The organism is Secundilactobacillus mixtipabuli (assembly GCF_002217925.1).
Taxonomy (GTDB): Bacteria; Bacillota; Bacilli; order Lactobacillales; family Lactobacillaceae; genus Secundilactobacillus; species Secundilactobacillus mixtipabuli.
Genome location: NZ_BCMF01000003.1, coordinates 230,687 through 277,335 on the forward strand (window position 1 = coordinate 230,687; position 46,649 = coordinate 277,335).

The following is a 46,649-nucleotide window of genomic DNA, read 5'->3' on the forward strand; positions in this document are numbered from 1 at the left end:
AAACAGGCTGCAGAATTGCCGGTGAGAACGTCTTGATACATATCATTTGATTCATCAAAGGTGACAATCTTAAAGCCGTATTTCTTGTGGATACTTTGCGCGTATTGAGCACCAGATGTTCCCGTTTTAACCGCTACACGTTTGCCGCGTAACTGACTAAGCTTGGTAATCTTGCCGTTTGGTTTGGCTGCCATTACCACGCCTGACATGAAGTACGCCTTTGAAAAATCGAAAGTGGCTTCACGTTCTTTAGTGATCGACATCCCAGCGATGACACCATCCATTTGGCCGGATTGAACACCTTGCGTAGCAGCGTTGAAACTAGTTGGTTTAATGTTTACTTTAAATCCTTGATCCTTAGCAATAGCGTGTAGCAGATCAATATCAATACCCACATATTTGTTTTGGCTGTTGGCAAATTCAAATGGTGGAAAGGTGGAATCTGTCGCAATCTGGTAAGTGGTGGTGGCTTTTGCGGGAGCAGCCGTTAATTGTAAAGCCGTAAATAGTGCTAGTAAAGCAATCAAACTACTTAAAATCTTTATCCAGGGTCGTCTCATACTAGTCCTCCTATTGTTATGTAATAAAATCTAACATATGATTATGAGAACAGCATAACAGTAAAATAATAAAATGTTAAGGTGTTTTTGAAAAATAAATCAATTTATTCCGGAAAATAATTCATTATTTAAGTTAGGCATCAACTTATTTTTAAACAATTAAGCACTATTACAATAGTGCTTGTTGATTAATCAACATCAGTATTAATATGCCTAATTTCTATTAATATGCATTAATAGATGCTCATTCAAATTGAATGCTAGGATGTAAATGGAAACGTTTTCTAATTTTTTCTCAAATTATCCTTATTTATTTTTAATATTGTCTTGATTCATTCGTAATCTATGTAATAAGAAATAACATTTGAATGGTGTGATTACAAAATGTGCGTGTCAAAGAGAGCTCGATAAGACCTGTTTGCAACCATATCTTAATTGTGCTTTAATTGAATTTTAATAGGACTTTTACGGCCCAAAAATAAACGATACATATTGTTTGACGAGGAGGAAATCGGTTTGAAGTTTGAAGAATCAAAAGTATTGCAACATTTACCTAAACAGTTTTTTGCCAATTTAGTTGCGAAGGTCAACGCAAAAGCGGCGTCCGGTGCTGACGTGATCAATCTGGGGCAAGGTAACCCAGATCAGCCGACACCCGAATTTATTGTGAAGGCCATGCAGGAAGCAACCGCTAATCCAGCTGATCATAAGTATTCGCTGTTTCGCGGGATGCCACGGTTAAAGCAAGCTGCCGCTGATTTCTACAAACGTGAATACGGTGTCGATCTTGATCCTGAGAAAGAAGTTGCCATTCTCGGGGGCTCTAAAATCGGTTTGGTTGAATTGCCATTTGCGTTATTAAACCCTGGCGACACGATGTTGCTGCCTGACCCAGGTTATCCGGACTACCTTTCAGGTGTTGCTTTGGCCCAGGTGAAGCTTGAACTGATGTCATTATCCGCAGATAAGCAGTATTTACCTGATTATCAGCAGCTGGACCCTAAGGTTGTAGAACAGGCCAAACTCATGTACCTTAACTATCCCAATAACCCAACTGGTGCTGTTGCAACACCAGAATTCTATGAAAAAACAGTTCAGTTTGCTAAAGAACATCATATCGGTGTGGTTCAAGACTTTGCGTATGGTGCGATTGGTTTTGACGGTAAACGGCCTGTCAGCTTCCTGCAGACGCCGGGAGCAAAAGAGGTGGGGATCGAAACTTATACCCTCTCTAAGTCGTATAACATGGCTGGCTGGCGGGTTGGCTTTGCCGTTGGTAACGAAGATATGATTGAAGCTATTAATCTGATTCAAGACCATCTGTTTGTCTCGCTATTTCCAGCTATTCAGGATGCGGCAGTCGCTGCGCTGGACAGTGACCAGTCTTCCGTTAAATCGTTAGTGGCACTGTACCAAAAGCGGCGTGATGATTTTTACGCTGCTGCTCGTAAAATTGGCTGGGAACCTTATCCATCAGGCGGTGCTTTTTATGCGTGGATGCCAGTTCCAAAGGGTTACACCAGTGAAGAATTTGCTGACTTACTCTTGGACAAGGCGGCTGTAGCGGTAGCACCCGGTACTGGTTTTGGTAAGAGCGGTGAAGGCTACGTTCGTGTTGGCCTACTGATCGATGAACCTAAGTTCACTGAAGCGTGTGAGCGGATCGGTAAGTTGGGCTTGTTTTAAAGAGAGTGTAAGATAAAGAAATGGTGTCCCAGATGGTTTTCCTGGGGCACCGTTTCTTTATCTTATAGGGCAGGGGCGTGCCGAGTAGCACACGTTTAATCTAGATAGGATGAACGAGCTAGTCTGTTGCTGAGTATGCTATTCAACGCAGAATGGCACAAAAAAAGACGGTGCCCTCAGCCATCACCGTGACTAGTAGGGACACCGTACTTTTTGCAACAAACTAATTGTTCTCAATAACACTATAGTATAGTAGCTTTTTTGGATTTTTTACCGATCAACGTGTAGTAGAACGGCGCCCATTCCCTTGTCAAACGTCGCTTTCCAGTCACCCTTAGTCAGTGATTCTGGGAGTAGGAACGTACCGCTTGAAACCCGTTGGCCAGCTCTTAGTGGCATGCCTTGTTCGTCAAGCTTCTTAACTAGCCACTGCAATGAGTTGAGTGGGTTGCCAAGAACTTCTGAAGCTTGGCCGTCTTTGAGCTTCTTGCCATCATGGAATAATTCACACGTCACGTTAGCGAGATCTTCTGGTTTATCGAATAGTTTGTCGGCATCGTTTTCTTCACCGAAGACAACGTAACCGCCAACAGCGGCGTCCGCCATTACCATGTACTTGGATAGACTTGGGAACCAGTCACTGAACCGTGAATCGGGAACTTCAACGGCAGGGGCAACGGTTGTTTTATGGAAAAGGTCTTCAAGTGAATCATTAGCTGACAAATCCTCTTTGGCCGTAAACATCATTTCAACTTCGGCCAATGGATCCATCACGTCGTTTGCATTGACCGTATGAGGTGATTTAACAAAGTGACTCTTAACTTGAGCGCCATATAGTGGGCTGTCTGAGTCGAACATGTCTTGGGTCTGCTTGCTGGTTAGCGAAACTTTGTAGCCGCCAACAGCTTCCTTTTTGTCTTCAGTTAACTGACGCTGAACACGGTAGGCTGCGTCTTCGCTTTCAGCGTAACCTGCGTAATCAGCTTCTTTCAGTGGCTGACGAGTTGTGTAGGCGTGGTATAGATCCTGTGCTAACTTAGCTTCTTTTTCTGATAAAGTTTGTTTGCTTAATAATTGTTCACTCATGGGCGAGACCTCCAAAATTATGTTTGATATGTGATATAAGTTAAAACTATGTGCTGATACAATATGTGATGATGCTATATGCTGACACGATATGTTGTGGAACTATGTGAACTTCATTTGGTACGATATGTGTTGAGAAATCTATTAATACTTATGTGTGACCCGCCCTAAATTGGTGGGTTCAATGAGAAATTGCACTTCATTCGCGCTTAAAAAAGAAATTATGTGTTGAATCTGAATGTCGCTATCATCTGAGCTCTTAATGCCAACTTCCAATTGTCCTCACCACCTTAAATGTCTGTTTTTTAAATTCAGGAAACGAAAAAGCGTCCTTGATCGCAATCTGGTTGCGATTAAGGACGCTTTCACGTGGTACCACCTTAGTTTATAATCTCATTACTGAAATTACCTCTCACGTACGGCATTGCTGCGATACGTTTGGCACGATAATGGGTGCACCCATTGTGTTCTACTACGGCCTAGCCGATTCGGCACACAGCTCGGAGATGATCATCGCGTCCATTCGTCATTGCCTTTCACCGACCGGCAACTCTCTATATCCGACATGGAGTAAATGTTTCTCGTCAACGCCTTTCATCTGAATTTAATGATTGCCATTAATCTACACCCAGATTTTGAGGTTGTCAACACAAAAATGTGAAAAAGATTAAAGGAATTCTCTGAAAGCCACTTGACTCTCATGATTAAGCCAAGTTAAATTTGACACAACAATCTTGATATCCGATTAATCACCACCTATTGGTCAATATGGTATACTTTGTACACATTCAGAAATCAAGCAAATAAACTAAATAATCAATGAAGCGGGGATAAAACTGTGAAACTATCAAAATTTCTTTTTGGAACAACGATTGGGTTAGCTGCAGGTTTACTAACCCTTTACTATAAACAAGATCAAACTGTTCACGCACCAGCCAAAAAAGCCAACACTAAGATTTTTGACGATTTTTCTGCCGTGGATCTCGGTGAATTTACGGATCATTTAACGCTGGCTGCTGCTGATCCAGCGGCGTTAGTCCTTGAACAAAATGAAGATGAATATGTGAGTGAGGGGAGTCTGACAACGCCCGCCTTTGAGCTACCGCAATTTAAACAGCTGGTGGCGTCATGGAACGCATTGACGCCCGATGGCACAGCTGTTCAAGTCGAAGCACGGATAAATCAGGCTGGCCGATGGTCTGCTTGGCACAGTTGGGGCAAATGGTCGACGAAGGCCTTAAGCGGCAGTGTCAAACATGATCGGCAGGATTCGCTGGCTGGAATTGATACGGATACCTTAACGGTTAAAGCCGGCGTGGGTGACAAAGCGCAATTGCGCGTTCACTTGTATACGGATAACCCGCAGCAGACACCGGTTTTAAAATTAGTGGCTGCCAGTGTTAAACCACTCCATCAAGACTTAATGGTGGATTCACACGAAGTAACGGTTGATAAGGTCGTTGCCACGCCCGCTTATTCACAGGAGATTCGTGATCCTAAACTGGCACCTGGTATCTGCAGTCCAACAACGGTTTCGATGGCTATTAACCGGCAAAATGCGGATATTTTGCCTGAAGAATTAGCACTGCACAACTTGGATACGACCTATAACGGTTTTGGCAACTGGTCATTCAGTACCGCTGCTGCCGGGAGTATGGGTTACCGGTCTTACACGGCTTATACCAATATTGACGGCTTGCGTCGGCAAATTGCGGCCGGTTATCCCGTTGGCGTTAGCGTTCAGTATACGAATAATCCTGATAATGGTGAATTACCTTACGTTGAAAATGCGACTGGTGACACGACTGGCCACTTACTGCTGGTGACGGGATTTACAAAGTTAAACGGGATTGATTACGTTGCTGTTAATGATTCATATGCAGACAGTGATGCTGATGCAAAGCGACTATACCGATTAGACCAGTTTAGTGAGGCCTGGCATTCTCGCATTGCTTATATCATCGGTGCTAATTACCGCGGTTATGAACGGTTGATGCAGCCTAACCGGGAATCAGCTGAGTTGACGGCCAGTGACGAACAGACAGCCTTCACGTTAAGAGTCGCTGGTGAAACGATTTCGCTGACACCGCAAATGATCCACCAGACAGATCCAGTGGATTCAAAAGCAACTACCATTGCCTACACCTTGGATGATGGTGGTCAGTTTGAAACGACGGCGCAACAGCATTTTGACTATGCAGATGTTGATGATGAAGGCCGAATTAAACTGAATTTGGCTGAAATCAAACAAGCCCATCCAAATGCAAATACACTGACCATCTACGTTGTCAGAATGGTGGCACCAACCTTAGTGGCAACCATTCTGTTGACCGATCAAGATGCCTGACTTTAAACCAGCTTTACCACAGAATTATACGCTTGCCAACCGTCCACGTGATGTTAGGCTACGTTACATCGTGATTCATGCTACGGAGTTAAATTACACAGAGACGATTACCCGCTTTCAAAGTCCTCATCAGGTCAGCGCCCACGTGGTGATTCGGCAACAAGATGGTCACCGAGTCACAATGGTTGAGCCACAAAACGTGGCTTGGCATGCCGGTAATTGGGATATTAATTGCCGGTCGTTAGGCATTGAACAGGAAGCTTACGTGGCTGAGGCGACAAGCTTTTCTGATCCCATGATGGCTACGCTTGCTGATCAGATTTTGGAGTGGTCAGATTGCTTCCAGATTCCGCTAGACCGAGCGCATATCCTCGGCCATGATAATGTGGTCGCACCAACGCCAGAAGCTGAAGGCCGGATGCACCAGGATCCGGGCTGGTATTTTGACTGGGCAGCCTTATTTGCAAAATTAGGGGTAACGCCAGAATTGGCTTTGCCGATTGTGGTTGGCCAGGGGCTTCGAGTAACAGCCCGATACGTTAATTTATACCAAGAGCCAACTGCTAACAGCGCGGTTATTGGTCATCAGGATAAGCCATTCACCTATCGTGCCAGTTATGGTCAGACCTTTGTGTGTGTTGCCAAAGTAAGCAACTGGGTAGCCATTAATTTTAGTGGCCACCGTGCTTGGCTGAATCAACAAGACGCTGCTGGCGTACAGCGGCCAATCTACACGGTTGGTACGGAACCGGTGCCGCTGTATGGAATGACTCAGCCGGCTGCCCGGCCAATCGGCGAACTGAAACCGGGTGAGCAATACGTCATTTCTGACGAGCTGGCAGGCCTGCAGAGTACTGAAGCAGCGGGTCAGTTACGTGCCCGTCAGACGGATGATCGGTTTTACCAAATCTGGTACGGCCACAGGATGGGGTACGTGAAGCGAAATTAAAAAATTTTGCTGTTGGTTTGTTGCTGATGTGACAAGGGATTTCATCATTCCAGATTAAGATAAAATTAAAAAAAGATTTGACATTTATGGCAAAGAACCCTAAATTGGAAATCGTTGAAAGCAATTAACGCAAATTAAATCATAAACGCGATGACAAGAATTATCGTAACCGTGATCAAACAGAGAGCCTCCGGTGGGTGGAATGGAGACGTGAGTGTGGCTATGACTATCATCTTCGAGCGGCCGGGGCCAAGTTAAAACTGAGTCTAGGCTGGGGAGACGCCCATTAAAGCGCCAGTCTATCGCTATTGTTAGCCGTAGACTTGAGGTTCAGCGTGTGAACGTTGAACGATAATAGGTGGTACAGCGGAAACGCCCTATAGAGACTTGTTCTCTGTAGGGCGTTTTTATTGTTTTTAACTAATCCATATTTTTGAGGTGAGTGAGATGCATCAAGGGAGTCGAATCGTAACGTTGGATAATGGCTTCCACTTGTTTACCCGCACGGTTGGCCAGGGGGATGTCAACTTGCTGTGCGTGCATGGCGGGCCAGGTGGGACACACGAGGAGTTTGAGAATTTTGCGGAACACTTAAAGGATCATCACGTCCGGGTGTCAATGTATGATCAGCTGGGATCGTTTTATTCGGATCAGCCGGATTATACCTTGCCTGAGAATCGTAAATACCTGACGATTGATTATTATTTGTCGGAATTAGAGGAGGTCAGAAAAAAGCTTGGCTTAGATCACTTTTACTTATTGGGCCATTCATGGGGCGGCTTGTTAGCACAGGAATACGCCCTGCATTATCCGGAACATCTTCAGGGATTGGTCATTATGAGTATGATCGATAATCTTGATGAATACATAGACAACGTCAATCGCGAGCGGGAAGAAACCTTATCGAAGCGAGATGTACGCTACATGAAGGAGGTTGAAGCGGAACAACGCTTTGACGATCCAAAATACCGTGAACTGGTGGACGTGCTAAACCGTCACTTTGCCATGAGACACCCTGAAAACGGGTTCCAACATAACGTATCAACCATGGCAACACCGGTTTACAACTATTTCCAAGGTGACAATGAGTTCGTGATGGTGGGTAAGTTGACCGAATGGGATCGCCGGGCAGACACACATAAGATTAAAACACCGACGCTACTTACCTTTGGCGACCACGACACGATGCCGCTGGACGCAGCTGAACGGATGCACCGCGAAATGCCTAATTCGCGGTTAGTCTACACGCCAGATGGCGGTCATTGTCACAGCACCGATAATCCCAAGGCCTTTTTCCACACACTAGGCGAATTTTTAGATGATGTGTCATCACATAGATTTAAATTAAAACAAGCAGTAGGGGGACATACATATGAAGAAAAATAAGGTTTTACTAGGCGGTTTAGCGTTATCGTTATCAGTGGTTTTAGCAGCCTGTGCGAGTGCCAATGGTAAATCTGGCGAGAGTGGTTCAACTAACAGCACCGATAAAATTTCACTCATGCAAACAACCGATTTAGTGTCATTGGATAATTCAAACTTTGCGGATTTACCCATGTGGAATGTGCTGGAAAACAGTTTTGAGGGATTGTATCGGCAGGACAGCAATAATCAAGTTGCCCCAGGAATCGCGGAGTCGGTCGTTAAGCCAACTAACGGCGGTAAGACGTACACCTTCCATCTACGGCCAAACGCTAAGTGGAGCAATGGTGATGACGTGACTGCCCAGGACTTTGTTAAGTCTTGGCAAAGGTCAGTTTCTGATAAGTCGAAGTCTGGCTACAACTACATTTTCTCAGGAATCCAAAATGCAGATCAAATCAGTAATGGCAAATTATCACCCACTCAGTTGGGTGCAAAAGCGGTAAATGCCCATACATTGCAGGTTAACTTGGAACATCCAATGCCTTACTTCAGTAAGATGATGATTTTGCCGGCCTTCTTCCCACAAGATACTAAAGTGGTACAGAAATATGGCAGCAAGTATGGGACCAATTCTGATCGCGTCGTTTCCGATGGGCCATTCAAGGTCAGCGGCTGGACCGGGACGAACGATAACTGGAAACTGCTACGCAATCCGCACTACTACGATCAAAAGGCGGTTCATCTAAAGGAAATCGATATGCAAGTTGTGAAGGATGCCAATACGGCGCACAACTTATTTGCTAAAGGACAGCTTGACGATGCCACGATTACTGGCGTGACAGCTCAAGGTATGCAAAAAGATAAAGATTTGCGGCACGTTGAAAAAGCCGGTACTTACTACCTGCGGTTAAATAACAAGAACGGTAAAGCGCTCAATAATCAAAAGCTGCGTCAGGCAGTCTCGTTAGCAGTTGATCGGAACCACTTAACAAAGGATGTTTTGGCGGATGGCTCAAAACCGGCTTACACCTACGTTGCACGAGGATTGGCAACTGATCCAACTACTGGTAAAGATTTCGCAACTGAGATGACGCCAAAGGAAACCTATAACGTTGCTAAGGCTAAGTCACTTTGGCAACAAGGTTTGAAGGAAGCTCATTTAAAGGGGACCGTTAATTTAACGCTTGTTAGTCTTGATGATACTTCTGATAAAAATGTCGCTGAATTTGTTCAGGGAACTTTGAAACAGAACTTGGGCAACGTTAAGATCAGCACGGAAAACTTGCCGTCTAAATCACGTAACGACAAGGAAGCCAATGGCGCCTTTGATTTTGATGAAACTTTGTGGCTGGCAGACTTCGGGGATCCTGAAAACTTCTTCTCAATCCTGACTAAGAATAACCCGCAAAACTACGGTCACTATGAAGATGCCCAGTTTAACGCGGCGATGAAGGATGCAACAACGGCTAACGCTGCTAACGAATCGGCATACTGGAAAGATATGAGAACAGCTCAAAGTCGATTAAATGAGAACATGCCAGTTGTTCCGCTCTATTCGATGGTTGAAAGTCATTTGGTTAACCCTAAACTTAAGGGAGTTGAGTACCATCCCGTTGGTGAAAATGATTATACCCGGGCTTACTTAGAAAAATAAGTCTTGATTGAAAAGCGCTGAAAACAGCTAGAAATGGCTATTTTCAGCGCTTTTTTGCGTCGTGATTAGTGCATAATATGCAAAGGAACAATTTTTTAAAATAATTTTGTAAGGGATTACATCTGTATATTTTGAAATAAAATTCAAAATATATACAAAGCCAGCAGTGAAAGTGACTGTTTTAAACGGATTTTGTTAATATTCATAAATATAAACTGGATAATTTTTAAAAAATTTCACATTTTCCCCATGGATTATTAACTTAACTAGGGTAAACTGAATAATATAAAAAGGCGCGGCTGTATATCATATGCAAAAAAGCCGCCTCAAGAAATGAGGGAAATCCTATGACATCACAAGCTCACAAAATCAACGGTGTTTCACTTACTGCCATGGTTGTGACGACAGCAATTGGCTCCGGAATTTTTGCGTTGAGCAGTGATCTGGCTGTTGCAGCGTCCCCAGGGGCAGCTATTATATCTTGGACGATTGTTGGGTTCGGTATTTTGATGTTAGCTGCTTGTTTGAATAACTTATTGAATAAGCGTTCTGACTTAGAAGGTATTTTTTCGTATGGTAAAGCAGGGTTTGGTTCTTTCGTTGGTTTCATCAGCGGTTGGGGCTACTGGATGTCAGCTTGGTTAGGCAACGTGGCGTTTGCGACCGTTTTTATGAGTACTTTAGGGTACTTCTTCCCCTTCTTCCAGCATGGCAATAGTCCACAATCGATCTTTGTCGCCAGTATTCTTGCGTGGGCACTGACATTTCTGGTTAATCACGGGATCGAAAGTGCGGCGTTAATGAATACGGTGATCACAGTCTGCAAGTTAATTCCAATTTTTACCTTCATCATTGTGGCTGCTATTTTGTTTAACGGTCATATCTTTACGGCACAATTTTGGGGTAACTTGAGAGGTTCCGTGACTTTTGGCGCAATTGCACCGCAGATCCGCAGTAGTTTAATGATTATGATGTGGGTCTTCGTTGGTATTGAAGGCGCCACAGTGTTGGCGTCACGCGCTAAGAGCCGTAAGATAGCCGGTCGTTCCACCTTAATTGGTGTGAGTTGTTTACTATTAATATACGTACTGGCCTCCATCTTGCCATATGGCTATCTACCACGAGCTGAGTTAGTTCAAATGAAACAGCCTGCCATGGTGTATATTTTTGAAGAAATGGTGGGTCAATGGGGTGGTAGCTTTATCAGTATTGGCCTCCTTATTTCAATTTTGGGGGCATGGCTTTCGTGGACGATGCTGCCGGCTGAAACGTTGGGAATGATGGCTGAACAAGGGCTGTTACCTAAGCGGTTTGCTAAAAAGAACAAACATGGTGTGCCAACACTGGCACTGATGACGACGGCATGCATGGTCCAGGGCTTCATGATTGTCCTGGTTTTTGCTGAAAAAGCGTATGAATTTGCGTATAGTCTTTGTACAGCATCTATTGTGGTGTGTTACATCATTGTGGCGGCGTACCAAATCAAATATTCCTGGCAGAACCGGAGCACTAAGGGTAATCTGCTGCAGATGTGGATTGGCATAGCGGCGCTGACCTTCCAGTTTGTGGGGATTACGTTAGCCGGTCTTCAGTATCTGTTCATCTGTCTGGTCGTCTACGTACCGGGAATTATTCTGTACGCCCTCACGTTAAAGACGAATACGGGTCGGTACCTGAACCGGCTGGAGTGGTCAGCTTCGATATTGATTGTTAGCGGTGCCGTAATTACGGTTGCTATGATGCTAATGGGTAGGCTCTCGCTGTAATCTGAATTGAAGTCATCCTAGTTAAATCTAATAGTTATTAAATCAATTAATCGGAAACAAAATGTTTGGCTTACCTAAAAAGAGCTTGTGTTCCACTCTATGAATGTTATAGTTATTCTAGGGAAACCGAATTAATGGTTAATTAGATTAGGAGGATTTTGATGCTTACAGAAGACGATTTTGATGCAGAAGAAATGAGTTACAACCGGTTACTGTTAGCCGTGGATGATGACGATGATGAATCATCACGTAAGGCGTTCAACTATGCCTGCACGTTAGCACGGACATTTGATTTACCACTCGGTATCGTGTCAGTCATGGAAACTGGTGATATGAATATTTTCCAATCACTGTCTCCAGATGTGATCAAGGCGCGCAGAGATGATATCTATCATGATCTAAACACTTATGTCAGCAAGGCCAAAGCCTTTGGCGTAAAAGAAGTGAAACCGATGGTGGGTGAAGGTAAGCCAGAACGGGTAATTTTGGAAGAAATCATCCCAGATTTTAAGCCGGATCTTGTTTTGTTGGGTTCGCATAAGCACCGTGGTAATTTAAGAATTGGCCACGTTGCGGGTGAGATTATGAGAGAAGCTAAGGTGTCGGTGATTATTGTTAAGTAGAGTGTGAAACGAGGCGTTTAGAGACCGGAGTGTAAGGCGTCCCCACCATAAATCCTGGGTTTGGATTTGTGGTGGGGACGCCTTACATGCAGGTCTTTGCCTCGTTGAACACGTTTATACAATATGGAACTAAAGCACCATAAATCCCGGGTTTGGATTTGTGGCAGGGTGCCTTTACATGCAGGTCTCTGCGTTGTTGAACACGTTTATACAATATGGAACTAAAGCACCATAAATCCCGGGTTTGGATTTGTGGTGGGGCGTCTTTACATGCAGGTCTCTGCGTTGTGGAGCACGTTTATGCAATGTAGAAGTAAATATGAATACAAAAGAACCGCAATCCCACTATCATGGGGTTGCGGTTCTTTACATTTAAACCACTAGTTAAAAACGGTCTTTTCAATGCGTTCCAAAAGTTTCAGGTTATTATTCATCCGCGCAAAGGCTTTTGCGTCGTTGATCATCTGAGTGATGGCGTTGCTATCCCGACCTTCTGCAATCGCGTTTTGTGCGCGACGGAAGCAAATCCGGGCAGCGTAATACGTCACGTGATTATTAGCACAGATCTCGTAACCATATTCCAAGAGTGAATCACTGGTTTTGTAATCTTCAACGTGCGCGAAATACTCGGCGGTGTAGAAGACCATGTTCAGTGCACGCCAGATGGCCTTGTTATCCGTTAATGGCAGGGTGTGCAGGCCATCGAAGACCTTTTGGAAGAAAAATTCACTTTTCTGGTTTTCGTGGTTATGACCATAGGCAATCCCACTACCGGTATAGGCGAGCTGGGTATAGATGGTGCTGTGAGTATCGTCCAAATCGTTCAGGATTAAATTAAAGTAATACAAAGTATCAGCAATCGGCTTTTCCAACAAGGCGGATAAATAGCCCTTTACAAAGTAATACTGCATTTGTCCGTGAACGGAAAGGTTATCGAAATTGACCTGATTCAAGTCGTCGTTGGCACTGTCGTATTCACTTGTAATCAATTTATATTCAGCACGATCCAAGAGCTGGTTAGCCTCTGACTGAGCCGGTGGGTTAACCGGAAAGACATCATCTAGGGTCAAGTTTAGACGGGCACAAAGCTGCGTCAGGATTCGAATCGCAGGTGCCTTGCCAGAATTTTCAAATTTACTTAGCGTCGCTTGCGTACAGATACCGTCACAAAGCTCAGCTTGTGATAGCCCCATCGCTTTACGGGCTTTGATAAAGCGTTCAATATTCATGATCGATCATCCCGTATTTAGTATTTGCACTCATTATACCAGATATTTTATTTTCCGCTAATGTAAGTCTAATACATAATCTAATTAACTGATTGCATCAAACCACGGTACTTTTGTAGCCAATTATTAAATCAAAATGAGAAGGCTCTTTTGGAATTAGCAAAATTTATTCAAAAATAAATGCATACATGGCTTATTTTTGTAGATAATATACATAAATAAGCTTATTTTTGATAAATTCAGTAAAAAATATTGCATTTTTTGAATGATGAGCTTATAGTAAGACGCATACGAAAAAGCAACTAATAACTTATGTGAGGTGAAACCTATGGACGTTGCGATAGTAGGCGTTACCGGCTACAGTGGCACAGTGCTATACACGCTGCTTGCTAAGCACCCGGCAATCGACCACATTAATTTATATGGACATCAAGATGAAGGGAAAGATGGTGAGGTCCGCTATCTCGATAAATTGGTTCCAGGTTTCTACGGCCAGCACATCAAGATTCAACGGTTCGATCCACAACAGATTATGGCAGCTAACGAGGCTGTCTTCTTCGCTACTTCCTCAGGGGTTTCCAGTCAGCTGGCAGGTGATTTTATCGATGCTGATTTTCCAGTGATCGACTTATCCGGCGACTACCGTTTGCCGGATCCAGCGGAATACGAGAAGTGGTATCACAAGCCGGCGGCATCTGCAGCGCATTTGCAAAAAGCCACCTATAGTTTGGCAGATTTTTACGAGCCAGGAACCAACTACATTGCTAATCCAGGCTGTTATGCCACGGCAACACTGCTGGGACTCGCACCAATGGTTCAAAGTGATTTAATTGATCCCGATACGATCGTGGTTGATGCCAAATCAGGGACTTCGGGTGCTGGGAAAAAGTTGACTGGTATTACTCACTTCACGGAAGCCAGTGATAATCTACAACTTTATGGGTTGAATACCCACAAACATATCCCAGAAATCGTTGCGCAACTTAAAAAATGGAATGATTCTGTGAACGCGATTCAATTCAGTACCACTTTATTACCACTGACGACTGGATTAATGGCCAGCATTTACGCCAAAGTTAAACCTGGCGTCACTCAGGAAAAACTGATGGCCGCGTTTAATGAAGACTATGGTGATTCGAATTTTGTTCACGTCTTGAATGGCACAACACCGGATTTAAAAGAAGTCGTGGGCACGAATAATTGCGATATCGGGGTTGTGTACAATCCCGTTACTCAGACGGTGATGGTCATCAGTGTCATTGATAATTTGATCAAAGGGGCTGCTGGACAAGCCGTTCAGAACTTCAACCACTTGTTTGACTTTGCTGAAACGACTGCTTTACCAGCCTTACCAGCTTTTGTTTAAGCTGAAATTGAGAATGAGAAAGAAGAACGCGTATGATAAAAACCGATGATGTGACACTCACAAATTTTCAATGGCCAACGGGTTACTACAATGATGGCATCGAAGTGGGTCTTGGCCAAAGTGATAAATTAGATTTTGGTTACCTGGTTTCTGAAGTCCCAGCCAGTGCGGCAGGGACCTACACCACCAATAAATTTCAAGCAGCACCAACTAAACTCACTAAGAACACCATTAATCAGGCTCATCAACTCCAAGCCGTTGTGATGAACAGTGCTTGTGCAAATTCATGTACGGGTCAGCAGGGTGAACAAAACGCTCTGACTGAACAGCAGCTGATGGCGCAAAAACTAGGCATCGACGCCAACTTGGTTGGGGTTGCTTCAACCGGATTGATTGGCGCGCAACTTCCGATGGCTAAAATTACCGCGGGAATTAAACAGCTTAGCCCGCACCATGATGACAACGTGACTAAAGCCGTTCTAACAACGGATAAAAAGCCGAAGCATGCCTGTGTGCAACTCCAAATGGGCGGCAAAACGGTGACCATTACTGGTTTCGCTAAGGGCTCCGGCATGATTCACCCCAAGATGGCCACTATGCTGGGGTTTGTGACTACGGATGCCGCTATCGACGGCAACCTGTTGCAGCAAACGTTGAGTCAAACGGTAGATACCACGTTTAACCAAATCACCGTTGATGGAGATACGTCCACTAATGACATGCTCGTGGTCATGGCAAACGGCATGGCTGGTGCGCCCAAACTGACGAGTACTGATGACGCAGATTTTTCGACCTTCGAACAGGGCTTGCACTTGGTACTTCAAGAATTAGCAAAGCAGATTGCTGCCGATGGCGAAGGGGCAACTAAGTTAGTGGAATGTAACGTTAAAGGCGCCTTTAACGAACTGGAAGGCCAAGAAGTTGCTAAGGCCATTGTTGGTTCAAACTTAGTTAAGGCGGCCATTTTTGGTCAAGATCCTAACTGGGGCCGAATTATTTCGACGATTGGGATGACCAATGCACACGTTGATATTAATCACGTTGATATCGAAGTGAACGGTATCAAAATGGTCAAAGACAGCTTAGGGTTACCGTTTGATGAACAGGCTGCACACGATAGTATGGGTGCCAGCAAAGTCGTCATCGATGTTGACCTGCACGTGGGCGATGCAACAGGCCAAGCTTGGGGCTGTGATTTAACTTATAATTACGTCAAAATTAACGCCAGTTATCATACTTAAAAGGGAGCGACAGTCGTGAATCTGATCATTGTTAAAATCGGTGGCAACGCCATCTCAAAACTGAATAGTGAGTTCTTCGAACAGCTACGTCAATGGCGTCAGGCCGGTAAAAAAGTTTTACTGATTCACGGCGGCGGTCCGCAGATCTCAAAACTGTCAGCTAAACTGAACATTCCTACGATTAAGAAGGATGGGATCCGGTTGACGGATGAACCAACTTTGAATTTAACCAAGATGGTGTTACTGGGCAATACCCAGCCAGCGCTATTAATGCGGTTAGCTCACGAAGGCTTGGCGGCCATCGGACTCAATGCATCCGATCAGCAGTTATTAACGGGCCAATATATTGACCAAGCAGCATACGGTGCTGTTGGTAATATTACGGGTGTGAATGAGCTGGCGCTTTCTAAGATTCTTAAGGGGCAAATAGGTGTTTTAGCACCATTAGCACTGACGCCGGATGGTGAGTGGCTAAACGTTAACGCGGATACTGCCGCAGCGGATGTTGCGCGGGTCCTGAAAGCCAGTCAACTTTACTTACTAACTGACGTTCCTGGCGTCCTCAAAAACGGCAAAGTGATCTCTGCTATGATTCCGCAGGATCTACCACACTTAATAGAAGAAAAAGTCATCACTGACGGGATGCAGCCGAAACTTTCAGCAGCGGTAAAAGCTGTTCATGCTGGGGTTCAGGCGGTTCGCATTACCGATCAATTAACACATCCAGGAACAACATTAAAAATGGGGGCAAACGATTGAAATGAGTATGACGCACGTATTTCCAACTTATGATCGGTTTGATTTCGAACCGATTTCTGGTAACGGAGTCGTTGTGACCGACGACCAAGGCCAGGATTATTTAGATTTCACTTCAGGTATCGGGGTTTGCAACTTCGGTTATGAAAACACTAAGATTCAAAACGCGGTCAGTGTGCAGCTGACCAAAATGTGGCATATTTCTAACCTTTATCAAAATCATTTACAGGAGGCTGTTGCTGAACTCTTAGTTGGTGATGAGGATAAGTTAGTGTTCTTCGCTAATTCTGGGACAGAAGCGAACGAAGCTGCCTTAAAGTTAGCTCGTAAAGCCACTGGTAAATCAAAGGTCTTGTCATTCAACCATTCATTTCACGGCCGGACTTACGGCTCAATGTCCATGACTGGCAATGATCACATTAAGGAAGGATTCGCGCCGTTAGTCCCAGACATTAGTTTCGTGGATTATAACGACGAAGCGTCCTTAGATGCGATTACGGATGATCTGGCTGCGGTGATCCTTGAAGTGATCCAGGGTGAAGGCGGTGTAATCGTAGGTGATCAGGATTGGCTCCATGCGGTTCAAGCAAAATGTAAAGCCACCAACACACTGTTCATCATTGATGAAGTTCAGACCGGGATTGGCCGAACTGGCTATAAGTTCGCCTATCAGGGGGTCGGTCTGGATCCTGATATTGTGACGTCAGCTAAGGCGCTGGCTAACGGTTTGCCAGTTGGCGCCATGATTGGGAAAGCCAATCTTGGTCCTGCGTTTGGTCCAGGTACTCACGGCTCCACCTTTGCCGGCAACCCGTTGACAATGTCTGCCGCGCAGGCTGTTTTGACACAGTTAACACCGGCGTTTCTGGAAGAAGTTCGTGATAAAGCGGCCTCCGTTTGGGACGAACTGGATCGTTTTGATGACCTAAAGATTGTTAAATCAGTTAGTGGCCGTGGCCTGATGATTGGAATTCATTTGACGGCTGACGTGGCGGTTAATGATGTGATTAAAGCACTGCACCAAAAGGGGTTACTAACCCTTTCCGCTGTTGGTAATACGTTGCGTCTGCTACCACCACTAGTAATGAGTAAGAGTGATCTGTTAAGCGGTTTGCATACGATTTATCAGACCCTTGAGGAACAAGATAAATAGAACATAATAAAATAAACCTACTTTTTCGACCGATTTGACGGTGAAAAAGTAGGCTTATTTGTGTTCTCAATGATTAATCAAAAGAAATCTTGTCAGTTCCGTGACCAAAGACTTCTGCTTCTTTAAAAGCGACAGCATAAACATTCATGTTATCACGAGCTGCTTGGTCGAACATCGAAAAACTAGGGTATTTTTGATCCATCGTTTTAAAAAGATCGTCGCGGCGTTCGTTGACCATCTTGGTATCCGCACCAGTGACGCGAACGGTCCGGGCGTCTTCGGCAGAAAGGGGAGTGGTTGTAAATGAGACGTGCGCGTTTGCTTCAAGTTCCTTTACCTTATCAGTGTTCTTAGATGTGGCAAAGTAAACTGTATTTTCTGATTCTTCTGGGAAGTACAAGAAATTAACGGTGCGCACGCTAGGGATATGGCCGGCTAGCGTCTCAGTTGCTAAAGCCAGGTTAGTGGCGTGGGTAAGAACGTCTGTGTAAGTGTCTTTAGTAGTCATGGATGGTTCCTCCTAAATGATTGATAAGTCTATTATACTGCTTTCAATTGTGATATTGTTTTCAATTGACAAAATGATTGTCCTCGAGTACACTATGTTTGGAATCATACTATATGACATATAATATCATAGGAGGTGGACGTTGTGGCCATTCAAGTCAGTTCAGAACTATTAGATGGCAGCGTGCTGGCAATTTTAGCCCAGCAAGATTACTACGGCTATGCATTGACACAGCGGGTCCAGCAAGCCATCAAGGTATCGGAGTCGACGATGTATCCTGTCTTGCGGCGCCTGAAAAAGAACGGTTGGTTAACGACTTATGATGAGCCTTATCAAGGCCGCAATCGCCGCTATTATCAAATTACTACGGATGGGAAAGCTCGGCTGGAGACGATTCAAAAGGAGTGGCAAAACTTTAAGTTGGGTATCGATTCAATGTTAGGAGATGAAATCAATCATGGATAAATATATCGAAGAATTTAAAAGTTATCTCAACCAGCTGAGTGATGATGAATTGGACGAAGTCGTGAGCTTTTATTCAGAATATTTAGCGGACGGCGAGATTGACAGTTATGAAGCGAGTGTTGAAGCGTTAGGTTCACCACGCCAGCTGGCACGTAAAGTTTTAGCCGATTATTCGATTCGCTTGCTGGATGCGCCGGAAAAAGAGGGAAAAACGATGCGCAGCCGGGCAGCGCAATCCAAGACCCAAGTTCGGACAATTTGGCTGATCGTTCTCGCCATTTTATCCACGCCGCTGACCATTCCGTTAGCAATCGGTGTTCTGGCAACCTTATTTGGCTTATTGGTCGGTGCGGCAGCCATTATTTTTGGACTCGTGGTCACCATCATCTCCTTGGCATTTGCTGGCCTTTTCGTTTTCGGGGTTGGTATTGGTATTTTCGCGCAGTCAATGTCCACTGGCTTGGTTTATATCGGTAGCGGCTTATGCATGATTGGCCTTTTCATTGCGCTTATTCCAGCGTTTAAGTGGCTGATTAGCGGTGCTATTCACGTCACGTTATCTATCAGCCGCTGGTTATACGGTAAGCTGAAGTCTAAGGATCAGGCGGAAAAGGAGCGTGACCACAAATGAAAAAGACGTTTATAACGGGCCTTATTATCTTGGTCATCGGCGGTATCATGCTGGCCATTGGGGTCGGTCAAGGCGGTCTCAAATCCATTTACTGGCATGATGGTTTAAAAATCGATCAGCACACGACAAGTATGCGGGAAATCAAGAACGTGGATACCATCAAAATTGACGGCTCTAACTATGGTCCGATTGCTATTCATCGTGGTCATGTTGCTAAAGTGACGGTGCATGCGCAAAAGAGTAACCAAATCAAAACCAGTGTCACTGGTCATGAACTGACCATTTCCGGGCATTCTAGAACCCACTTCATGTTCGGCGATTTTAATGACGATAATGAGTCGCCAATGATTGAGGTGACGGTGCCTAAACAAACGCAAATTAAAACGGTTGATAACAGTGGTGATGCGAGTTTGCACGTCAGTGATTTAACGTTGGCAAGCTTGAGCAGCACCGGTTACGGTGACTTGAATCTTGAAAGCACGACGGTTACTAACGAGATGAACATGCCGCATCAGAATTATGGCGATATTACAATGAACGGCGTCACTTTCAATCACGGATTAAACATTGATTCTTCGGGTGATATCACGATTCGTAACAGTCATTTCATGAAGGCTGATAGCCGCGTTCATTCAGCCGATGGCGATGTGTCACTCGTCAATAACCGCTGGCAGAATCTCAGCGTCTCAAGCGCTAGTGGTGATTTGAACTTGGAGGACCAGTCGATAAAAGGCAGGTTAACTGCAAATACCGACGATGGCGATATCACTGCCCACATTATTCCTCGAGCTGGCGTTGCCATTCACGCCAATAGTTCAACTGGTGATACCAGTCTTTATGGCAAGAATCGTCACGATTACGGTAAAGTTAAACCAAACGGACAAGCCTTTGAACTTAGTTCTTCAAATGGAGATGTCACGGTCGCCTACTAAACAATTAAAAAAAGAATTTTCCAGTCATAACATGCTGGAAAATCCGTTTTTTAAGTAGAAATATTAAGCCTGTTTGACGATCTTAACATCGGTTCGGTCTTCTTTAACGACGAGATAGAGAACCTCGGTCTGCTGGCCGTCTACGAAGCCTAAGTTGATGGCTGGGTAACCGTCAATCTCGTCGATGCCTTGAAACCGGTCAACCATTGATCGCTTCAGAAGTTCCATGGTTTCTCGGTGAGCAGCAGCTTTTTTCACCGCAGCGGTTAGCGTAAATCCTTGCTTAATATAGTTATTGATTATAAAGACCCGGATTAAGGTTTCATACGAATACTTGCGATTTTGACCCTTTTCTTTTTCACTAGTAATGTAGCCTTTTTGTTCCCAGTACCTGAGTTGGCTCTGTGATACGCCAGTTGCGGCTGAGACATCGCCAATGCCAAGGTGCCAGTTAACTTTCTTGGAGAAAGTTGCAAACGCGTTATGTTCCTCAGTGTTCAAATTAATTCCTCTTCTCATTAAATACTTATTGTAACGGTTTTCTTTCCTATCAGAATAGGATTCAAGTTGTTATATTTACTAACGTACTTACCCGATTTCATAATGACTAGTATATATTATCAAATAAGTTTGTCAAGATAGTTGACAAATACCTTTCAAGTTATTATAGTAGTGAACAGTCGTTTAAAAGTAAACTTAAAGAAAAGAAGGTTTTAATTAGTGGGTAACGCAGTAGACACAAAGGGGAAATCCTACAATAGAGGGTTACTGATCATTATTTTACTGGTCGGTACTTTCTGTACAGTCCTCAATCAAACTATTTTATCAACAGCATTTCCAACCTTAATGAACGCGTTCAACGTGTCAACGTCAACCGTTCAATGGTTAACAACTGGATTTATGCTGGTTAACGGGATTATGATCCCAATCAGTGCTTGGTTAAGTACACGTTTCAATACCAAGTGGCTCTACATTGTCGCGATGACGATTTTCTTCGCTGGCACTTTTGTGGCTTATACTGCACCAACTTCCAACTTCGGTATTCTGTTAGCAGGTCGTTTGCTTCAAGGTATTGGTGTTGGTGTTACCATGCCATTACTGCAAACCATCATGTTATCAGTCTTCCCGCCAGAACGGCGTGGGACTGCCATGGGGCTTGCCGGTATCGTTATCGGTGTGGCACCCGCCATTGGCCCGACACTTTCAGGATGGGTGATTGATAACTTCTCATGGCGTGATTTATTCGGTATGACGTTACCAATCCTTGCCCTCGTGATCATTGCTAGTTTCTTCTGGATGCACCCAGTGCTGGAGACTAAGAAGGAAGGCATCGATGTCCTTTCAGTTATCCTGTCAACAGTTGGTTTCGGTAGTCTCCTCTACGGCTTCTCAACAGTTGGTGACGACGGTTGGGGCAGCACCAAGGTAATCAGCTTCTTGATTGTTGGTGTGATCGTTGTTGCTTTGTTCATCTGGCGTCAACTAAAGATGGACGATCCTTTCTTGGAAATGCGGGTTTACCGTTCAATACCGTTTACCATCTCAGCTATCTTGAGTTCAATCTCGATGATGGCCATGGTGGGTGTTGAAATGGTTATTCCATTGTACCTGCAAATTGTTAAGGGTATGTCAGCATTCCATTCAGGATTAACCCTGTTATTTGGTGCCGTGATGATGGCCATCATGAGTCCAATTACTGGACGTGCGGTGGACCGTTACGGTGCTAAGCGCTTATCTATCATGGGTATGGTGCTGTTAACGTTAGGTTCAATTCCGTTTATCTTCATTACTAAAGACACGCCAACTGCCTACATCGTTATCCTTTATGCCGTTCGGATGTTCGGTATTTCAATGGCTATGATGCCTGCTACTACTGTTGGTATGAACGCTTTACCAGTTAACTTGATTGGCCATGGGACTGCCGTGAACAACACGCAGCGTCAAATTGCCAGTTCAGTGGGTACTGCCGTTCTGATCAGTATTTTGAGTAACGTGACTAAGGATGATATGCCAGGTAAGCATCTATTGAAGACTGACCCATTGGCATACAAGGATCACGCCATCAACGCTACGTTGAGTGGTTATCATGCTGCCTTCATCGTTGCTGCCATTTTCTGTCTGTTGGCTGTTATCACCGCGCTCTTTATGAAGAACCGTGGAGAAGCTAGTGATTACACTGCAAAAAATGGGGGTGAAAGCAAATGATCTTATTCTTACTCGGCCTATTCGCCGTATTAGCGTTTGTTTTCTTCATCTATATCGAGAACAATGCTGTCAGTATCACGTTAACTCTTCTGTCCTTACTGGGATTAGTCGTCTCTAGTGTCTATGCCGTTAAAAACTGGCAAGATCACTATGGTCTGGAACAATACACCACGACCACGACAAAGAATATCTATTCCGTAAGTCCCAACAAACAAATGTCGATGATTCTTTACCAGCCAATTGGCTCAAAGAATAATCATCAAGTTTACATTTACAAAAATAGTGAAAATGCTAAGAAGCCGGTTCATACACAGGCTAATAGCGACACGAAGAACAAGTTAGTTAGAATCAGTGGCACCACTCAGATGACAACGACGGTTACCCGTTGGCGTTACAAGAACAATGCTGCCAAATTCTGGTTTGGCTTCACCGGTGAAAATCACAAGTTCGTTAAGCGGACCAACAAGATCGAAGTCAACAAGAACTGGCTGGTTCTTTCAGTTGCGCAGTCCAAAGCACTTCAAAAACAGATGAAGAACAAGACGTATCAAGCACAATTGAAGCAGCAGGGTAAGGCCTTCGTGATGAAGGGGATGCAAGCTGCAATGATGAAGGACCCAACCATGTCAAAAGCAGATCAGGCAAAACTGCAGAAGCAATTGACGGCTGAGTTCCAAGCTCAAACAATCAAGAAATTAATTGCCCAAGTTCAAAAATAATCATGTAAACTGTTTAAACGCTAATTAAAATTTCAGCGGTCATTCTTCCAGTGAGGAGAATGACCGCTTTTTTTATGTATACCTATTTATAGTAAGTAACCATAACTTTCTGCAACGACGGTGTTTATGGAACATACTTAATAACGACCTTTTGGGACACCCAAAATTCTTCATGATCACTGCTAAATAAGGTTTTCTTATGACATATTTTGAGATGGTATAAGACTGTAAAAGATAACTATTGTTTTTGCTTCTTTTTTTATATTTTAGAAATCGAGGGGATCTATTATGGGAAAAAGCTCAAAAAATTTATCTAAGAGAAATCGTAAATTGGCGTTAGAAAACCAATCGACGTAATTACATTAGCGGATGTATAAGGCAGGAAGAATGTGGCTTTTTGCGGGAATCGCGACATTTTCATTGGGGGCTGCATTAATCAGTGTGCCATCACAAGCATCAGCTGTGACGGAGACAGTAGCAACGGCTCAACCGTCGCAACCTGCTGCGGGTTGTCAGAATATTGAAAACGCACCAACAAAGGGTACTGATCCGGCGCAGTCTAACGGGGATACCTACATCATTAACCCTGACGGCACGCTGCAGATTATTAATCCAAATGGTGATAATTCAACGATTACGCCGGGTGATGGCAGCAGTTCAACTGGCAATGTTTACATTACGAATAACAACTATGGCACTGATGACGGCAGTAAGAATACGGTTGTGGTTATTCCGGGTAAAGATGGCACGACCACTACTGTGACGATGACTAAGAATTCGGACGGTTCGATCACCTTAAACACGCCAGGTGGTGATTTAACGACGAAGCCTGGTGATTCCGGCGCATTACCAGATGGAACAAAGTACACGGTTAATGATGACGGTACGGTTACCTTTACCACAACTGGTGGCGATACATTCGTGACGAACCCTGCAAATGGCTCAGGTAATCCAACAGCAGTGACAGTGAACGTTAATATTAATATTAATGGTGATAAAGGCTCAGCTTCAACAACTGTGCCAACCCAGCTAGGTAATTACACGATCAATCAAAATGACAATGGCACTTACAACATCAATTTCCCAGGCGGTTCAACTATTTCTAACGCTCAACCTGGTCAAACGGGTAACATTCCAGATGTTGGTGGTTTTGTTGTGAATGACCACAACGTTGTACTAACTATTCCGGGTGGCGGCAGCGTCACGGTTAATTTCGCAAACAGTGGTGATACCAACCCAGGTGGTGGCACGAAGCCTAAGGGTGATACCAATCCGGGAGGCGGCACCAATCCTAATCCAGGTGTGACGGAAACCATCCCTGATAATGGCACTGCTGTTCCAAGCACGAATACTGATGACAATGATAATGGCGGCAGTGAAACCCCAACGGTAAATGGTGACAGTACAGGTACGGGTAGCACCAACGTTGGTACTGATCAGGGCAGTGTTGTGACGAATGGCAATGATGGATCGACTAATACTACTGAAGGTGGCGTGGCTACTCAGACCTCACCTGTAGTCACTTCGAATGTTGTTAATGGTAAGGCTGATAGTCAAGAGAATCATTCAGTAAACGGTACAAGTGAACTCCCTCAAACTAGTGAACAACCGGTTGAAGGGGCTGTCGTTCTTGGCTTATTGGGAACATTGGTATCGCTGATTGGCTTAGTTGAAGAAAAGAAGCGTCACACCGATTTGCTGAATTAAATGAGCCATTTATAATTCTTTGGTATATATGCAAAAATCCCGCATACGCTGATAACGTATGTGGGATTTTTTACTTAAAAAATGATTTACATCTGTAACCATAACTTTCAGTAAAAAAGGGATTTTATCGAAAATATTCCCCAATTTTTAAATTCAAATTTAAAAACCAAGTAATAATTCTTTTTTAAGCGAGCCTTTTTTTCTTTAGTTTTGCTAATGTAAGGGTGTGCAAAGCACAACGTTGTACTTGCTTAATTTCTTTAAAGTTTTTGGAATTTATGGAGGAGGAATTATTATGGGAAGAGGTTCAAAGAATCTATCTAAGGGGAACCGTAAGTTAGCCCTCATGCATGAGTCGGAGCGGTTACACTATCGGATGTATAAAGCAGGTCGAACCTGGCTTTTTGCAGGAATCGCGACCTTTTCATTAGGTGCTGTATTACTTGGCACACCAACACAAGCATCTGCTGCAACGCAAGCTGATCCAACGACTGAACAGTCAGCGGCCACAACTGCTAATGATCAGGCTGCTTCAGATACGACAGCAGATCAAGAGGCAGCAACCGCAACTAAAGTCGTCCAGCCGTCAGATTATAAGCCAGCTACTTCAACAACGCCAGCTACTGGAGATATCGATAATCCAGCAAACTACAATGATGATAAAGGCGCTGTTCAAGCTGGTAAAGCTGGCGATGTTTTAACGTCTGGCCCAACAAAACTTGATACTTCGCAAACAGAAGGTAAAGTTGATGTACCAGAAGGCGCAACCACTGAGCCAGACACTTCAGGTGCTTTAATCAAAGGAAGCATGTTTGGTGATGGCTTAAAAACATCGGCAGAAAATAGTGCAACGGCTGGTTTAGGCGGAGACACGCAGAGTGCCGATTCTGGTACAATTGCCGGAGATGCTATTCAAGGTGCTAATGCTGCAACTAACCGGACTAAAGGGGAATATGGTGATCCATATTATACCGGAGTCGCTCAAGTTCCTGATGGTAGTTTTGGCGATGGCTCAATCAGTGCACCAGGCGATCATACAGCTTCGTTAAATGATAATTTGGACATGAAGATTAGTTCTGGCGATCTATCAAGTGATAAAGACAAGACTGATCAAGCAAAAACAATTGATATTATGAACGACCAAGGAGCTGTTTCTTCAGACAGTGATAATCTTCAGCAACGCGCAACAACAATATATGTTGATGGCGTAACTAAGGATTGGGTTAACGTATCGGCACTTGGAAGTGGTCAACAGGGTGCAACGATTGGTGTTCCAGATGCCATTAAGAGTAGTTTATTAGTTGGAACACTTCAAGTTGTTCAGCAAAATGCTGTTGGTATCGTTTTGAAAAATAAAGATACGGGTGAATATTTCCAGATTGTTAACTCTGATTATGGTAATTCAGACGCAAACGGCGGAAATAATCATCCGGAATATGCTGTAGGAACTGATATCGATGGTAAAGCCATTTATACAGCAGTCATGAACGGCCAAATCGTTGAAGATGTTGTTGGGGCAGTTACTAATGGTATCTCCGGTATTAGTGGTATTGGTGGTGACATTGGTAAGTTCTTGATTGGCGATATTCAAAGAAATGACGATGGAACGCCAAAGTTAGACGAGTTTGGACACATTCAAGGTAAATCTTTAATTCCTGAAGAAATTACCGATACTGTCTCATCGATTGTTGCGGATCCAACTAATCTTGGCAATCTTGCGAAAATTCCAGGAGCAGCAACTTCAATCGGGAAACTACTGACAGATGGTACTTTAAGCCTTGATAACATAAAGACGTTTGGGGTCAGTGGTATTGTTGCAACCTTAGTTGATCTTCTTAAGATGGTGGGCGTTGATACAACTGATTTTCAACAGGCATATGGCATCCAGATCGGTCAGATTAATGATCAAATTGACGATTTAAACAAATTTGGCGATCAATTAATGGCGGATGGTGTTAAGGTTACCGCACTAGAAGACGCCAATATTTCTACCCAAGATGGTAAGACTGTTATTTCGGTAAACTCAGACGGTCAAGTCGAAACAGCCAGTGCAATCTTGAATATGGTTAAATCTTATATCACCGGCTGGGTAACCCAGATTAGTAAGTCATTGGACGCAGTTTTTGCAGGTGATCAACCAGTCATAGCGCCAGATGCAAACGATCCTATGCATGCGTTTGATACGAAGAAGCCAATTGATGTTCTGATAAACGATATCAATCATTCATCTATTGGCAGCGGCCTAATTGGTTCAGCGATAACTGGAATTGTTAAAAGTTTGTTCGGGCTAGGTCATGATTTAAATACGAAAGTTATCACCCCTGGAATTAATGGCATTACTGACTGGGTATCAAATGGCTTAGGTGATGCAATTAGCCCATTTATCAGTGGCTCCTTAGGTGGAATTCGTCAAACTGTTGCTGTTCCAGTTAAGTTTACCGATCCTAAACTGGTTGATATGACGACTGGCCAAAGTGCCGTCCCAGGCCAATTTGTAGGTCTTACATTTAACACGGCATCCAAAGTATTCAACGACACTGAAACTGGGGCAACTACAATTGCCTATCAGAACGTTGATAAGACACAATTAAAACAATTATTAGCTGCTGGCACTCCAGCGGGGTCAACAATCCCACAGAGTGCAACGGACTATGCGCACCAAGTTGATAACGCCGTTAATGCGTCACAATATGATGTCGATAAAGCGGTTATTGGTCTTGGTGGTCACATTCTTGATCAACGTTTGGCAGGAAACTTAACCTTAAGTCAAAATGTAACCGGAACCACTGCAGCTAAATCAGTTACTGATGCTGCAGTTGCCACCGATGCTGCTAAAGCACTTAATGATGCATTGAAAGCTGGAACGGCTGCAAGTTCAGTTACTGTCGCACCTGGTACGGGCGTTATTGCTAACGGCCTCGACAGCACAGGACAGTCCAAGGGATTGGATCTGAGTGGTTTAACGGCTGATGACTTCAATATTGATACTGGCAAAGCAACGTTAGAGGATGGTGTCATTACAGTACCATTTACCTACAACTCTACATCTGGTACTGAAGGTGTTGCCGCGGCCTTGGATAAATTATCGACTGACCAGAACAATAAATTTGTTGGTCCTCAGTATCTTCTCGTTGATCCTAGCGTCGATGGAACTCAAGTAGTTGGGAAAATTTTGCTGACTGCTACTGATGCCACTCCAAATACTGACGAAACTATCAGTTACAAAGTTCAGGCAGCTGATGATTCTGGGAAAGCTTTCAAGGACCTAACGACTAATCCAACAACGCCATCAGTTTCTACGCCAAAAGTAACAGTGACAATTAAGGATGGTACCCTTGATGCTGTTGATGCTGGAGAAGTAACTAAGGATCAAGACGGACAGACGGTTGACTTATCTCTTAAAGGATTGCCTCAAACGGTTACTGTGGCAATTGATAATGGTACTACAACTACCACGACAGTTTACACAGTGCCAACTAAGGATTCTGAAACTCTCAAGGATGGGACCACTTACCTTGTTAAATACACTAAAGGGACGTCAACAGATTCTACCGATACGCCAACTGACAACCAGGGTGAAGTTAAATACACCATCGTAGCCGTTGGTGAAAATCCTAACAGTGATGGCACGCCAGGCGCAATTATCCCACTGACTGATTTCAATGCGGATCAAAATACTGATTTATCAGGTGTACCTGGATCGGTCATTACTGGAAACCTTAAAGACAGTTACAAAGATGCTGATGGGAATACTTGGTACAAACCAGCTAACCTATCAAGTTATGTTGTACCTAAGGCTGGCGGAACAATTCAAGTATTGTATACCGATAAAGATACAACTGGTGATGTAGGACAAACGGGTGAACCTTCATGGAAGATCGTTGACGGCAAGTTAGTTGTCGACGATGGTAATGGGCACACATTAACCATTGATCCAAATAAAGTAGGCTCAAATGGCAGTGGTCAACCTATCATTATTATTGATAGCGGTAACACTAACTACTACCCTAACGGTGGTAATGGTGGCGCTGATTCAAACGGTTCTGAAACGCCAGGAAATAATGGGGCAAATGGCCCAATTACAGTCGTATTACCAGGTCAAGATGGTAACAATGCCGGCACTAAGGTGACTAAGAATTCTGATGGCTCATTAACCTTCACCTTCCCAGATGGCACCACCGACACTGTCCAACCGGGTGACGCAACTGACCACACTGATCCTAATGGTGGTTCATTCAAGGTTAACCCAGATGGTACAATCACCTTCACTGATGGGGCCGGTAATAGTTACACCATCGATCCAAACAATAAGACGAATGGCACCACTCAACCAGGCAGCAAGATTACTAACGTTGTGTTACCTGGTAAAGATGGCACCGATGGTAAAAACGGTACTGATCAGACCATGATGATTGAGAAGACACCTAATGGTGATATTGTGCTCCACTTACCAGATGGTTCTACTCAAACGATCACGTCAGACAAACCGGGTACTTTGCCAGATGGTTCAAGTGTTGTTATTAACCCAGATGGGACAATTACAATCACTGATCCTAGCGGCAAGACACAAACCATTGATCCTGATAAAGGAAATACGTTACCTACTGGCAACAATGGCAGCGGTCAAACCACAGTAACGCCAGTGGATACTGATGGTGACGGTGTTGCAGATGGCTTCGAAATTACAGTGGGTACTAACCCGTCAGCTGTAGATACTGATGGCGATGGCGACACTGATCTTCAAGAAATTCTGAACGGCACTAACCCTAAGGATCCTAGTTCAAACGTTAAGACGCTTGGTAACGGTAATAATGGTAGTGCCTCCGGTCCAATTAACATTTACATTAATGGTGGTTCTGTAAGTACTGGTGGCTCAAACGGTACGGATGGGACGAACGGTTCTACTGCAGTGCAGCCAATCATCGTTACGATTCCAGGTGAAAAGGGCGCGGATGGCAAAGATGCTGGCACAATTGTTACTAAGAACAGTGATGGTTCATTAACCTTCACGTTCCCAGATGGTACAACGCAAACTGTTCAACCAACTGATCAGACTGACCACACAACTCCTAATGGAACGAACTTTAAGGTCAACCCAGATGGCACGATTACCTTCACTGATGGTACAGGCAACAGCTTCACGATTGATCCAAACAAGGAGAAGGGTGCCACTGTTGAACCTGGTAGCAAGACCACTGTTCTGGTCATTCCAGGTCAAAACGATTCAAATGGTGAAAATACTCCTGATCAAATTGTGACCGTTGAAAAAGGTAAAGATGGTACGCTTACGTTGCACTTCCCAGATGGCACAACTAAGACGGTTCAACCAGGTGATACCGGAGAATTACCAGATGGTACGAAGTGGGTTGTTACGCCAGAAGGCTTAATTACCTTCACAACTCCTGATGGCAAGACTTACACAGCTGATCCTGATAAAGGAACGACCAACAATGTCACGATTAACAATGTTGGCGGCGGTACAACTGGCAACAGCGCTGATGTTGATGGCGACGGTATCCCAGACAACCTCGAAAACATCTTGGGAACCAACCCATCAAACAAGGATACTGATGGTGACGGCGATTCTGATTTGCAAGAAATGATGAATAACACCAATCCTAAAGATCCTAACTCAAATCTTAAGACTATTGGGAATGACAATAAGGGCACGGACGGAACTGACGGCACCAACGGCACTGATGGTCAGAACACGGTTACACCAATCGTTGTTTCTATCCCAGGTAAGGATGGCAAAGATGCCGGTGCTACGGTTACGAAGAACCCAGATGGCTCTGTAACCTTTACGTTCCCAGATGGTTCAACACAAACTGTCCAGCCAGGTGACAACAAAGAAAAGACCAACCCAGCAGGTGGTAGCTTCGTTGTTAACCCAGATGGAACCATTACCTTTACGGATCCGAGTGGCAAGACTTACACGATTGATCCGAATACCGACAAAGGTGCAGGCACAACTACTGCTCAACCAGGCAGCAAGACAACGGTTGTGGTCATTCCTGGTCAAAATGGAACTGATGGCACTAACACGCCAGACCAAGTTGTGACCGTTGAAAAGGGAACTGATGGCACACTCACACTTCACTTCCCAGATGGGACGACTAAAGTTGTTCACATTAACGATACGGATACCTTACCAGGTGGCGGTAGCTACGTTGTTAATCCAGATGGAACCATTACCTTTACTAACCCAGATGGTTCAACAAGCACGATTGACCCAAGTAAGGGCACTACTCACAACGTAACCATTAATACTGGTACTGGCAATGTAGGTAATGCTGTGGACACCGATGGCGATGGTATTCCAGATAGCTTTGAAACCAAGATTGGTACCAATACTGCCAAGACTGATTCTGACGGTGATGGTGATACTGATTTCCAAGAAGTTCTAAACCACACGAATCCGTTAGATCCAGCTTCTAACTTGAAGAGCCTTGAAAACGGCGGTAAGGATGGCTCAACAAGTACAACAACCACTACGACTACTACGACGATTAACAACGTTCCAGGTCAAGACAGTGGTGTCAAAGCAACTAAGAATCCTGATGGTTCAATTACCTTCACATTCCCAGATGGCTCAACTCAAACCGTTCAACCAGGAGATTCAACTCAACCTGATGCAAATGGCGGTTTCTTCAAGGTAAACCAAGATGGCACAATCACCTTCACTGATGGTAATGGTAACAGTTACACGATTGACCCTAACAAAGGGACAACCACTAACCCAATTATTGTGACTATTCCAGGTCAAGATGGTGGTGTCAAAGCTACTAAGAACCCAGATGGCTCAATTACCTTTACGTTCCCAGATGGGACAACCCAAACGGTTCAACCTGGTGACGCAACGAAGCCTGATGGCAATGGTGGTTCATTCAAGGTCAACTCCGATGGCACTATTACCATTACGAATCCAGATGGTAGCAACTACACCTTTGATCCGAATAACGGACAAGACACACCAACACAACCAGGTAGCAAGTCGACAGTTATCGTTTTGCCAGGTAAAGATGGCGCAACTAGTGTTGTGACTGCTGAAAAGACACCAAACGGTGATATTATTCTCCACTTGCCGGACGGTTCTACCCAGACAGTTGAACCAGGTAAGGGCGGCACTTTACCAGATGGGACTACGTACACCTACAATCCAGATGGTACCTTCACCTTTACGACACCAGATGGTAAGACGGTTACGATTAATCCTGATAACGGCACAAGTGGGTTAACGACCTCTACAAGCACTACCACTAATACAACCAACAATGGTGGTACGACTAACAACACGACCAATAACTACTACGGTACAAATGGTCCTGCAACTACGACTATCACATTGCCGGCTGGCAAGGACGGTGTTTCGCACACAATCACTTACACTAAGAACCCTGATGGGACGGCAACTATCACCACTCCTGATGGCAAGACAAAGACTGTTCAACCAGGTGACACTGGTACTTTACCAAACGGTGGAACTTACACAGTGCTTCCTGATGGGTCGTTAAGCATTTCAAACCCAGAGGGCACTACGACAATTATCAATCCAGGTAATGGTACAAATGGGTCAACTACCACCAACGGTAATGACGTTGATACAGATGGTGACGGCATTCCAGATAGCTTTGAAACTAAGGTGGGTACTGACATTAACAATATTGATACTGACGGTGATGGCGATACCGATCTGAAAGAAGTTTTGAACGGAACTAATCCATTAGATCCAAACTCAAACTTCGAGAACCCTGGCAACGGTGGTTCAGATACTAATAACGGTGGCAGCACGGGTCAACCAATCACGATCAACATTCCAGGTCAAACTGGCGCGCCAACGGTTACCAAGAACAGTGACGGTTCATTAACCTTCACGTTCCCAGATGGCTCAACCCAAACCGTTCAGCCAGGTGACGGAAAAGATCATGACAACCCAGCCGGCGGAACCTTCAAGGTCAACCCAGACGGGACGATCACTTTTACTGATGGTGACGGTAACAGCTACACGGTCGATCCAAATAACAAGACCAATGGCACGACCCAACCAGGCAGCAAGATCACTAACATTGTTCTGCCAGGCAAGGACGGTACCGATGGTAAGGATGGTGCTGACCAAACTGTCATGATTGAGAAGCTCCCTAATGGCGATGTTATTCTCCACTTCCCAGATGGGACGACTCAAACCGTTCAACCAGGTAGCGAAGGTAAATTGCCAAACGGTACGACCTGGATCGTCAATCCAAATGGGACGATTACCTTCACGACACCTGATGGTAACCAGTCAACCTTTGATCCTAACAAGGGTGAGACGACGCCAACCAACACCAATAATGGTGGCGGATCAACGACCAATACGATTGATACTGATGGTGATGGCATTCCGGATAACTTTGAAGTCACAGTTGGCACAAATCCGAAGAATGGTGACACGGATGGCGATGGCGACACTGATCTTCAAGAAATTCTGAACGGCACGGACCCAATGAATCCAAACTCGAACTTCAAGAATCCTGGTAACGGTGGGTCATCCTCAACCAACACTGTTCAACCAATTGTGATTACTCTGCCAGGTCAAAATGGTGGCATCAACGTAACGAAGAACTCTGATGGCTCATTGACCTTCACCTTCCCAGATGGCAGCAAGGAAACGGTCCAGCCTGGTGACAACTCAAGCAAGACCAACCCAGCCGGTGGCAGCTTCGTTGTTAACCCAGATGGAACAATTACTTTCACTGGTGAAGATGGTTCAACTTACACCATTGATCCAAGTAAGATTGGCGGTCAACCAACTGCTGGTGACAGCAAGACCACAGTTATCGTCATTCCAGGTCAACCTGGTAAGGACGGTCAGCCGGGTGCTAACACTATCGTAACGGTTGAGAAGACGACTGATGGCAGTACCATTATCCACATGCCAGGTGGCACGACTAAGGAAGTGAAACCTGGCGATACTGGAGAATTACCAAATGGTACCCAGTATATTGTCAATGAAGATGGCTCAATTACCTTTACCAATCCAGATGGCTCCACTACAACGGTTGATCCTAAGGATGGTAATCAAGGCAACATCTTTATCAACCCTAACGGTGGCGATAACCAAGGAACAGCTAAGACGACCGTAGTCTTTGTGCCAGGTAAGGATGGTAACGGCGGCATCATTATTAACGTAACGAAGCAGCCTAACGGTGACATTATTATCACTAACCCTGATGGCAGTCATCAGACTGTTCAACCAGGTGATACTGGTGAATTACCAAACGGTGCAACCTTTAAAGTTAACGAAGATGGCACGATTACCATTACTAACCCAGATGGCTCACACTTCACCATCGATCCTAACAAGGGAGCCTCATCAACTGTTAATAACAATGGCGGTGACATTTACTACATCACTAACAATTACGGTTCGGATGGCTCAAAGGGCACGACTATTACGTTGCCAGGTGGCGATGATGGTAAGGGTACAACAATCACTTATACTAAGAACCCTGATGGCACGTATACTTTGACCACGCCAAATGGTTCAAACACGCTTCAACCTGGTGATAAAGGAACTTTGCCAAATGGTAATACGTATGTTGTGACGCCAGATGGTTCGTTGAATATCACTGACAAGGATGGTAAGACAATTGTTGTGACTCCTGGTAATGGTGGTTCGATTGACGGAAAAGATCACGATGTCATCGTTAACATTACGGTTAACGGCGGTGATACGACCTCAACAGCTATCAACACACCAGCCGGTAACTACACTGTTGGTAAGAATAGCAATGGCACATATGTCATTACTGGACCAGATGGAAAGCCTGTCGACAACATCAAACCAGGCACTGGTGGGACCTTACCAAAGGGTGGCAGTTACACCACAACGGATACTCAAGTTGTTATTACCCAGCCAGATGGCCACACACTGACAATCAACTTCCCTAAAGGTGGGAGCACTACTCCTGATGATAATAATACCGGCAATGGTGGTCCAGCAACCTCAATACCAGATAATGGTGGTCCAGCAACTACAACACCAGATACTGGAAATGGTACGCCAACCACGGGCACTGGTACCCCAACGACCAATGCTACTCCTGAAGGGGGTACCGCAACGACAACCACTAACAACAATGGCGGTGGCGAGACTAATATCTCAACTGGCGAAGGAACTGTTGTTCAAGGCGACGCTACTGGCACTGATCAGGGTGGAGTCGACGGTACCACTGAAGCAACTGCAGGCGGCTCAGTCGTTCAAGGAACTTCAAATGGTTCAAATGGTGAAGCAACTGTTGCTGAAGGTGCAAACGTAAATGGTGCTAATGAGACCAGCCAGGCAGCTGATAAGAGTGCCTTACCGCAAACGGATGAAAAACCAGTTGAAGGTATTGCTGCTCTTGGATTGTTAGGCGGACTCGTTTCACTGTTAGGTTTAGCCGGAGCAAAGAAACGTCGTAAGGAACTTTAGAACTAGATTAGTTATCCCCGTTTAAATTTCTCCCTCATTATTTAAACGACGAAGGCTCGTATACGTGATTACGTATGCGAGCCTTTTAGTTTGCCGGAAACGTTATTGAAAAAAGAGGAGGTATCGTGCATTCACGCACGATACCTCCTCTTGTGCTAACTATATTAGTCAGCCGAAAATTTAAGCGAAACAGCAACTTTTTTCATTGCTTCAATACTCTTACTGATAACGGTGATGAGATCATCTATTGGAGAGGCTGCTTGAGTAGTTAGCCAATCGATAATTGTACCGATTAATCCACAAGAAGCGAATCCAACTGCGGCCCGATATTTCACATTAGACGTGTCAACGTGTTCTGCGTCTAAGACTGAATAGACGATTAGTGTATTCATCCGTTTAAGCGACTCAAGATTATCACCATGACTAGTTAAAGCCTCGAACAGTTGCTGATTATCAACGACGAATATGACGATTTGCGCTGCTAGTGGCGCAAAATTGCTGTCCCCATCACGCGGATAGTACCGTTTAAAAATCCCCGTGAGCTGATTAACGACATCAGCCACGACTGAATCATATAGATCGTAGACATCCTTATAGTGAATGTAAAAAGTACCTCGACCAATGTCACTAGCTCTAGCAAGCTCAGCAACAGTAATCTTATCAATTGGTTTATCTTGCAATAATTTAACAAGCATCTTTTTCAATTGACGCTGGGTCTTTTTTGTTCGACGATCTGGTTGATCACTCTGCTTAGAAACCATTCTGCGGCCTCCTCTAAGTCGAGCTATCACCCGATTACCCCCTCTATAATTACTGGACAATATAAGTTGATTTGTCTATTAATAGACTCACCGAAAACTTCTGCGTATTGTACAGAAACTATACCTCTATTATATTAGAGATAATAATAAATACAACACATTTACCAGATTATTGTAAGCGTTTTCTGACTGTTTGACATTTTGTATTTAAGAGTTAGGTATCAAAGCGTGGATAACTGCGGGGGTTATCAAGCTTTTGGGGGGAATAGGTTTATGGATTATTTAGCTTTTTTGGAGAAGGATGAACAGACCAAACTGTCTATTTTAGCCATGTTGGCAGAGAATGACACACACGTTATTCAATCAAAACAGGTACTAGACCAATTATCACTGACACGCTACAAATTTAATCAATTAGTCGAAACACTGATCAAAGAACTGAAGCAAATTAAAAGCTGTTATTTCCAGTTAACGATTAAAGATGGTCAGCTGGTGTCAGAGCATATCGATTATTCAATTTATCAACAGATGCGGTTACTGTACTTAAAGCAATCACCACGGTTCCAGGTCTTTGAGTATGAGTATATTAACTCGTATCAAGAATCACGACAGAAATTTTTAGCCGATCATTATTTAAGCCAGTCAAAGTATTATTCATTGCGGGGGCAAGTTGAAAATCTCCTTGATAACCAAGATTTGATGCAAGCCAGACAACAAGGGGGCGGCCTGCATCCCGAATTAGTTGAGCGGGCAAGAATAACCAGCGTTTACTACCACTATTTTAACGGTATTGAAGATCCATTTCCTGAACTCAAGAAAGAAACATCCCAATTTTGCAATTTCTTATGTATGACTTTTGGTCTGTCCTTGACGCCAAGTGAACGGCTGAAGTTACGGATGTTCTTCCAGGTTCAAGTTAAGCGGATGGCCGGACGTCACTTTCTGAATCTTCATGACTTAGCAACGTGGCAACACGACGCCCGGTTACCGTTTTTGAAAAATTATTACTTAAAAAACGTTAAGAATAGCGACGAAGCGGACGTTGATTCGGAAATGTGTTACCTGTTTCTATTTTTAAAGAGTCAGCGAATCGTGAAGTCGGTGCCGGTTAAGTTAAGCGCCCAGATTCAGCAGCAGTATAGTCGAATTAACCAGAAATTCAAATCTGCTTTAAGCAAAACACCGGTCTTAAATCAGCAGCTTTTTTCAGAAGTTCAGCAAGAACAAGTTTCCCAACATTTAGCTAGCTTAACGATTTGGCTGATGATTTTTGACTACTTCGAATTAACTGAAATTAGCCCTTCTGAAAAGCCTGACATTCAGCAGAGTTTTCCAGCGTTAGCAGTGTTGGGCAAACAGCTAGTTAAAATTGCTACAGAGACGTTTAACCTACACCTTGAGCCTGAAGTACAAGCTAGATTGCTCAAATGTTATATTAAGAGCCTGATCGACGGTATTCCAAGTGACGTCATCCAAGATAACGTCACCATTTGTGTGGATTTTGTTAATAGCATCGTGCCGATGGATTATTTTGCCAAATTGCTGACGGTTAATCTCGGCAATGGCATCTCGTTAACCAACCAATTAAGCAGTGATGTGGATATCTTTCTTTCCGATATTTTTGTTTCGAGTATTAAAGATATTCCTCAGGTCACTTGGCTAAATCCATTAAATTCTTCAAACTGGAAATTGCTGCAGAAAACTATAGCGGAAGTTAAACAAACGAAGCTGCAACAATTCCTAGAAGCAAGCTAGATGAGTAACTGATACTTAAGCGTCCCCATTGATTTTAGTGCAGGACATTTGGGGCTATCCGTAGTAAATGGCTGTAAACACTTGACTTATTTCAGTAAACTCGTTTTAATGGGAATGAGTAACATCGAATTTAATAAACATTGTGGTCTGGGGTGCTAGTGATAGCTGAGAGATACCCAAATAACCTGATGCAGTTCGTACTGCCGTAGGGAGCGCCATGTTAGTCGAACAGACTACCAGTCCATTTGAGAATCATTCAAGTGGACTTTTTTATTTGCTGAGCGACCAGTCACAGTGTTGGCTTGGAGGAACGAAACATGCAAGTAGCAACGGTTATCAAGAACGGTTTGATCGTCACGCCAACGGGTGTGGTGAACGGTGATTTAGCGATTAAAGATGGCAAAATTGTGGCCATTGGTGAAGGCTCATTATCAGCCAAAGAAGTCATTGATGCACAGGGACAGTTGGTTTTACCGGGAATGGTGGATGCACATGTCCACATCAACGAACCGGGGAGAAGTAACTGGGAAGATTACCATACTGGCAGTCAGGCGCTGGCGGCTGGTGGGACGACTAGTATGGTCGTCATGCCGTTAAATGCCTTACCTGCTCGTACGACTGCGGCTGAATTTAACCGTCACCGTTTGATTGCTGAGGGACAGTCCTACATTGATTTTGCGTTGTATGGTGGCCTGGTTCCGGGTAATCAAGCTGATATTGGTCCAATGGCAGAGGCGGGTGCAGCCGGGTTTAAAGCCTTTATGGCGACTACCGGCAGTGATGAACCAGGTGATTTTCATAACGTTGATGATTATGATTTGTACCGGGGCATGCAGGCCATTGCCAAAACTGGTTTACGGCTGTCACTTCATGCCGAAAATGCCGTGCTGACTGATCGACTGGCAGCGGATGAGATTGCCCACCACCACACGGATATTCAGGCTTATATTGATTCAAGGCCGCCAATGGTGGAAGTGGAAGCTGTTCGGCGGGCACTGTATTTAGCAAAACAAACGGGCTGTAAACTGCATTTTGTTCACCTTTCAACCGGCGAGGCTGTGCGTGAAGTTCAACGTGCACAAGCGGCGGGGCAGGATGTGACCTGTGAAACCTGCGTTCACTATTTGGCATTGAATACGGACGATTTTAAGCAAATTGGCCCACTAGCCAAATGTTCACCCGTGTTGCGGACACCTGAAATTCAGGATGATCTATGGCGGGAAGTTCAAGCTGGTCACGTCAATGCGGTCACTTCTGACCATTCACCAGCTCCCGCTGAAATGAAAGCCAATCCCAATGACAATATCTTTGAAGTTTGGGGCGGTATTAGCGGTGCTCAAAATAATTTAGACCTCTTCTATGACGTCGCGGTTAAATCTGGCCGGTTAAGTATTCAGCAATTTGTACAGCTAACCGCCGCGGGTCCGGCTAAGCTGTTTGGTCTAAAAAGCAAGGGTGAACTTAGAGTTGGCGCGGATGCTGACGTTGCCTTCTTGAATCCTAATCAAAGTTATACGCTTCGTGCAGAGGACTTGTATTACAAAGATAAACTTTCGGCTTACGTGGGCCGACATATTAATTGCCGGGTGACAAGGACGTTGCTACGAGGAAAGACGATTTTTGAACTTGGACAGGGGTTTGATGATCAGCCTAACGGTAAGTTTCTGACGAATGAGCATGTGGCGGAGGGCGTAAGATGACACCGCAAACGATCGCACAGCAGGCAAATCAGACAGTCGCAGATGACTTGAAGCCGATCGCTGATAACGACCGCCGGGTAGGCGTGCTGGCTTACATGGCGATGTGGCTTGGCGATGGTTTTAATATTGGTAACATTACGCTGGGGTCATCGATTGTCGTCGCTGGTGTCGCAACGATGAATCTGCTCCAAACAATGGTGGCATCAGGTATTGCCATCATCATCATTTCCTTGATTTTTACCCTCAATGACCGCTTTGGTTACCGAACTGGTGCACCGTATGTGATTCAGCTTCGACTATCATTTGGTGTAAAGGGGGCCAAACTAGCCAGTTTATTTCGTGGAATCCCCGCCATTGTGTGGTTTGGTTTTCAATCCTGGACTGGCGCACTGGCACTAAATCAAATTGGGCTGACGCTATTTCACTTAACTCGTAACCATACGTTTGAGTGTTTCTTAATCCTGCAAATCGTCCAGGTCGTCATGGCACTGTGGGGCTTTCGGTCGATCAAACTGGTCACGGGCTTTATCGCGGCAGTTGTGATGGTTGCTATGTTAGGCGTATTTGTCATCTTGGTGACGCAGCATCAAACTGTCATTCAGCAGCGATTGATGGCTCCTGCAGGCTCGTGGGGATTACCCTTCTTCGGTTTCATTGTCGCCTTTTTAGGGAACTACACCGCTATCTTTGAATCCGCCGCGGACTATTCCCGTGAGCTGAAGCCCAATTTGAGTGACCAAAAACGAGGGTTGCTGTACCTCGTCCCGATTGGACTGGCATATGGCATGACCATTTTAACGGGCGCCATGTTAGCCGTCGTGACTGGAATCGCAAGTCCCGTGACGGCCATGGCCCATTTATTGAATAGCAGCTGGATGACGGTGATGGTGTCATTTTTCATCGTTTTAGGCACCGTGACCACCAATACGGTTGCCAATATCATGCCGCCAACTTATATGCTGACTTCGTTACTGAAAATGCCGCAGCAGTTAGCCACGACAATTGTCGGTCTTTTAGCGGTGGCTACTTGTCCGTGGTTATTAGTGCAGGATAGTTCAGCGCAGGGGTTAGCCGTCTTTATCCACCTGTATTCGATTTTCTTAGGGCCAATGACCGCGATTATCCTCATCGAGTATTACTGGCACCGGCATCAACACATTGATCTGACGGCATTGTATGACGATCGTCAGCAGCCGAAGTTTACTTGGCGAGCACCGCTAGCACTGGTAGTGGGGGCGGTTTCAGCAGCCTTTCTCGTTAATTTATCGTGGTTTGTGGGATTCTTTGTTGGCGGGCTGATTTATTGGCAGCTTGGTATCAGCAAAACAGTTCAGAGGGATGTTAAATTTTAACCATCAAAAAACCGATTTCCTAGATGATTAGGAAATCGGTTTTTTTTGTGAGGCAACGTTATTCTGCTTTGTGGATTTTACCCGTGTATTGGTCGACATCGATTCGGATGACGCCCACATAAGCCAAATCTTGATCAGTGATTTCACCCGGCATCTCGTGGCCAATCACATGTTTTAGCAGTAGTCGCAAGGCATGTTCTTTTTCTTTAGGATCTGAAATTAAGGTTGCCTTACCAGTCCCTAAAACGCTTCTGTAAAAGTAGCCAAATTCACGCAGGGGTAAGTTCCCTTTAGGCGCATCCAGACTGGAATCCGCAATGATGCTAAAGGAAACTTCAGGGTTAGCCGCAATTAAAGCACGCTTTTTACCCGTTGAGGCACCGTGGATGTAAAGGACCAGGTGATGATCTTTAACTTCGTAAGTAAAATTGGTTGGGACAACGTAGGGTGCCGGAAAATCGATAATTCCTAGGTTAACAATTTTTGCCTTATCAATAATCTCTAGTTTGGTAGCTTCATCAGTAATTTCACGATCAGAACGTCTCATCATTCAGCCTTCATTCATTATTATTTAATTTCAGTATAGAATAACTCATACCGTTAGTATAGCGTGAATGGACTAAATTCATTCGATATGATAAATATAAGATGAGCGGGTTGACATTTTTATCTAATGAGTTTACCATTTAACCCATAATATGAAAAACAGATTAGAAGATGAGTAACGTTCTCAACTTTAATGAGAGAGCTGCGGTTGGTGAAAAGCAGTAAAGGGCGAGCGTGAAGATGGTCTTCTACGAAATAGGGTACTCGAACAATCGCAAGAGTATCATGGGTGTGCCCATTACAGCACGCGGGTATCAAAGGTACCCAGTGAGGAAACCGGTGTGAGCTGGTTTCAAATTAAGGTGGTAACACGAGAAATCGTCCTTATCTTCGCGTAAATGCGGGGGTGGGGGCGTTTTTTTGTAAGGTGCGGAGCCTGGCAAGGTGCGGAACCTGGCGTTAAGAGACTGGAGCCTAAGGGGCTGGCAACAAAAACCCCGAACTTGGGTTTTAGTTGTTAGCCCCTTAGGTGCAAGTCTTTGCCAGGAGTAGCCCAATTAGTCTACATAACAGCAATGCACAATCACCGTAAAAACCATCCAAGAAAGGAGAGACCCACAGTGACTAAAATCTACTACCTACATTGTCATAAGATTTCAACTGCCAGTTTCTTACTTGGTGACGGCATTGATGGGCAGGTCATGTGCCTACTGGTCAATGATTAACCTATTCGCAATTAAATCATGAATAAAGATAAGGGAGACTTGATATATGACAACAACTATTATTGGCTATCCACGAATTGGTAGCCACCGAGAATTGAAATTTGCCGTTCAAAAGTACTTTAAAAAAGAAATCACGGCCAGAGAATTGGCGCAAACCGCTGCAGAGTTACGTCAACAGAACTGGCAGACAATCAGTGATGCCGGTATCGACCAATTAGTTTCAAATGATTTCTCATACTACGACACAACTTTGGATACTGCTAATTTACTGAACATTATCCCAAAGCGGTACAAGGAATTGAATTTATCACCATTGGATGAATACTTCGCCCAAGCGCGTGGCTATCAAGGTGATAAGGGTGATGTGACCGCGTTAAGTATGAAAAAGTGGTTCAATACGAACTATCATTATTTAGTACCGGAATTTGAAGATGACACCGAAGTGAAACTAGTGGGCACCAAGATTTTTGACGAATATCAGGAAGCTAAAGATCAAGGCTACCAAACCCGGCCAGTTATTCTTGGCCCTTATACATTACTACAGTTAGGTGCTTTTGAAGGCCAAAAGAAAGCCACTGATTTTACTAAAGCTATTGTCAGTGCTTACGAAGCCATTTTTGAAAAATTAGCTAGCCTAGGTGCTGAATGGATTCAGTTAGACGAGCCTCAACTGGTTAAGGATCAATCAGAAGCTGATTTGGAACTCTTTACTGACCTCTACAAACCACTATTGAGTAACAAGCATGGCTTGAAAGTGCTAGCACAGACTTACTTTGGTGATGTTCGCGACAGTTATGACTTGTTGACCTCGTTAGATTTTGATGGTCTTGGGTTAGACTTCCATGAAGGTGACGAAAGCCTGAAGTTAGTTCAGTCAAAAGGGTTCCCTGAAGACAAGGCCCTATATGCGGGCGTCATCAATGGTAAGAATATCTGGAAGGCCAACTACGATCAAAAACTCGATTTAATCCATAAGTTACCTAAGACCAACATTGTGCTTAACACGTCATGTTCATTGCTCCACGTCCCATATACTTTGGAAAATGAACCGCAATTAGATGAGAAATACAAGAAGTACCTTTCATTTGCCAAAGAAAAACTTACTGAACTGGTCGATCTTGACCATATTCTTGGCGGTTCAGGCGACGATGCGCTGAAGACCAACGAAGCGCTGTTTGCTAAGCCTCGTTATGAAGAAAATCAAGCGATTATTGATAAAGTTGCTTCATTAAAAGAGAGTGACTTCAAGCGTGAACCTTCATTTGCTGAACGGGCAGCCATTCAAAAGAAAGAATTTGATTTGCCGGAATTACCGACGACCACGATTGGTTCCTTCCCACAGACTCGCGAAGTTCGGCGCAACCGTGCGAAGTACAAGCGTGGGGAAATTACCAAGGAACAGTATGATCAATTTAACCGCGACAAAATCAAAGAGTGTGTTGAGTTCCAAGAAAAAATTGGGCTGGATGTCTTGGTACACGGTGAATACGAACGCAACGACATGGTTGAATACTTCGGTGAAAAACTGGACGGCTTCCTGTTTACCAGTAACGCTTGGGTTCAATCATATGGGACCCGCTGTGTGAAGCCACCAATCATCTGGGGTGATGTTAGCCGCAACGCGCCAATCACTGTTGCTGAATCAGTTTACGCGCAAAGTCTGACTGACAAGCCGGTGAAGGGGATGCTGACTGGTCCAGTAACGATCTTGAACTGGTCGTTCCCTCGTGAAGACATCTCCAAGAAAGAAAGTACCCTGCAGATTGCCTTAGCGATTCAAGAAGAAGCCCTGGATTTGGAAAAGAACGGCATTAAGATTATCCAAATTGATGAAGCTGCTTTGCGTGAAAAATTACCACTGCGGAAATCAGATTGGTACAGCCGTTACCTTGATTGGGCTATTCCAGCATTCCGCCTAGTTGGCAGCAAAGTGCAGCCAACGACCCAGATTCATACGCACATGTGCTACAGTGAATTTGGCGATATTATTGACGCTATCGATGCCATGGATGCCGATGTCATTTCATTTGAAGCCTCCCGTGCGGACTTAACGTTATTGGATACGCTCCAAAAGTCTCATTTTAAGACCCACGTTGGTCCTGGTGTTTACGATATTCACTCACCACGGATTCCATCTGAAAATGAAGTTGCTGGTACGATTCATAAGATTTTGAAGAAGGTACCGTTACAAAACGTCTGGATCAACCCAGATTGTGGACTGAAGACACGGGGAACAACAGAAACCACAGCTAGTCTGGAAAACGTCGTTGCAGCAACGAAGGAAGTTCGCAAGGAACTCGCACATGAAGGTCGTTGATTGTTTCAAAGAACGACCCGTGATCTCGTTCGAAATATTTCCGCCACGGCCAAACGCCAGTGAAAAGGCCATCGAGCGGTTCTATGACAACCTTGATGTGTTAGCCAGTTTAAAGCCAGCCTACATCAGTGTGACGTATGGTGCGGGTGGTAGCGACAACAAGTCTGGGACGTTGGCTTTATGCTGTTACATTAAGCAGCATTATGGTATCGAAGTTGTCCCGCATATTCCCGGTATCAACTTCACGAAATCGGCCGTTAAAGCCTATTTGGCAGATCTGAAAGCAGCCGACATTGAAAATATTTTAGCGCTGCGAGGGGACTTACCAGCGGATGGTAAGTCTCAGGGTGATTTTCAATACGCGAGCGATTTAGTCAGTGAAATTAAACGTGATGGTGATTTCAATATTCTGGGGGCCTGTTATCCAGACGTACACCCAGAAGCTAAAGATAGCGTAGAAGATATTAAAAATTTGAAGTGCAAAATCCACGCAGGTGTGTCGCAGTTGATCACCCAGCTATTCTTTGAAAATGAACACTATTATCAATTCTTAGAACGTTGTGAATTGGCGGGTATTGACGTTCCGGTGCAAGCCGGAATCATGTCAGTGGTCAATGAACGCCAAATCAGGCGGATGGCAACTATGAACGGTGTCGGCTTACCGCCAAAGTTCTTAAGAATGATGAATCATTACCAGGATAATCCAATTGCAATGAGGGATGCAGGCACGGCCTACGCCATAGATCAAATCGTGGATCTATTGTCAGAGGGTGTGGATGGCATCCATCTCTATACGATGGATAATCCCGTCGTTACCCAGAGAATTTGTGGCGCGATTGAAACGCTGATTTAGAACAAGGTGTGAAGCGAGGCGGTTAAAGAGCGGAGTGTAAGGGGCTAACATCGAAATCCCCGAACTTGGGATTTGGTTGTTAGCCCCTTACATGCAGCTCTTTGCCGAGCGGAACCCAATTAGAACAAGGTGCGAAGCCAGACGGTTAGAGACTGGAGCCTAAGGGACTTGCAACGTAAACCCTGGGTTTGGGCTTATGTGGTAAGTCCCTTAGGTGCAAGTCTCTGTCTGGAGTAGCCTGATTAGGAAAGGTGCAGCTCTCTGCCGAGCGGAACCCAATTCAGCAAAATAAACTCAGCACGCAAAAGGCATCGCTATCCAGAGAGGTAGCGGTGCCTTTTTAGTGGTGAACTTGTCAGCGTCAATTGATTCGCACTAATTTTGTTGTATAATATTGGTACGTATAAATTAAGTGAGGAGTTCACTGATGACTAAGAATATTGAATTAGAACATATGCTGAATGGTGAATTGTACCACCAAACACCTGAATTACTGGAAATTCGGATGAAGACACGAGACTTATTGTTTGAGTATAACCACTTAAACTACCGTGATCTACCAAGCCGCAAACGGATTTTAAAAGAGATGTTTGGCAAAGTAGGTCAAGAGTATTTCATTGAATTACCTTTCCATACTGATTATGGCTTTAACGTTAAAATTGGCGAGAATTTTTTTGCTAATAATAATTTGACGTTACTTGATCCGGCAACTATTGAAATCGGCGACAACGTTTTGATTGCGCCTAATGTCGGTATCTATACTGCTGGTCATGCGTTAGACCCAGCATTGCGGGTTCAGGCGCACGCTGAATATGCGATTCCAGTCAAGATTGGTAATAACGTTTGGATCGGTGCCGGTGTAACGGTCTGCCCAGGCGTGACGATTGGTGATAACAGCGTGATTGGTGCGGGTGCGGTTGTGACCAAGTCGATTCCTAGCAACTCACTGGCGTATGGTAATCCGGCACACGTAGTACGGCAGCTTGATGAGCGCGATAAGCAATACTACTTTAAGCAGCGGGAAGTCACACGGGAGTACCTGGATATGCTTAAAAAAGATGAGGCAGTTCATAAATAGTTAAAATGGATTTGTTTGCATCGTCATTTCAAGGATGACGATGTTTTTTTCTACCATAAGTCAAGTATGAAGCGACTTACGAGATGAATTTATTTTGATAATGTATCGAAAATAGCGCACACTAAATAAGCCTTAAGCTTGTCTGATTTTTTGGATAATGG

Annotated in this window: 30 protein-coding genes, 1 pseudogene, 1 riboswitch and 1 other annotated feature (1 of these 33 cut by a window edge); of the genes and pseudogenes, 24 read left to right on the plus strand and 7 right to left on the minus strand. The window is 44.4% G+C overall.

The annotated features are described in order from the left end of the window. A protein-coding gene (locus tag IWT5_RS03750; protein WP_089108604.1) for an amino acid ABC transporter substrate-binding protein/permease crosses the window boundary here: on the minus strand, positions 1-560 show its beginning. It extends 880 nt beyond the left edge of the window; only the first 560 of its 1,440 coding nucleotides appear in the window; the start codon lies at positions 558-560; its stop codon lies off the left edge, out of view. 516 nt (positions 561-1,076) lie between these two features. Between IWT5_RS03750 and IWT5_RS03755 the strand changes: the two genes are divergently transcribed. Next, complete coding sequence (locus tag IWT5_RS03755) at positions 1,077-2,246, plus strand: pyridoxal phosphate-dependent aminotransferase (RefSeq protein WP_089108605.1); 1,170 nt, start codon at positions 1,077-1,079, stop codon at positions 2,244-2,246. Between the two features lie 270 nt (positions 2,247-2,516). Here the strand turns inward: IWT5_RS03755 and IWT5_RS03760 are convergent, their stop codons facing one another. Beyond that, positions 2,517-3,332 carry a 2-keto-4-pentenoate hydratase gene (locus IWT5_RS03760; RefSeq protein ID WP_089108606.1) on the minus strand — a complete coding sequence of 272 codons (816 nt, stop codon included), beginning with the start codon at positions 3,330-3,332 and terminating at the stop codon, positions 2,517-2,519. Positions 3,333-3,684: 352 nt separating this feature from the next. Continuing rightward, positions 3,685-3,929 (minus strand) — a binding site (T-box leader). Between the two features lie 241 nt (positions 3,930-4,170). Here IWT5_RS03760 and IWT5_RS03765 point away from each other — a divergent pair. The 6 genes from IWT5_RS03765 (at position 4,171) to IWT5_RS03790 (ending at position 12,036) form a co-directional block, all read left to right on the plus strand. Continuing rightward, a complete protein-coding gene (locus IWT5_RS03765; protein WP_225360210.1) occupies positions 4,171-5,679 on the plus strand; it encodes a C39 family peptidase in 1,509 nt (502 codons plus the stop codon). Next, positions 5,672-6,628, plus strand: a complete 957-nt coding sequence (locus IWT5_RS03770) for an N-acetylmuramoyl-L-alanine amidase (protein WP_089108607.1) — start codon at positions 5,672-5,674, stop codon at positions 6,626-6,628. The genes IWT5_RS03765 and IWT5_RS03770 overlap by 8 nt, the downstream gene beginning before the upstream one ends. Before the next feature lie 447 nt (positions 6,629-7,075). Further along, a complete protein-coding gene (locus IWT5_RS03775; protein ID WP_089108608.1) occupies positions 7,076-8,014 on the plus strand; it encodes a proline iminopeptidase-family hydrolase in 939 nt (312 codons plus the stop codon). Beyond that, positions 8,001-9,647 carry a peptide ABC transporter substrate-binding protein gene (locus IWT5_RS03780; protein WP_089108609.1) on the plus strand — a complete coding sequence of 549 codons (1,647 nt, stop codon included), beginning with the start codon at positions 8,001-8,003 and terminating at the stop codon, positions 9,645-9,647. The genes IWT5_RS03775 and IWT5_RS03780 overlap by 14 nt, the downstream gene beginning before the upstream one ends. 347 nt (positions 9,648-9,994) lie before the next feature. After that, the gene (gene arcD / locus IWT5_RS03785) at positions 9,995-11,413 is read left to right on the plus strand and encodes an arginine-ornithine antiporter (protein WP_089108610.1); all 1,419 of its coding nucleotides are present in this window, start codon (positions 9,995-9,997) and stop codon (positions 11,411-11,413) included. Positions 11,414-11,574: 161 nt separating this feature from the next. Further along, positions 11,575-12,036: a universal stress protein gene (locus IWT5_RS03790; protein WP_089108611.1), complete on the plus strand. Its 462-nt coding sequence runs from the start codon at positions 11,575-11,577 to the stop codon at positions 12,034-12,036. A gap of 380 nt (positions 12,037-12,416) precedes the next feature. On the opposite strand, the gene IWT5_RS03795 is transcribed toward IWT5_RS03790, so the two are convergent. Continuing rightward, positions 12,417-13,265: a helix-turn-helix domain-containing protein gene (locus IWT5_RS03795; RefSeq protein WP_191981273.1), complete on the minus strand. Its 849-nt coding sequence runs from the start codon at positions 13,263-13,265 to the stop codon at positions 12,417-12,419. A gap of 328 nt (positions 13,266-13,593) precedes the next feature. Here IWT5_RS03795 and argC point away from each other — a divergent pair, with 328 nt between their 5' ends. From argC to argD, 4 genes are read left to right on the plus strand one after another with little or no spacing between them, the layout of a single operon-like run. Then, positions 13,594-14,631, plus strand: coding sequence for an N-acetyl-gamma-glutamyl-phosphate reductase (gene argC / locus IWT5_RS03800; RefSeq protein WP_089108612.1), 1,038 nt, complete (start codon positions 13,594-13,596; stop codon positions 14,629-14,631). 32 nt (positions 14,632-14,663) lie between these two features. Then, positions 14,664-15,872 carry a bifunctional glutamate N-acetyltransferase/amino-acid acetyltransferase ArgJ gene (argJ, locus tag IWT5_RS03805; protein ID WP_089108613.1) on the plus strand — a complete coding sequence of 403 codons (1,209 nt, stop codon included), beginning with the start codon at positions 14,664-14,666 and terminating at the stop codon, positions 15,870-15,872. 15 nt (positions 15,873-15,887) lie between these two features. Next, on the plus strand, positions 15,888-16,631 hold the full coding sequence (argB, locus tag IWT5_RS03810) for an acetylglutamate kinase (RefSeq protein WP_089108614.1): 744 nt from the start codon (positions 15,888-15,890) through the stop codon (positions 16,629-16,631). Position 16,632: 1 nt separating this feature from the next. Further along, a complete protein-coding gene (gene argD / locus IWT5_RS03815; protein WP_089108615.1) occupies positions 16,633-17,781 on the plus strand; it encodes an acetylornithine transaminase in 1,149 nt (382 codons plus the stop codon). Between the two features lie 73 nt (positions 17,782-17,854). Here argD and IWT5_RS03820 read toward each other — a convergent pair whose 3' ends face one another. Continuing rightward, a complete protein-coding gene (locus IWT5_RS03820) occupies positions 17,855-18,289 on the minus strand; it encodes a pyridoxamine 5'-phosphate oxidase family protein (protein WP_089108616.1) in 435 nt (144 codons plus the stop codon). A gap of 144 nt (positions 18,290-18,433) precedes the next feature. Between IWT5_RS03820 and IWT5_RS03825 the strand changes: the two genes are divergently transcribed. From IWT5_RS03825 to IWT5_RS03835, 3 genes are read left to right on the plus strand one after another with little or no spacing between them, the layout of a single operon-like run. Further along, positions 18,434-18,754 carry a PadR family transcriptional regulator gene (locus IWT5_RS03825; protein ID WP_089108617.1) on the plus strand — a complete coding sequence of 107 codons (321 nt, stop codon included), beginning with the start codon at positions 18,434-18,436 and terminating at the stop codon, positions 18,752-18,754. Continuing rightward, complete coding sequence (locus IWT5_RS03830; RefSeq protein ID WP_159459281.1) at positions 18,747-19,385, plus strand: DUF1700 domain-containing protein; 639 nt, start codon at positions 18,747-18,749, stop codon at positions 19,383-19,385. Before IWT5_RS03825 ends, IWT5_RS03830 begins: the two co-directional genes overlap by 8 nt. Further along, positions 19,382-20,317, plus strand: coding sequence for a DUF4097 family beta strand repeat-containing protein (locus IWT5_RS03835; RefSeq protein ID WP_089108619.1), 936 nt, complete (start codon positions 19,382-19,384; stop codon positions 20,315-20,317). Before IWT5_RS03830 ends, IWT5_RS03835 begins: the two co-directional genes overlap by 4 nt. A 63-nt stretch (positions 20,318-20,380) precedes the next feature. On the opposite strand, the gene IWT5_RS03840 is transcribed toward IWT5_RS03835, so the two are convergent. Further along, the gene (locus IWT5_RS03840) at positions 20,381-20,836 is read right to left on the minus strand and encodes a MerR family transcriptional regulator (protein WP_089108620.1); all 456 of its coding nucleotides are present in this window, start codon (positions 20,834-20,836) and stop codon (positions 20,381-20,383) included. Positions 20,837-21,037: 201 nt separating this feature from the next. Here IWT5_RS03840 and IWT5_RS03845 point away from each other — a divergent pair, with 201 nt between their 5' ends. The 4 genes and pseudogenes from IWT5_RS03845 to IWT5_RS03860 all read left to right on the plus strand — a co-directional run bounded on the left by IWT5_RS03845 (position 21,038) and on the right by IWT5_RS03860 (position 35,401). After that, a complete protein-coding gene (locus IWT5_RS03845; protein ID WP_089108621.1) occupies positions 21,038-22,522 on the plus strand; it encodes an MDR family MFS transporter in 1,485 nt (494 codons plus the stop codon). Then, positions 22,519-23,241, plus strand: coding sequence for a DUF4811 domain-containing protein (locus IWT5_RS03850; RefSeq protein ID WP_089108622.1), 723 nt, complete (start codon positions 22,519-22,521; stop codon positions 23,239-23,241). The genes IWT5_RS03845 and IWT5_RS03850 overlap by 4 nt, the downstream gene beginning before the upstream one ends. A gap of 366 nt (positions 23,242-23,607) precedes the next feature. Continuing rightward, positions 23,608-24,948, plus strand: a pseudogene (locus IWT5_RS03855) (KxYKxGKxW signal peptide domain-containing protein); the annotation flags it as partial. A 295-nt stretch (positions 24,949-25,243) separates the two neighbouring features. Beyond that, on the plus strand, positions 25,244-35,401 hold the full coding sequence (locus IWT5_RS03860; protein ID WP_089108624.1) for a KxYKxGKxW signal peptide domain-containing protein: 10,158 nt from the start codon (positions 25,244-25,246) through the stop codon (positions 35,399-35,401). Between the two features lie 164 nt (positions 35,402-35,565). On the opposite strand, the gene IWT5_RS03865 is transcribed toward IWT5_RS03860, so the two are convergent. After that, on the minus strand, positions 35,566-36,162 hold the full coding sequence (locus tag IWT5_RS03865; RefSeq protein WP_089108625.1) for a TetR/AcrR family transcriptional regulator: 597 nt from the start codon (positions 36,160-36,162) through the stop codon (positions 35,566-35,568). Between the two features lie 273 nt (positions 36,163-36,435). Here IWT5_RS03865 and IWT5_RS03870 point away from each other — a divergent pair, with 273 nt between their 5' ends. From IWT5_RS03870 to IWT5_RS03880, 3 genes are all read left to right on the plus strand, one after another. After that, a complete protein-coding gene (locus tag IWT5_RS03870; RefSeq protein ID WP_089108626.1) occupies positions 36,436-37,917 on the plus strand; it encodes a hypothetical protein in 1,482 nt (493 codons plus the stop codon). A 138-nt stretch (positions 37,918-38,055) separates the two neighbouring features. After that, positions 38,056-38,147, plus strand: a riboswitch (TPP riboswitch). Positions 38,148-38,234: 87 nt separating this feature from the next. Further along, complete coding sequence (gene allB, locus IWT5_RS03875; protein ID WP_089108627.1) at positions 38,235-39,617, plus strand: allantoinase AllB; 1,383 nt, start codon at positions 38,235-38,237, stop codon at positions 39,615-39,617. Next, positions 39,614-40,969 (plus strand): NCS1 family transporter, encoded by a 1,356-nt coding sequence (locus IWT5_RS03880; RefSeq protein ID WP_089108628.1) that lies wholly within the window; start codon positions 39,614-39,616, stop codon positions 40,967-40,969. Before allB ends, IWT5_RS03880 begins: the two co-directional genes overlap by 4 nt. A 58-nt stretch (positions 40,970-41,027) precedes the next feature. On the opposite strand, the gene IWT5_RS03885 is transcribed toward IWT5_RS03880, so the two are convergent. Beyond that, on the minus strand, positions 41,028-41,516 hold the full coding sequence (locus tag IWT5_RS03885) for a pyridoxamine 5'-phosphate oxidase family protein (protein WP_159459282.1): 489 nt from the start codon (positions 41,514-41,516) through the stop codon (positions 41,028-41,030). A 770-nt stretch (positions 41,517-42,286) separates the two neighbouring features. On the opposite strand from IWT5_RS03885, the gene metE reads away from it, so the two are divergent. The 3 genes from metE to IWT5_RS03900 all read left to right on the plus strand — a co-directional run bounded on the left by metE (position 42,287) and on the right by IWT5_RS03900 (position 46,488). Continuing rightward, positions 42,287-44,557 (plus strand): 5-methyltetrahydropteroyltriglutamate--homocysteine S-methyltransferase, encoded by a 2,271-nt coding sequence (metE, locus tag IWT5_RS03890; RefSeq protein WP_089108630.1) that lies wholly within the window; start codon positions 42,287-42,289, stop codon positions 44,555-44,557. After that, positions 44,544-45,410, plus strand: coding sequence for a methylenetetrahydrofolate reductase [NAD(P)H] (metF, locus tag IWT5_RS03895; protein WP_089108631.1), 867 nt, complete (start codon positions 44,544-44,546; stop codon positions 45,408-45,410). Before metE ends, metF begins: the two co-directional genes overlap by 14 nt. A gap of 427 nt (positions 45,411-45,837) precedes the next feature. After that, positions 45,838-46,488 (plus strand): sugar O-acetyltransferase, encoded by a 651-nt coding sequence (locus tag IWT5_RS03900; protein WP_191981274.1) that lies wholly within the window; start codon positions 45,838-45,840, stop codon positions 46,486-46,488. The last annotated feature ends 161 nt before the right edge of the window (positions 46,489-46,649 follow it).

Coding starts and splice junctions, on each gene's coding strand:
- IWT5_RS03760 (WP_089108606.1), bottom strand. CDS start 3,332: ATGAGTGAACAATTATTAAGCAAACAAACTTTATCAGAAAAAGAAGCT.
- IWT5_RS03770 (WP_089108607.1), top strand. CDS start 5,672: ATGCCTGACTTTAAACCAGCTTTACCACAGAATTATACGCTTGCCAAC.
- IWT5_RS03775 (WP_089108608.1), top strand. CDS start 7,076: ATGCATCAAGGGAGTCGAATCGTAACGTTGGATAATGGCTTCCACTTG.
- IWT5_RS03780 (WP_089108609.1), top strand. CDS start 8,001: ATGAAGAAAAATAAGGTTTTACTAGGCGGTTTAGCGTTATCGTTATCA.
- arcD (WP_089108610.1), top strand. CDS start 9,995: ATGACATCACAAGCTCACAAAATCAACGGTGTTTCACTTACTGCCATG.
- IWT5_RS03790 (WP_089108611.1), top strand. CDS start 11,575: ATGCTTACAGAAGACGATTTTGATGCAGAAGAAATGAGTTACAACCGG.
- IWT5_RS03795 (WP_191981273.1), bottom strand. CDS start 13,265: ATGAATATTGAACGCTTTATCAAAGCCCGTAAAGCGATGGGGCTATCA.
- argC (WP_089108612.1), top strand. CDS start 13,594: ATGGACGTTGCGATAGTAGGCGTTACCGGCTACAGTGGCACAGTGCTA.
- argJ (WP_089108613.1), top strand. CDS start 14,664: ATGATAAAAACCGATGATGTGACACTCACAAATTTTCAATGGCCAACG.
- argD (WP_089108615.1), top strand. CDS start 16,633: ATGAGTATGACGCACGTATTTCCAACTTATGATCGGTTTGATTTCGAA.
- IWT5_RS03820 (WP_089108616.1), bottom strand. CDS start 18,289: ATGACTACTAAAGACACTTACACAGACGTTCTTACCCACGCCACTAAC.
- IWT5_RS03830 (WP_159459281.1), top strand. CDS start 18,747: ATGGATAAATATATCGAAGAATTTAAAAGTTATCTCAACCAGCTGAGT.
- IWT5_RS03835 (WP_089108619.1), top strand. CDS start 19,382: ATGAAAAAGACGTTTATAACGGGCCTTATTATCTTGGTCATCGGCGGT.
- IWT5_RS03840 (WP_089108620.1), bottom strand. CDS start 20,836: ATGAGAAGAGGAATTAATTTGAACACTGAGGAACATAACGCGTTTGCA.
- IWT5_RS03850 (WP_089108622.1), top strand. CDS start 22,519: ATGATCTTATTCTTACTCGGCCTATTCGCCGTATTAGCGTTTGTTTTC.
- IWT5_RS03860 (WP_089108624.1), top strand. CDS start 25,244: ATGGGAAGAGGTTCAAAGAATCTATCTAAGGGGAACCGTAAGTTAGCC.
- IWT5_RS03865 (WP_089108625.1), bottom strand. CDS start 36,162: ATGGTTTCTAAGCAGAGTGATCAACCAGATCGTCGAACAAAAAAGACC.
- IWT5_RS03870 (WP_089108626.1), top strand. CDS start 36,436: ATGGATTATTTAGCTTTTTTGGAGAAGGATGAACAGACCAAACTGTCT.
- allB (WP_089108627.1), top strand. CDS start 38,235: ATGCAAGTAGCAACGGTTATCAAGAACGGTTTGATCGTCACGCCAACG.
- IWT5_RS03880 (WP_089108628.1), top strand. CDS start 39,614: ATGACACCGCAAACGATCGCACAGCAGGCAAATCAGACAGTCGCAGAT.
- IWT5_RS03885 (WP_159459282.1), bottom strand. CDS start 41,516: ATGAGACGTTCTGATCGTGAAATTACTGATGAAGCTACCAAACTAGAG.
- metE (WP_089108630.1), top strand. CDS start 42,287: ATGACAACAACTATTATTGGCTATCCACGAATTGGTAGCCACCGAGAA.
- metF (WP_089108631.1), top strand. CDS start 44,544: ATGAAGGTCGTTGATTGTTTCAAAGAACGACCCGTGATCTCGTTCGAA.
- IWT5_RS03900 (WP_191981274.1), top strand. CDS start 45,838: ATGACTAAGAATATTGAATTAGAACATATGCTGAATGGTGAATTGTAC.